Source organism: Motilibacter deserti (genome assembly GCF_011250635.1).
Taxonomy (GTDB): Bacteria; Actinomycetota; Actinomycetes; order Motilibacterales; family Motilibacteraceae; genus Motilibacter_A; species Motilibacter_A deserti.
Map to the genome: position 1 here is coordinate 304,045 of NZ_JAANNP010000002.1, position 57,671 is coordinate 361,715.

Annotated in this window: 42 protein-coding genes (2 of these 42 only partly in view); 25 read left to right on the forward strand and 17 right to left on the reverse strand. The window is 71.9% G+C overall.

The window, feature by feature from the left end; all coding sequences use genetic code 11:
* On the forward strand, positions 1–1,014 hold the 3' portion of the coding sequence (locus G9H71_RS06455) for a glycosyltransferase family 4 protein (protein WP_166279793.1). It extends 51 nt beyond the left edge of the window; the window shows 1,014 of its 1,065 coding nt (coding positions 52–1,065); the start codon falls outside the window, past its left edge; its stop codon occupies positions 1,012–1,014.
* Positions 1,011–1,682: a glycosyltransferase gene (locus tag G9H71_RS06460; protein ID WP_166279796.1), complete on the forward strand. Its 672-nt coding sequence runs from the start codon at positions 1,011–1,013 to the stop codon at positions 1,680–1,682. Before G9H71_RS06455 ends, G9H71_RS06460 begins: the two co-directional genes overlap by 4 nt.
* Positions 1,683–1,687: 5 nt before the next feature.
* On the opposite strand, the gene G9H71_RS06465 is transcribed toward G9H71_RS06460, so the two are convergent.
* Both G9H71_RS06465 and G9H71_RS06470 read right to left on the reverse strand, forming a co-directional pair.
* Entirely contained in the window at positions 1,688–2,779 is a 1,092-nt protein-coding gene (locus G9H71_RS06465; protein WP_166279799.1) for a nucleotidyltransferase family protein, read from the reverse strand.
* Positions 2,780–3,056: 277 nt separating this feature from the next.
* Entirely contained in the window at positions 3,057–4,550 is a 1,494-nt protein-coding gene (locus tag G9H71_RS06470; RefSeq protein ID WP_166279802.1) for a glycosyl hydrolase family 28-related protein, read from the reverse strand.
* A 337-nt stretch (positions 4,551–4,887) separates the two neighbouring features.
* Here G9H71_RS06470 and G9H71_RS06475 point away from each other — a divergent pair, with 337 nt between their 5' ends.
* The 3 genes from G9H71_RS06475 (at position 4,888) to G9H71_RS06485 (ending at position 8,044) form a co-directional block, all read left to right on the forward strand.
* Positions 4,888–5,931 carry a hypothetical protein gene (locus G9H71_RS06475; RefSeq protein WP_166279805.1) on the forward strand — a complete coding sequence of 348 codons (1,044 nt, stop codon included), beginning with the start codon at positions 4,888–4,890 and terminating at the stop codon, positions 5,929–5,931.
* A gap of 58 nt (positions 5,932–5,989) precedes the next feature.
* On the forward strand, positions 5,990–7,198 hold the full coding sequence (locus tag G9H71_RS06480) for a glycosyltransferase family 4 protein (RefSeq protein WP_166279808.1): 1,209 nt from the start codon (positions 5,990–5,992) through the stop codon (positions 7,196–7,198).
* A gap of 120 nt (positions 7,199–7,318) precedes the next feature.
* Positions 7,319–8,044, forward strand: coding sequence for a glycosyltransferase (locus tag G9H71_RS06485; protein ID WP_166279811.1), 726 nt, complete (start codon positions 7,319–7,321; stop codon positions 8,042–8,044).
* Between the two features lie 16 nt (positions 8,045–8,060).
* Here G9H71_RS06485 and G9H71_RS06490 read toward each other — a convergent pair whose 3' ends face one another.
* Positions 8,061–9,674 (reverse strand): oligosaccharide flippase family protein, encoded by a 1,614-nt coding sequence (locus G9H71_RS06490; RefSeq protein WP_166279814.1) that lies wholly within the window; start codon positions 9,672–9,674, stop codon positions 8,061–8,063.
* Positions 9,675–9,828: 154 nt separating this feature from the next.
* Between G9H71_RS06490 and G9H71_RS06495 the strand changes: the two genes are divergently transcribed.
* The 5 genes from G9H71_RS06495 to G9H71_RS06515 all read left to right on the forward strand — a co-directional run bounded on the left by G9H71_RS06495 (position 9,829) and on the right by G9H71_RS06515 (position 18,197).
* Complete coding sequence (locus tag G9H71_RS06495; RefSeq protein WP_166279817.1) at positions 9,829–10,881, forward strand: glycosyltransferase family 4 protein; 1,053 nt, start codon at positions 9,829–9,831, stop codon at positions 10,879–10,881.
* Positions 10,882–11,104: 223 nt separating this feature from the next.
* Entirely contained in the window at positions 11,105–12,631 is a 1,527-nt protein-coding gene (locus G9H71_RS06500) for a sugar transferase (RefSeq protein ID WP_166279820.1), read from the forward strand.
* Positions 12,632–12,974: 343 nt separating this feature from the next.
* Entirely contained in the window at positions 12,975–14,951 is a 1,977-nt protein-coding gene (locus tag G9H71_RS06505) for a glycosyltransferase family 2 protein (RefSeq protein ID WP_166279823.1), read from the forward strand.
* Between the two features lie 2 nt (positions 14,952–14,953).
* On the forward strand, positions 14,954–16,462 hold the full coding sequence (locus G9H71_RS06510) for a glycosyltransferase family 2 protein (protein WP_231134365.1): 1,509 nt from the start codon (positions 14,954–14,956) through the stop codon (positions 16,460–16,462).
* Positions 16,455–18,197: a glycosyltransferase family 39 protein gene (locus G9H71_RS06515; RefSeq protein ID WP_166279826.1), complete on the forward strand. Its 1,743-nt coding sequence runs from the start codon at positions 16,455–16,457 to the stop codon at positions 18,195–18,197. Before G9H71_RS06510 ends, G9H71_RS06515 begins: the two co-directional genes overlap by 8 nt.
* A 9-nt stretch (positions 18,198–18,206) precedes the next feature.
* Here G9H71_RS06515 and G9H71_RS06520 read toward each other — a convergent pair whose 3' ends face one another.
* Entirely contained in the window at positions 18,207–19,544 is a 1,338-nt protein-coding gene (locus tag G9H71_RS06520; RefSeq protein WP_166279829.1) for a glycoside hydrolase 5 family protein, read from the reverse strand.
* 460 nt (positions 19,545–20,004) lie between these two features.
* Between G9H71_RS06520 and G9H71_RS06525 the strand changes: the two genes are divergently transcribed.
* Positions 20,005–20,568 (forward strand): serine acetyltransferase, encoded by a 564-nt coding sequence (locus tag G9H71_RS06525; protein WP_166279832.1) that lies wholly within the window; start codon positions 20,005–20,007, stop codon positions 20,566–20,568.
* A gap of 71 nt (positions 20,569–20,639) precedes the next feature.
* On the opposite strand, the gene G9H71_RS23495 is transcribed toward G9H71_RS06525, so the two are convergent.
* Positions 20,640–20,819 carry a DapH/DapD/GlmU-related protein gene (locus G9H71_RS23495; RefSeq protein ID WP_331272794.1) on the reverse strand — a complete coding sequence of 60 codons (180 nt, stop codon included), beginning with the start codon at positions 20,817–20,819 and terminating at the stop codon, positions 20,640–20,642.
* A gap of 444 nt (positions 20,820–21,263) precedes the next feature.
* A complete protein-coding gene (locus G9H71_RS06535) occupies positions 21,264–22,556 on the reverse strand; it encodes an SGNH/GDSL hydrolase family protein (RefSeq protein ID WP_166279840.1) in 1,293 nt (430 codons plus the stop codon).
* Between the two features lie 721 nt (positions 22,557–23,277).
* Here G9H71_RS06535 and G9H71_RS06540 point away from each other — a divergent pair.
* The 10 genes from G9H71_RS06540 to G9H71_RS06585 all read left to right on the forward strand — a co-directional run bounded on the left by G9H71_RS06540 (position 23,278) and on the right by G9H71_RS06585 (position 35,087).
* Positions 23,278–24,195, forward strand: a complete 918-nt coding sequence (locus G9H71_RS06540) for a WecB/TagA/CpsF family glycosyltransferase (protein WP_166279843.1) — start codon at positions 23,278–23,280, stop codon at positions 24,193–24,195.
* 38 nt (positions 24,196–24,233) lie between these two features.
* Positions 24,234–25,061: a glycosyltransferase family 2 protein gene (locus G9H71_RS06545; protein ID WP_196791742.1), complete on the forward strand. Its 828-nt coding sequence runs from the start codon at positions 24,234–24,236 to the stop codon at positions 25,059–25,061.
* A gap of 23 nt (positions 25,062–25,084) precedes the next feature.
* Positions 25,085–26,599: a lipopolysaccharide biosynthesis protein gene (locus G9H71_RS06550; RefSeq protein ID WP_166279846.1), complete on the forward strand. Its 1,515-nt coding sequence runs from the start codon at positions 25,085–25,087 to the stop codon at positions 26,597–26,599.
* Positions 26,600–26,625: 26 nt separating this feature from the next.
* Positions 26,626–27,273: an acyltransferase gene (locus tag G9H71_RS06555; protein WP_166279849.1), complete on the forward strand. Its 648-nt coding sequence runs from the start codon at positions 26,626–26,628 to the stop codon at positions 27,271–27,273.
* Complete coding sequence (locus G9H71_RS06560) at positions 27,270–28,184, forward strand: hypothetical protein (RefSeq protein WP_166279852.1); 915 nt, start codon at positions 27,270–27,272, stop codon at positions 28,182–28,184. Before G9H71_RS06555 ends, G9H71_RS06560 begins: the two co-directional genes overlap by 4 nt.
* Complete coding sequence (locus G9H71_RS06565; RefSeq protein WP_166279855.1) at positions 28,162–29,559, forward strand: O-antigen ligase family protein; 1,398 nt, start codon at positions 28,162–28,164, stop codon at positions 29,557–29,559. The genes G9H71_RS06560 and G9H71_RS06565 overlap by 23 nt, the downstream gene beginning before the upstream one ends.
* Positions 29,560–29,655: 96 nt before the next feature.
* Positions 29,656–30,612 (forward strand): glycosyltransferase family 2 protein, encoded by a 957-nt coding sequence (locus G9H71_RS06570; RefSeq protein WP_166279858.1) that lies wholly within the window; start codon positions 29,656–29,658, stop codon positions 30,610–30,612.
* A 1-nt stretch (position 30,613) separates the two neighbouring features.
* Positions 30,614–31,939 (forward strand): glycosyltransferase family 4 protein, encoded by a 1,326-nt coding sequence (locus G9H71_RS06575; protein ID WP_166279860.1) that lies wholly within the window; start codon positions 30,614–30,616, stop codon positions 31,937–31,939.
* Between the two features lie 536 nt (positions 31,940–32,475).
* Positions 32,476–33,165 (forward strand): heparin lyase I family protein, encoded by a 690-nt coding sequence (locus G9H71_RS24415; protein ID WP_166279863.1) that lies wholly within the window; start codon positions 32,476–32,478, stop codon positions 33,163–33,165.
* Between the two features lie 755 nt (positions 33,166–33,920).
* Positions 33,921–35,087: a heparin lyase I family protein gene (locus tag G9H71_RS06585; protein WP_166279866.1), complete on the forward strand. Its 1,167-nt coding sequence runs from the start codon at positions 33,921–33,923 to the stop codon at positions 35,085–35,087.
* A 13-nt stretch (positions 35,088–35,100) separates the two neighbouring features.
* Here the strand turns inward: G9H71_RS06585 and G9H71_RS06590 are convergent, their stop codons facing one another.
* Genes G9H71_RS06590 through G9H71_RS06605 form a run of 5 tightly spaced genes read right to left on the reverse strand, consistent with a single transcriptional unit; the run spans position 35,101 to position 43,005 of the window.
* The gene (locus G9H71_RS06590; protein ID WP_166279869.1) at positions 35,101–35,742 is read right to left on the reverse strand and encodes an NYN domain-containing protein; all 642 of its coding nucleotides are present in this window, start codon (positions 35,740–35,742) and stop codon (positions 35,101–35,103) included.
* Positions 35,739–37,928, reverse strand: coding sequence for a 1,4-alpha-glucan branching protein GlgB (gene glgB, locus G9H71_RS06595; protein WP_331272796.1), 2,190 nt, complete (start codon positions 37,926–37,928; stop codon positions 35,739–35,741). The genes G9H71_RS06590 and glgB overlap by 4 nt, the downstream gene beginning before the upstream one ends.
* On the reverse strand, positions 37,925–39,331 hold the full coding sequence (locus G9H71_RS23500; protein ID WP_231134279.1) for a maltokinase N-terminal cap-like domain-containing protein: 1,407 nt from the start codon (positions 39,329–39,331) through the stop codon (positions 37,925–37,927). Before G9H71_RS23500 ends, glgB begins: the two co-directional genes overlap by 4 nt.
* Positions 39,328–41,016 (reverse strand): maltose alpha-D-glucosyltransferase, encoded by a 1,689-nt coding sequence (gene treS, locus G9H71_RS06600; RefSeq protein WP_166279872.1) that lies wholly within the window; start codon positions 41,014–41,016, stop codon positions 39,328–39,330. The genes G9H71_RS23500 and treS overlap by 4 nt, the downstream gene beginning before the upstream one ends.
* 6 nt (positions 41,017–41,022) lie before the next feature.
* Entirely contained in the window at positions 41,023–43,005 is a 1,983-nt protein-coding gene (locus G9H71_RS06605) for an alpha-1,4-glucan--maltose-1-phosphate maltosyltransferase (RefSeq protein ID WP_166279875.1), read from the reverse strand.
* A gap of 277 nt (positions 43,006–43,282) precedes the next feature.
* Here G9H71_RS06605 and G9H71_RS24420 point away from each other — a divergent pair, with 277 nt between their 5' ends.
* A complete protein-coding gene (locus tag G9H71_RS24420) occupies positions 43,283–43,417 on the forward strand; it encodes a hypothetical protein (RefSeq protein WP_269204522.1) in 135 nt (44 codons plus the stop codon).
* 283 nt (positions 43,418–43,700) lie between these two features.
* Positions 43,701–46,298, forward strand: a complete 2,598-nt coding sequence (gene glgP / locus G9H71_RS06610) for an alpha-glucan family phosphorylase (protein WP_166279880.1) — start codon at positions 43,701–43,703, stop codon at positions 46,296–46,298.
* A 119-nt stretch (positions 46,299–46,417) separates the two neighbouring features.
* Here the strand turns inward: glgP and glgX are convergent, their stop codons facing one another.
* The 6 genes from glgX to G9H71_RS06640 all read right to left on the reverse strand — a co-directional run bounded on the left by glgX (position 46,418) and on the right by G9H71_RS06640 (position 55,868).
* Positions 46,418–48,526: a glycogen debranching protein GlgX gene (glgX, locus tag G9H71_RS06615; protein WP_166279886.1), complete on the reverse strand. Its 2,109-nt coding sequence runs from the start codon at positions 48,524–48,526 to the stop codon at positions 46,418–46,420.
* A 61-nt stretch (positions 48,527–48,587) separates the two neighbouring features.
* A complete protein-coding gene (locus G9H71_RS06620) occupies positions 48,588–49,253 on the reverse strand; it encodes a class F sortase (RefSeq protein ID WP_331272797.1) in 666 nt (221 codons plus the stop codon).
* Between the two features lie 107 nt (positions 49,254–49,360).
* A complete protein-coding gene (locus G9H71_RS06625) occupies positions 49,361–50,311 on the reverse strand; it encodes a DUF4397 domain-containing protein (RefSeq protein WP_166279890.1) in 951 nt (316 codons plus the stop codon).
* Positions 50,308–52,371, reverse strand: coding sequence for a thioesterase domain-containing protein (locus G9H71_RS06630; protein ID WP_166279892.1), 2,064 nt, complete (start codon positions 52,369–52,371; stop codon positions 50,308–50,310). Before G9H71_RS06630 ends, G9H71_RS06625 begins: the two co-directional genes overlap by 4 nt.
* Before the next feature lie 177 nt (positions 52,372–52,548).
* A complete protein-coding gene (locus tag G9H71_RS06635; protein ID WP_166279894.1) occupies positions 52,549–53,985 on the reverse strand; it encodes a lipopolysaccharide biosynthesis protein in 1,437 nt (478 codons plus the stop codon).
* 119 nt (positions 53,986–54,104) lie between these two features.
* Complete coding sequence (locus G9H71_RS06640) at positions 54,105–55,868, reverse strand: family 16 glycosylhydrolase (RefSeq protein WP_196791743.1); 1,764 nt, start codon at positions 55,866–55,868, stop codon at positions 54,105–54,107.
* Between the two features lie 201 nt (positions 55,869–56,069).
* Between G9H71_RS06640 and G9H71_RS06650 the strand changes: the two genes are divergently transcribed.
* Positions 56,070–57,050 (forward strand): glycosyltransferase family 2 protein, encoded by a 981-nt coding sequence (locus G9H71_RS06650; RefSeq protein ID WP_231134281.1) that lies wholly within the window; start codon positions 56,070–56,072, stop codon positions 57,048–57,050.
* Positions 57,047–57,671, forward strand: partial view of a family 16 glycosylhydrolase gene (locus G9H71_RS06655; protein ID WP_166279898.1) — the start only. It continues 776 nt past the right edge of the window; 625 of the gene's 1,401 nt are visible here — the first part of the coding sequence; it begins with the start codon at positions 57,047–57,049; its stop codon lies off the right edge, out of view. Before G9H71_RS06650 ends, G9H71_RS06655 begins: the two co-directional genes overlap by 4 nt.

Sequence of the window (57,671 nt, forward strand, 5' to 3'; positions counted from 1 at the left end):
TACGTGGTCGAGCTCGCCCGGGCGCTCGCCGAGCGCGACGACGTCGAGCTGCACGTCGTCTGCGCCAAGCCGTCCACGGGGTTTTTCGAGTCCTTCCTGGGCGCGGGGCGTGCCCACGCGCTCCCGGCGCTGCCCACGGTGGCGATGTCCGTGGTCGAGCGCGAGCTGCTCGACCGGCTCGTGCTGCAGGCGGGGTTCGACGTGGTGCACGGGACCAAGCACCTGCTGCCCCGGCGCTCGGCCGGCGCGCGGCGGCTGTTGACGGTCCACGACATGATGCCGATGGACCGGCCCGCCGACTTCCGGCGGGCGAAGCGCACGCTGATCCGCGGCCCGTACTTCGCTTCGATCCGCAGCTCCGACGTCCTCGTGTCGGTCTCGGCCGCCACCCGCGACCGGCTCTGCGCCTACCTGCCCGAGGTCGCAGACCGCGTCCGGGTCGTGCCGCTCGCGCCGTCGCAGGCCATGCTCCGGGCGGCGCCGACGCCGGTAGAGGGCCTGGTGCCCGGGCGGTTCGTCCTCGTCGTCGGCGACCCGTCGCCACGCAAGAACCTCGCGCTGCTGACCCAGGCCTGGGCCGGCGTCCGCCGCCGCCACCCCGACGCCGTGCTGGCGATCCTCGGCCCGTCCGGCTGGGGCACCTCCGGCTACGGCTCGCAGATGGCCGCGCTGCAGGAGGCCGGGGCCGTACGCCTGCTGGGGCACGTGGATGACGGTGCGCTGCGCTGGGCCTACGAGCACGCGGCCGTCGTCGCGCTGCCGAGCCTGCTCGAGGGGTTCGGGCTGCCTGCCACCGAGGCGGTCGCGTTGGGCACTCCGCTGCTCACGTCGGAGGACCCCGCGCTGTGCGAGGTGAGCGGTGCCGGGGGCACGCACCTCAGCAGCCTGGACGTCGAGGGATGGGAGCGCGCCCTGAACGACCACCTCACCGGAGGCGCCGCGCGACCCGCCCTGCCGCCGGCGCGGACGTGGGCCGAGGTGGCGGCCGAGACCGTGGCGGCGGTGCGCGCATGAGCCCCCACACGAGCCCCGGCACGAGCAACGGCATCGTCGGGGTGACCGGTTGCCCGCCGTACTCTGCCCGGCTGCGGGTGCTTCACGTGGTGGGCACGGCCGACCCCCAGCTGCGGGAGTTCGTCGACGCCGTCGCACGGCACCAGCAGGCGGGCGGCTGGGACGTCTCCGTCGCCTCGCCCACGCCCGCCGGGCCGGCGGACGGCTGGCACGAGTGGCCCGTCCTCGACACGCCGCGCGCGGTGCCCGCGGCTGTTGCGTCGCTGCGCCCGCTGCTGTCGGGCGTCGACCCCGAGGTCCTCGTCCTGCACGGCGCGGGGGCGGGGACCGCGGGAAGGCTGGCCGCCCGCGGTGACCGGCCCACGGTCTATGTGCCGCACCGGACCGGGTTCTTCGCCGGCGGCCGGCGGCTGCGGCCGGTCGACCGGCTGTGGGAGCGCAGGGCCTGCGGCTGGACGAGCGCGCTCGTCCTGCTGGACGCCGCACAGGCCATGGCCGCCACGGCAGCCGGGATGACAGCACCACAGTTCGTGCTTTCCGCTTCTGCCGAGACTGTCGACGGCAGCTACGCGGCGCTGGCGGCGATCGTCGCCCGCGCCCACGTCTTCGGCACGCCGGCGGTGACCTGGTCCCCGGAGGCGCGCGGCGGCACCGCGCCGCGCCCCTGAGGCCCTCAGCTGACCGAACGGGACTTCAGGTCTCGACGGACGCGGAAGGCGCGCCGGACCCACATCCGGGCGTACGACGCGTCCGTGTCGGAGGTCGCGGCGAGGAAGGGCCGGGACGGGACCGCCGCGCCGGCGAGGCACAGCGCCGCGGCCGGCAACGGCAGCCGCAGCACCTGGTACGCGCGGGCGCCCAGGCGCGACGGCACCGGCGAGAGCAGCGTCGCGAGCCGCGCCGCGTGCGGGATCTCCTGGGGCCGCGCGGACGACGACAGCGCGTCCAGCAGCGGGTGTGGCCGCACGGGCTCCGGCAGGGCGAGCAGGACGTTGCGCAGCCACCCGTCCAGCCGGGCCTCGCGAGCCCGGTCGACGACGGTCGCAGGGTCGGCGGCGCGGGCCAGCTGGGCGATGTCCCGCCAGATGAGCAGGTTCGCACCGGCGAGGTTGCGGTCACTGACGAGGTGCAGTGCCGCGACGAGCAGGTTGTCCTCGGCGCCGAGGGCCGGGAGCACCTCCCCGTGGGACTCCACGGACCGGCTGCGCGCCATCAGCTTGTCCGGGGCCAGCCCGTCGGACCAGATCCACGGCGGCACCCGGTGGTGCAGGTCGACGTGCGTCCCGCCTTGCTTGTGCAGGTTGACGCCTTCGCGGCACCTGCGGTCGAAGAAGGACCACGGCTGCTCGCTGTTGGCGGTGGGGACGAAGCCGGCGGCGTGCAGGTGCGTCAGCGCTCGCGTGTAGGCGTCCGCGGGTAGCAGCAGGTCGAGGTCGCTGTAGGGGCGCAGCTGCGGTGCCGGGTAGTGCGCGGCGATGCTCGGGCCCTTGGAGACGACGCAGTCGATGCCCACGCGCTGCAGCTCGCGGACGACGTGCGCCCCGTTGCGGCTCGCGAGGGTCGAGAAGGTCGACCACCCGAAGGCGCTCATCTCCAGCGCCTGGCGTACCTCAGGGGCGGTCGGGACACCGTGGGCGTCGAGGTAGCGCAGGAGCAGCGGGGACAGGCGTTGGGCGCCCAGCAACTCCGAGCGCGAGATCGGTGCAGCCGGCGGCGCGAGCTCGTGCAGCCCGTGCCAGAGCGCGGCTTCGGCCCAAGGGTCCATGGCAGGGAGCAACCCCCGGAGCCGTCGTCCGGCAGGGCCCTGCCACAGCCGGTTGAGCACAGCGAACTCCTCCCATCTGCCGGCCTCGCATCGCGGCCGCCAGACGGTCTTCACGATCGGTCTGGTGAGATCGGTCGGCATGACCGGCTGGCTCAGCCTAGGCCGAAGGGCACCCTTTCGCTCCCGAACGCCCCGCATGATCGTCCCACGACGCCGGACGGCCCGGCGGCCCGCGATGCGCGAGCCGCCGGGCCGTCCGCTTGTGCCGTGGTGTGCGTCACCAGGCCTGTCGGTGAGCGGCGAGGGAGGAGCCGTTCCACACGATGCCGTCCAGCGCGTAGTTGGCGCTCGGCAGGTTGACCCACACGGGCAGCCCGCCGCCGGTGATGGAGATGTTGCTGAAGCGCACCCGCCGCGGGGCGGGGTCGTAGTCCGAGTACGCGCCCACCTGGCGCGACGCGTCGGCGCGGGTGTCCTTGATCGCGATGTCGGAGATGGTGACGTCCTCGATCTGGTCCGGCTGGCCGGAGTGCACGAGGACCGCGCCCTGGTCGACCACGGGGTTGACGTTGGACTTGACGAGCGTGCCGCCGGTGAACGTCACGCGCTTCGGGGCGAAGGTGTTCCAGGAGGAGACGCCCTCGGCCGCCACATAGATCGCCGCCGCGTTGGAGCGCTCGGCGTAGACGTCGGTGTAGGTGATGTCCTCGCCGCCGACGACCGCGAACGCGCGGCCCCACGTGTTGCCGTAGAAGCGCGGGGAGACGACGGAGATGTTGCGGCAGGGCGCGCCGTCGTTGCGGTAGCTCACGACGGCCACACCGTCGTCGCCGGTGTTGCGCACGGTCGGCCGCACGACGGTGCCGTCACTGCTGGCCCCGGTCACGTGGATGCCGTCGGACAGCGTGTTCTGCACGACCGCGTCCTCGATGCGGAACTTCCGCGAGCCGACGACGTAGATGCCGGCGGACGCGGACCCGTTCACGGTCACCTTGCGCAGGACCGTGCCGGTGTTGCTCCAGACGGTGAGGCCCATCTGGTCGATCTCGGCCTTGCGCTCGCGGGCGTTCTTCGTGACGAAGCTCAGGCCTTCGACCGTGACGTTGTCCGCCTCGATCACGACGTCGGACTTCATCGGGTCGGGGGCGAGCAGCGTCGCCGAGCCGGACAGCGTCACGCCCGGCTTCAGGATCTTGATGATGTCGCGGTGGACGAACGTGCGCCCGGCCGGGAAGCGCAGGACGTCGCCGGGGGAGAGCGCGTCGAGCGCGCGCCGGATGGCGGAGGTGTCGTCCGTCACGCCGTCGCCCTTGGCGCCGTACGCCGTGACGTCCTTGACGTTGGTGGCGATGGCGGGGGCTGCTTCCGGCGCAATGGTCCCGGGGGTCACGGTGATGCCGAGCCGGTACGTGGCCGAGCAGCCGTCGCCGGTCACCTGCACCGGGAACGGGCTGGTCGCGGCGGCCCCCGAGATCTGGGCGCCATTGCCGCCGGTGACGGCGGCACCGGTGCCGATCTTCACCTTGACGGTGGGGCAGTTGCCACTGAGGAAGAGGCTGACGGCCACCTTGCCGGCCGGCAGGGCGACGCTGGAGGTGACGCTGGGGCTCGACGGCGACACTGCGCCGAAGGCCATGGTGCTCACGGACACCGCTGCCGTCCGGACTGACTTCTGCAGGGTGGCGGACGCGCGACGGTCGGCGGCGTCGGCGGGGGCGGCTGTCAGCACGAGGGCAGCCGCCGTCAGGGGGAGGACGGTACGGATGGACATGGCAATGTGTTCGTCTCGGCAGAATGCCAACTTTAGGGTTGGCGGCGGACATGGCAGGGCGCCGTCACTGCACTTCCCGCTGAATAGGCCAGAAGGGTGAACAGGCTTGCCCGAGCCTCCCCCGAGGCAACGCACGGCAGCATCGATGACGCGCCAGCCGGAACCGGGTCTGGTGCGCCCGATCGGGCGCGCAGGCAGTCTGCCACAGTGGTGATCGCGTTTCGGTGGTCTTCGGAAGATTCGCGTGGCCTATCGCGGCGGCGCGCGGACTGTTAACGCGAGATGACGTCCCGGCGGTGGCGTGACCGCGTCGGCCGGCATGGGCGAGGATGGCCGCGTGCGGATGCCGTCTCGTGGGGAGCCACTCGAAGGAAGCGTCGTCAGCCGGGTCTCCGGCGCGGTGGAGCACCGGGTGCTCCGGGCGCTGCCGCACGGCAGATCGGCTGCAGGGACGGGGCTTCCGTCGTCGCTCGGGGTGGTGCTCGTCGGGTGGGACGAGGAACGCACCGCGCGCTGCGTACGCATCCTGGACCGCTGGCTGGGCACCGCAGCCCGCGGCAGGCCGGTGGCGGCGGTGCTCGTGGACAACAGCGGTGCACTGTCGGAGCGGACGCGCGTCGCGTTCCCCGGGCCGTCGCTTCGGGGCAGCAACGACAACGGCGAGTTCTCCGGGTTCGACGAGGGAATTGCCTTTTTGCGGCAGTGCGGCAATGTCGCGGACGCGTGGCTGCTGCTCAATGACAGATTTGCCAGCTACGACGATTCCTACTTCCAACGTTTCGCCGCCGGGGCGGTCGACCTCGCCGTCCGGCATTCGTTGGCGGTCGGTCGGCTGGAGCCCTTCCCGCGCCCGGTGCGGCTCGCGGGCCAGCTGCGCGACTGGTACATCCGGACCACATTCGTGCTCCTTCCCGACGTCCTGCTGCAGGCCGTGGGCGGAAGCGTCAGCCTCGTCTCGGCCACCGAATGGGAAGGCATGGTCGGCTCGGCGCTGCCCGGCCCCGGGCAGCGCCCGCACATCACCGGCGTCGACCCCGAGTGGACCGCGCAGGTGTTCGACTACCTGACCGACCTCAGCACCGACCCGGCCCACCGCTGGTACCGCGCGGCTGCGCCGACCGCGGCCAACTGGCCGGAGCTGCGGGCCAAGATGCGCAGCATCTACCTCGAGCACCTGCTGTCCGCGCGGCTGTCCGCGGCCGGGGCGGACCTGACCGAGCTCCTGCTCGCCTCGTTCGCCGCGTCGGCCGGGCCGGGCCGGGTGCAGGACGAGATACTGGCGATGCGCTCGTCGGCGCCGTCGGCTGCCGCCGTTCGCCGGAGCGGGAGCGTCAGGTTGCGTACGCTCGCCCGAGTGCTCGGGGCCGGGCTGCGCCGCTGAGCCCGACGGCGCGCAACGACTGTCGGCGTCGGGATCCGGATGCGAGGAAAGAGGCTCAGTGCTGACAGGCAAGCCTGCGAGTGAGCGGCCGCTCCGCATCCTGGTGACGCTTCCCGACGTCGCCTGGCCGCTGGACGGCGGCAAGCGGCTGCGGTGCGCCGGCGTCCTGCGCGCCCTCTCGCGTCTAGGGGAGGTGGACGTCGCCCTGCTGTTCTCCAGCTCGTCGGCGCAGGCCCCGCCGGTCCCGCCCGACGTCGTCGTCCGCCGCTGGCTGCGGGCGAGCCCGCCCACGCTGCCGCGGCCGCGCGCGGTGCTGGCGTCCGTCTCCCGGCGGGTGCCGGTGCACGTGGGCGCACAGCGCTGGGACGTGGTCGGGCAGCAGCTCTCGCCGTGGCTGACCGAGGAGTACGACCTCGCGTGGTACGGCGGGCTCGACCACGCGTGGGCGCTCAAGGGGCACGTCCGCGCCCGTCGCCACGTCGTCGACTGCGACGACGTCGAGACCGAGAAGTGGAAGGCCTACCTCGCCGCCCGCGGCGGCAGCGGGTCGTCGATCGAGCGGTTGCAGCGGCGCATCGAGCTGCCGTGGTGGCAGCGGATCCAGGACGACGTGCTGCGGTGGTCGGACGCGGTCATCGTGTGCAGCTCGCTGGACCGGGCCCGGCTCGGGAACGACCGCAAGGTCCACGTCGTCCCCAACACCTACCCGCGGCCCACGGCCGTCCGCAGGGCGCCGTCCGGGCCGCCGCGAATGACGATGATCGCGAACTACCAGACCGACCAGAACGTCGACGCCGCCGAGTACGCCGTGCGTGAGGTGCTGCCGGAGCTGCGCCGGCGGATGCCGGACGCGCGGCTGCGGCTTGTCGGGCGGGACGCGCAGACCATCGAGCACCTGCGCGGTGCGCCGGGGCTCGACCTCGTCGGACCGGTCGACGACGTCGCCACCGAGCTCGCGCGGGCGACGGTGGCCGTGGTGCCGATGCGCTTCGGGGGAGGCACCCGGCTGAAGATCCTCGAGGCCTTCGCCCACCGCGTCCCCGTGGTGTCCACCAGCCTGGGCTGCGAGGGGCTCGGCGCGCGTGACGGTGAGCATCTGCTCATCCGCGACGACGCCGCCACGTTCGCAGTCGCCTGCCACGACCTCTGCACGGATGAGCAGCGGGCGGCCGGGCTGGTGGCCCGGGGCGAGCAGTTGTACGAAGCCGGCTTCACCCCCGACGCAGCCGTCGCGGCGGTGCGCGAAGCCGTGGCCCCGCTGCTGTGAGCGGGCGGAGCGGCTGCGGGCCCACCGGCGGGACCTGTGCCGTTAACGTTCGCTACATCCGGCGTCGGTAGCGTCCGCCCGGATGTGCCGCCCGACGCCGGCCGGATCAGGAGGAGATCGATGACGTTCGTCTACGGCGTCTGCGCCGGACCGAGCGACAAGTTGGAGCGGCTGGCCCTGCCGGGCATCCGGCGGGCCGCCCCCGACGGCGCCGTCCTCGTCCGTCGGGGACAGCGCTCGATCCACGTCGCCTACAACTCGATCCTGGACGAGGCCGCCCGCGTGCCCGGCCTGGAGGGGCTCGTCCTCCTGCACGACGACACGGTCATCGAGGACGAGGAGCTCGAGCGCAAGCTGCGCGCCGCCCTGTCCGTCCCCGGCGTGGCGGTGGTCGGGGTCATCGGCGGCCGGAACCACCCGGAGATGAACTGGTGGGAGGGGGAGCGGTTCGGCTACGTCCGTGACAACCAGCACGGCGTGCTCGACCACGGGCGCGGCCTGCACGACGTCGACACCGTTGACGGCCTGCTGCTCGTGCTGTCTGCCGAGGCGGTGCACTCGCTCCGGTTCGACGAGCAGCGCTACCTCGGCTTCCACGGCTACGACGCAGACATCTGCGCGCAGGCGCGCGCACGCGGCTGGCGGGTCGTCGTCACGGACCTCGACGTCTTCCACAGCAACAACGTCGCCTCGCCGTTCGGGGACGGGCTGAACCTGGAGATCAGCTCGATCACCTACCGGCTGAAGTGGCGCCGGCCGGGCGTGCTCCAGCAGCTACGCGCGCGGGCGTGGCGGCGGATGCTGCGCGCCCAGCGGTGGCGACGCGCCCGGGCCGCCTCGGTCTAGCGCCGCGGCTACGCGGCTACGCGGCCGCGCGCCCCCGGCTGCGCACCATCGCGAGCGCGGTCCGCGGGCCCACGGCGAGCAGGGCGTACACGACGAACGCCGGGGCGGCAGCGACCCCGCAGACGACCAGCCCGAGCGGCCCTGTCGGCGTCACCGGGCGGACTGCAAGCTCCAGGGCGAGGCCGGTGAGCGCGGCGGCGAGCGCGGGCAGGACCGGGATGTCGCGCAGGAAGCTGCGCACGGGGTGGTCGAGATTGCGGCGGACGATGCGCAACAGGTAGAGGCTGCTGAGGGCCTGTCCGACCGCGGTCGCCGTGACGACGCCGACGACACCGGCCGGCACGACCAGCGCGAGCGTCAGCAGGACGTTCAGCGTGACGGAGATGACCGCATAGCGCACCTCCAGCTCCGGCCGGCCGATGATGCCGAGCCACAGCGTGGTGACGCCGGTCCAGAGGTTCACCCCGTGCCCGGCGACGACGATCGTCGCGACGACGGCGGAGGTCTGGTAGCCCTCGCCGAGCCAGGCGCTGACGCCGAAGTAGACCGCGACCAGGGCGACGACGCTCCAGCCCGTGGAGCCGATGACCCACAGCCGCTGCAGCCGCCGGAAGTCCTCGTGCGACTCGACCTCGCCCTTCTCCCCGTACGCCTGGCCGAGCAGCGTCGCGATGGGCACCAGCGCGTTGACGGGCACGTAGCGCAGCTGGTTGCCGAAGTTCGCGCCGGCGCTGAGCAGGCCTACGTGCCGCACCGAGAGGAAGGCCGCGGTGATGAGCGCGTCGGCCTGGGTGTTGATGATGCCGATCAGGCCGACGACCTGGACACGTGAGGCGTACTTCAGGTAGTCCCAGAGCTCGGACCGGGGGAGCAGGGCGACGCCGCTGCGGCTGAGGCTGCGCATCGCGCCCGGGACGAGCAGCAGGGTGCTGAGCGCGTTCTGGGCGACCAGCCCGCAGACCAGGCCGCGCAGCCCGAAGCCGGCGGTGATGGTGACGACGGCTCCGCAGGCGTACGCGACGTACCCCGCGACGTTGGCGAGGCTCGGCGTCGCGAACCGGCCGTGGGAGGTGAGGACCGCCGAGAACAGCTGGCGCAGGAGGCCGAACACCACGACGAGCGACATCATCCGCGCGACGAACGCGCCCTCGTCGTGCAGCTCGGCGGGCACGTCGAGCAGCTCCAGGAGCTGCGGCCCGAGGAGCAGCAGCGCGAGGAAGAGGACGCTGCCGACGGACACGAGCAGCACGAACAGGCTCGTGAACAGCCGCGTCGTGGCGTCGCTGTCGTCACGGCCGGCGTAGATGGAGAAGTAGCGCTGCGCAGACGGCGCGATGCCGCCGTCGAAGGACGCGAGCAGCATCGTGACCGACAGCAGGAGCGCCCACAGCCCGAAGCGCTCGACGCCGAGGTCGTGGATGACGTACGGCGTGAGCACGATGTTGACCACGACGGGCAGCAGCTGCCCGAGCGCGTTCCACGACCCGCCTCGCGCGACGATGCCCAGCAGTGGTCGCCGCGGCGGCGCCAGCGCCGGCTCCACCGTCTCGGCGGCCGCGGTGTCCTCCGCTGTCGCCGTGCCGTCCCGCGTGGCCGGGTCGTCGGGGAGCGCGTTCCGGGAGGCCGACACGTTGCTCCTGATCTCGGATGGCGCTGGGCTGACGAGCCCAGCTTAGGTACGCCGCACACCGGCGGAGAACCGATCGTGATCTGCGTCATTGCCACCGGCGGCGAAGCGGTGGAAGATGCACCCGCCTCGACGGACGTCGGCAAGGAGGATCAGGGTGCGGCGGCTGTCGGTCCTCGAGCGCAACAACTGGGAGGAATGGCGCTCCAGGCACGCCACGGGCGACACGAACAGCTCGCTGCCCTACGGCATCGACGCGCTGTCCCACCAGGGCTGGGAGCTCCAGCATTCTCCGTGGAGCCACGGCCTGGTGGCGCGCGGACTACGGAAGGCCACTTCGTTGGCCGGTTCCCGCTCCAGCGTGCAGCTGCTGCACCCCGTGTCGACGGCGCTCGCCTACCGTGACGCGGACGCCGCGCTGGCGATCTTCGAGGACATGGCTTGGCCGTGGGCCTCTCCACTGGGCAGGCGGCTGCCGCCGCTGGTCGTCATGACGTGCTGGCTGGGCCAGCGCCTGCTGCTCGACGACCGGTCGGCGACGGAGCGCTGGCGGAGGCTGGCGGGCAACGCAGCCGGCCTCACGGTGTTCTCGGAGAACCAGGTGCCGTTGATCCGGCAGCGGCTCGGCCTGTCGACGTCGCGCATCGCCGTCCTGCGCTACGGCATCGACACGGACTTCTTCGTGCCGGCGAGCGCGCCCCGTCAGGACTACGTGGCCGCCGTCGGGGGCGACGTCGGCCGCGACTGGGAGACGTTCCTCACCGCGGCCGCGGACACACCGGAAGTGCGCTACCTGTTGCTCACCTGGCCCGACCGGCTCGGCAGCCTTCCGGTCCCGCCGAACGTCGAGGTCCGCACCGCGGTCGGCGCGGACTATCGGCGGGTCCTGCGCGAGGCCGCGCTGGTGGTGGTCCCGACGTACCCGTTGGCCTATCCCACCGGCCAGAGCGTGCTGCTCGAGGCGATGTCGTCGGGAGCCGCGGTCGTCGCGACGGACACGCCTGCGCTGCGCGGCTATCTCGACCCGGCGGCGGCCCTGCCGGTGCCGCCCGTCGACGCGGCTGAGCTGGCGGCGGCCGTGCGCGAGCTGCTGCACGACCCCGCCCGGCGGGAGGAGATGGGCGCGGCGGGCCGACGGCTGGCCGTCGAGCGCTACGGCACGGAGCAGATGTGGGCCGACGTGGCGGCCCATCTGCGCGCAGTGCTGTAGGCGTTGTCCGGCCACCGTTGTGACTAACCGTGCCCGGCCGGCTGCGTAAAGCAATTTCGAGACCGCGTTATTGTCGCTCCTGACGAGGATCGTGGTCCGTCGCCAGGTGTTCACCTTCGCGCCGTCTCAATTAACACGACTGGGCCCGAATCGACACACTCGGCTGCCTAGTGTTCGTGACGCTCCTCGCAAGACGCCAGTACGCCGGTCAGACAGGGGTTGCATGTCCATCAGCGAGGCACGGGAGAGCGCGTCGATCCCCAGGGCTCGGACGTTGCCACCGGCCCTGGGCGAGGCGCCGGACCAGCCGCCGAGCCTGTCCGGGGTCACGAGCCCGGGGGCGTGGCTCGGCCGCTACGGCCGCCGCCTGGTGCTCACGGACCTGGCCGTGGTCGTCCTGGCCGTGGCGTCCGCCCACGCCTACCGCTTCGGCCTCGACGACGGGCCGGTGACGGGCGGTTCCGCACTTGGCTATGTGGAGCTGTCGGTCCTGATCGGCGTCGCCTGGCTCGGGTCGCTGACCCTGCACGACACCCGCGACCTCAAGGTGGTCGGCACCGGGGCGGACGAGTACAAGCGCGTCCTCAACGCCTCCTGGCGGCTGTTCGGCCTCGTCGCGATCGGCGCGTTCCTCTTCCGGCTCGACATCGCGCGCACGTACGTCGCGGTGGCCTTCCCGATCGGGACGCTGCTGCTCCTGCTCTCCCGCTACGGCTGGCGGCACTGGCTCTACGCCCGCCGCCGCGCGGGTGGCTACACCTCGCGGGTGCTCGTGGTGGGCGGTGCTGGCACCTCCGCCGACCTCACCAGCGCGCTGGCCCGCCACCCGCTCGCCGGCTACCGCGTCGTCGGCGCCTGCGTGCCCGGGCTGGCGGCGGGGGAGCAGCTGCCCGGCACGGACGTGCCCGTCGTGGGGCCCCCGGAGCGGGCCGCTGCGCTCGCCGCGGCCGTACGCGCCGACGCCGTCGCGGTGACCACGTCGGAGGCCTTCGGTACGCAGGAGCTGCGCCGCTTGGCCTGGGCCCTGGAGGGGTCGGGCATCTCGCTCGCGGTCGCGCCAGGTCTGACGGACGTCGCCGGCCCTCGGGTGCACACCCGGCCGGTCGCCGGGCTGCCGCTGCTGCACGTGGAGGAGCCGCAGTACGAAGGCGCCGCGCGCGTCGGCAAGCGGGTGTTCGACATGGTCGTGGCGGCGGCGGCCCTGATCGTCCTCTCCCCGGTCATCGCGGTCATCGCCGTGCTCGTGCGCCTCACCTCGCCCGGCCCGGTGCTCTTCCGCCAGGAGCGGGTGGGCGTGCGCGGCGAGCCCTTCGTGATGCTGAAGTTCCGCTCCATGCACGTCGACGCGGAGCAGCGGCTGGACGCGCTGCTCGCCAAGAGCGACAGCAACAACGTGCTCTTCAAGCTCAAGAACGACCCGCGCGTCACCTCGGTCGGCAAGCACCTGCGCCGCTACTCCCTCGACGAGCTGCCGCAGCTGGTCAACGTGCTGTGCGGCGACATGAGCCTCGTCGGCCCTCGGCCGCCGATCCAGCGCGAGGTGGACCTCTACCACGACCACGTGCATCGCCGGCTGCTCGTCAAGCCCGGCATCACGGGACTGTGGCAGGTCAGCGGGCGCTCGGACCTGTCGTGGGAGGACGCGGTCCGGCTCGACCTCTACTACGTCGAGAACTGGTCGATGACGGCCGACCTGCAGATCCTGTGGCGCACGGTGCGGACCGTCCTCGGCGCCAAGGGCGCCTACTGACGCTGGCCGTCGGCCCACTGACTCCGTTGTGCTCCTTGGGGTGTACGTCGGTCTTCACCAGCAATGTCGGCCTCGGCCCGCACGTGGATGACCAGCGGGTCCCATGTTGGTCACGCAGCGTAGGTGGTCGGTGCGCTCGTTGGTACGTCTGCGTTACGTAATCGTTGATCCGCTAGTGGCTGCGGCCGCGATTGATTACGTTGGGCACACGCCCGCCGATGCGGAGCGTCTCGCCAGCAGCGTCGCAGGGGCGAGCAGCTGAGGCCGTTCCGGCCCGGCTCGACCCGAGATCCGACGTGGGCGGAGCGTGCCACGGCACGCCCGCCCGAGCAGGGGGTAGCACGTGACCGGCGCCGCGCTCGAGGGCTGCACCTGCGGCCGGGAGGCCGCCGAGCCCGGTGTGTCGCCGGCGGGGGACGGTGGCCGGGTCCTCGACCTGGCCGGCCTCGAGCGCTTGCGCGACTGCGGCCGTCACGACGGCGTGGCCTCGCTGGCCCCGGTGCCGCAGGTCTCCGTCGTGGTCCCGACGCGCAACGAGGGCGCCAACGTGGTGCCGCTGCTGGACCGACTGTCCGCGGTGCTGGCCGGGCTTGGCGTCGAGGTCGTCTTCGTCGACGACAGCGACGACGAGACGCCCGCTCGCATCCTGGAGCAGGGCCGACGGGACGACCTGGACGTGCGCCTGGTGCACCGTCCGGAGGGGGAGCGGCGCGGTGGGCTGAGCGGCGCCGTCGTCGCCGGCCTGCGTACGGCCCGGGCCGAGTGGGCGGTCGTGATGGACGGCGACCTGCAGCACCCGCCGGAGGTGCTTCCGCTGCTGCTGCAGGCGGCTGACGGCACCGACGTGGTCGTGGCGAGCCGCTACTCCGGCGACGGCAGCGCCGACGGGCTGGCGGGAGCGGGCCGCGCGCTGGTCTCGGGCATGTCGACGCGCGTCGCGTCGGGGATGTTCCCGCGACGCCTGCAGCCGGTGAGCGACCCGATGAGCGGCTTCTTCGCCGTCCGCCGCGCCGCCGTGGACCTGGACCGGTTGCGCCCGCGCGGCTACAAGATCCTGCTGGAGCTGGTACTCCGCACTCCTGGGCTGCGCATCAGCGAAGTCCCCTTCACCTTCGAGGCGCGGCAGGCGGGCGAGAGCAAGGCCTCGGTCCGCGAGGGGCTGCGCTTCCTGTGGCAGCTCGTGCTCCTGCGCCTCGCCGCCGTCACGGTGCTCGCGGGCGGCCTCAAGCAGGTGGGCGGCTTCCTGGCCGTCGGGCTCAGCGGGATCGTGGTCAACACGCTCGCGCTGACCGCGCTCACGGTGGCCGTGCCCGACCTGCGCTACCAGGTGGCGAGCGCGATCGCGACGCAGGTGGCGATCGTGTGGAACTTCGTGCTCGTCGACCGGTTCGTGTTCACCGGGTCCGAGCGCCGCTCCGCGCAGCGGTTCGGCCGCTTCTGGGCGCTCAACACCGTCCTGATCCCGCTCCAGGTGCTCGTCCTCACGCTGCTCGTCGACGGCGCGGGCCTGCACTACGGCCCGGCGAACGTGCTGATGCTCGGCATCGTCTTCGTGCTCCGCTACGTCGTGAGCGCGCGCTGGGTCTTCCCCGCCGCGACCGCCGCTCCGGGCCGCGCCCCGGCCCCCGCGCACCTGGCGCCGTCGCGGGCCGGGCAGCTCTGGGCGCGTCCGCTCGTCCGCGCGATGGTGCTCGTCGCCGCGACGGTGGGCGCCTTCGCCCAGGCCGCGCTGGCCCTGCCGTCGGGGTCGCTCGGCTGGGTCGTCGCGGCCGCTTGGGTGCCCCTCGCGGCGGTCCTCGTGTGCCACGGCGTGCGGCGGGCGGCGGAGATCGAGGACCTGCAGCTCGACCTCATCGTCACGGCCGTGTTCCTCGGGTCGGCGGTGCTCATGGGGTGGCACTGGGGGGCTGCGACCGCAGGCGCCGGCGCGCTCTGCGCGCTCCCGGTCTTCAGCGCGGGGATGGTCACGCTGCTCTTCGGCGTTCGGGCGCTGTGGCGCGCGTGGCTCCCGCTGCTCGTCGGTGGGCTCGTCGCCTCACCCCTCGGGCAGGCGGTCTGGGAGGCGGCCGGCCCGCGGCACACCCCGGCAGAGGTCGCGGTTGCCGCCCTGCTGGCCGGCGGGCTGTCGGCGCTGCCACTGCTCTCGGCGGCGGCCCGGTCGCATCGCGGCGGGCACCCGCTGACGGCTCTCGGCAAGGGCCGGCTCTGGCCTACGGTCGCGACGGCCGCTGCGTTCGGCATCGCCACTGCGACCGTCATCGCGGTCGCCCCGGACCAGCCCGCGGCGCCGGCCGCTGCGACGGTGGAGGTGCCCCGGTGAGCATGCTCCCGCCGTCCCGGCCTCCCGCCTCGTCGAAGGAGCCTGCGCTGAGCGTCTCGATCCCAGGCCAGCGCCGGGCCGGGCTGCCGTCCCCGGGCATCACCGCGTTCGGCCTCACGGAGGACGAGTCAGCGGTGCGGACGCTGTCGCGCGGCCAGCGGTGGGCGCTGGTCGGCCTCACGGTCGTTCTCGTCACCGCGCTCGCCCTGCGTCCGATGGGTGCAGCGCGCACGTTGGTCGCCGTTGCGACGCTGGCTTATCTTGCGGCCGTGGCCTACCGCCTGCTGTGCGTACGCCACGGGACGTCCTCCGCCGGTGCCGTCCAGGTCTCGGACGCGGAGGCGCTCGCCCTCGCCGACGACGAGCTCCCGGCCTACACGGTCCTGGTGCCGGCCTACCGCGAGCCGGAGGTCATCGGCCAGCTGGTGGGCAACCTCGGCCGCATCGACTACCCCGAGCACAAGCTCGAGGTCCTGCTCCTGCTCGAGGAGGACGACGACGTCACGCGCGCCGCAGTCGCCGAGGTCGCGCTTCCCGCGCAGGTACGCGTCCTCCTCGTGCCCGACGGCGGCGTACGCACGAAGCCGAATGCGTGCAACTGGGGTCTGCTGCAGGCCGGCGGCGAGCTGGTGACGATCTATGACGCCGAGGACCAGCCCGACCCGCTCCAGCTGCGGCGCGCGGCGGTCGCCTTCAGGCGGCTGCCGGCCGACGTGGTCTGCGTGCAGGCCCGGCTGAGCTACTTCAACAGCGGGCAGAACCTCATCACCCGCTGGTTCGCGCTCGAGTACGTCACGTGGTTCGAGCACCTGCTGCCCGGGCTCGTCGCGCTGAAGGCGCCGATCCCGCTGGGCGGCACCTCCAACCACCTGCGGGCCGCGGCGCTCAAGGGGCTCGGCGGGTGGGACCCGTACAACGTCACCGAGGATGCCGACCTCGGGCTCCGCATCGCGCGGGCCGGGCTGAAGACAGAGGTCCTGGCGTCGGTGACGCTGGAGGAGGCCAACTCCGACTTCGTCAACTGGGTCAAGCAGCGCAGCCGTTGGTACAAGGGCTATCTGCAGACCTGGATCGTGCACAACCGGCACCCGCTGCGGTTGATCCGCACGGTCGGCCTGAAGGGCTACCTCGGGTTCACCCTTTTCGTTGCCGGAACTCCTCTTCTGGCGGCGCTCAACCCGGTGTTCTGGTACCTCGCGATCGTCTGGTTCGTCGCGGAGCCGGCCGCGGTGGGCGCGCTCTTCCCGGGCTTCGTCTACTACCCGGCGATGGTGTGCTTCGTCGCAGGCAACTTCGCGATGATCTACGCCGGGCTCGTGTCCGCCCGGGCGGCCAAGCGGCACGACCTGCTGCTCGCCGCGCTGACCTTCCCGGCGTACTGGGTGATGATGTCGCTCGCCGCGGTCAAGGCCGTGGTCCAGCTGGTGCTGCAGCCGTCCTACTGGGAGAAGACCACGCACGGGCTCAGCGGCGTGGAGGCCGCGTCGACCGGAAAGGCCGCGCATGTCTGAGACGCTGACCCGCTCCGCCGAGGACGGGCCTGCCGTCCTGCGGCGCGACACCCTCGAGGTCCGGCGCTCTCCTGCTCCGGGCGCCGAGCCCTCCCCGTCTGCCGAGCCGCGCTCGGGCCGCCCGTCCCGCCGCGAGCCGCTGGCGCTCTGGACGGCCTTCTTCGCCGCCTACGCCGGGCTCGGCGCCGTGCTGGTGCTGCACTTCGACAGCATCGTGCTCGACGCGATGAGCCGCGTCGCCAACGGCAGCCTCGTGGTGTCCAGCGCGGACCCGCACCTTGCGGCGGTGGGCTTCGTGTGGAACCCCCTGCCGTCGCTGGCGGCGATCCCGCTGCTGCTCTGCAAGGGGGTCTTCCCCGAGCTCGCGACCAAGGCCTTCGCCGGCAACCTGCTGTCCGCCGCGTGCATGGCGGCGTGCGTGGCCGTGCTCGCCGGACTGCTGCGCGACGCGGGCCTGCGGCGCGGCTCTCGGCTGGCGCTGGCCGTCGCGTTCGGCCTCACGCCGATGATCGCCTACTACGGCGCCAACGGCATGAGCGAGGCCTACCTCCTGCTCGCGCAGCTCGTGGCCCTGCGAGCGTTGCTCCGTTGGTCGCGGACGCGGCACTGGCCGGCGCTGGTCACGGTCGGCTTCGCGCTCGGGGTCGGCTACCTCGCCCGCTACGAGGCGGCGGTCTCGGCCGCCGCAGCATCCGCTCTCGTGGCGGTGACCGTGTTCCTGACCGCTGAGGGCAGTGCGTCGGCGCGCCGCCGGGCCGCGCTGACGGACACGCTGCTCGTCGCGGCGCCCGTCGGCTTCGTGGTGGCCCTCTGGGCCGGGCTGAGCTGGCTGATCGTGGGGGAGCCGTTCGCCCAGTTCAGCTCCGCGTACGGCAACTCCAGCCAGGTGGCCCAGCAGGGCGCGGACGCCGAGGCGGCGTTCTCGCTCGACCGGGTCGCGACGAGCACGGTCCAGCTGCTCGCGCTCCAGCCGCTGCTCGCGCTCCTGGTCGTGGTCTCGCTGGTCATCGGCGTACGCCGCCGGCAGCTGGCGCTGCTCGCCCCATCGGTGCTGCTCGTGCCGGTGCTCGGCTTCGAGCTACTCGCCTACCTGACGGCGACGACCTTCGGCTGGCTGCGCTTCTACATCGCGACGATCCCGCTCGCGTTCGTGCTGGCCGGCCTGCTGCTCGCCCAGGTGCGCCGACAGCCGCGCTCGGCAGAGCACAGGCAGGGGTACGCGCGCCCGGCCCGCCTCGCGGTCGCGGGCCTCGTCGTGGCGGCGGTGGTGGCGCCGTTCGGCACACAGGCCATGGCGGTTGAGAGCGATGAGGTCGCGGCCGAGGAGGCTCCGCAGTTCGACCTGGTGTTCCACCCGGAGACGGCGGCGGCGGAGCGGATGGAGCGGCGCTTCGAGAACGAGCGGGAGATCGCCGCGTACCTGGACGCCCAGCAGCTGCCGGACCAGTCGGTCCTCGTCGATAACGCCACCGGCTACGCCATCGTGCTCGCGTCGAAGCGGCCGCACCAGTTCATGGTGACCACGGACCGGCAGTTCCCGGAGGCGCTGCGGACGCTCGGCGCGAACGACGTGCAGTTCGTCCTGGCCGTGCCGAACGAGCAGCTGGGTCGGTCCAACGCGGTCAACGTGGCGTATCCCTCGTTCTTCGCGGACGGCGCGGGCATCGGGACGCTCGCGCGGGAGTGGGCGGCCAACAGCGACCAGCCGGCGTGGCGGTTGTACGCGGTGAAGTAGCCGGCGTGGTCAGACGACCGCGTCGCGCACCGCCGCGAACGTCAGCGGGGTCGACGGGTTGACGTCGAAGGTGCGCCCGCTGCCGGTGCCGAGGTTCCAGATGCCGAAGCCGGCCGCCTGCTGAGCGTGGAAGGCCGACAGCAGCTTCTGGAAGTACGCTGCGCGTGTCGCGTCGGCGGCCGAGTTGTCCTGGCCGAACTCCTCTGCGAGCCAGGGCTTGCCGAGCGAGCGGCAGTAGTTCGCGACCGCGGGAACGGTCTTCTCCAGGTCGTTGGCGGAGTAGACGTGCAGCGAGCAGGCGGCGTTGTGCGGAAGGGCCATGATCGTCCGCCAGTCGATGCCCGAGTCCCAGTCGAGCTGAAGGAAGCCGCCGGTGCTGGCGAGCGTGGCCGGCGCCGCGTCGTGCCACTGGGCCAGGCTGCGCGCGAAGAACCCGGTGAGCTGGGCCGTTGTCGGCACGGTCGGGGCCGGGGAGCCCTTCGGCGGCTCGGCCTCGCCGGCGAGGGCGAGCATCGCGATGGTCGGGTCGTCGGCGTACTTGACCTTGGTGACCGTGTTGACGCGCGTGGCGACCTTGGCCAGCAGCGGTCCCCAGTCCTTGGTGTAGGGGTTGATGCCCTGCTTCGCGAGCAGGTTGCGGTAGGTCGACAGGTCCAGCAGCACACGCAGGCTCGCCTGCTGCGCGGCAGCGACGATCTTGTCGACGCGCATCCACCAGCGCTCGTCGGCCACCGCGGCGTCGGCCGACGTGCCCTCGAGGAAGTCGGTGACGCGAATCGTGTTGAGTCCGGCGGCGACGGCGAGGCTCGTGGCCTCGGACGGGCGGTCGAGCATCCCGTAGATCGAGCCCGCGCGCATGCCCCAGCGCTTGCCGTCGACGCAGAAGCCGGTGGCGCAGGTGGTGATGCGCCCCGGGGCGGGGGTGGGCGCCGGCGTGCCGGTCGGCGGGGGAGCGGGCGTCGTGGTGTGCGACCGCACGCTGAACGTCGTGCTGACGTCCTCGCGGACCTTGCCGTTGCGGGAGAGCTTCGCCTGCAGGGTCACGGTGGTCCCGGCGTACGCGGTGAGGTCCACGACGGCGGAGCCGGTGGACCCGCCGTCGCTGCCCGTCGCAGGCGCGGAGGCCACGACCCGACCGGACACCAGGTAGGACAGCTGCTCGACGTTGCGGTCGGCCACGACGTCGACCCGGACCGCGGCGGCCGGCTGGACGGAGCCATGCAGGTCACGACCGCCGACCGTGACGTCGACGTCCGCGGCAGCCGCCGGGGAGGCGGTCAACGCCGTCGCGAGCAGGCCCGCCGCAGTGAACGAGGCGGCGAGAAGGCTGGTGCGGTACCTCTGCATGCCGAGACTCCTGTCGTCGCGATCCGGCCCCCCGTGGGTGTCGGCGCGTTGACGGTGCGCCTTGAGGCTGCCGGACACTCAGCAGGCTCAGCGGCTCAAGATGGCATACGAGACTTGCAGACGAGGCCAACTCGACCAATAGACGTGGGACCGGGCGACTGCTTCGACATCGGGGCGAGTCGAGGTCGGGGCTTCGGGCTGCAGCCGAAGACAGGATGGGGCTCGCGCGAGGCTCGGCCAGGTGAACGACGGCATTGGCGGTCGGATACGGACCTTCGCGTCTTAGACTCTTCGTCGGTCAACTCGCCGTACGGCTCGCACGGCGCGGCCGATGACCAGCGCCTCATGGCCGGCCCCGGGCGATTCCAGCGCGCGGGGATCGCGCTCTGCGGCCGAAGAACCGCCACCGCGCTGCAGGCGTCAGGCGGGGTTCATCCGAGGAACTCTGAGAGGGAGCCGTATGGCCAGGCCCGGGGACGGATCGGTCGACACGGAGGCGGGGAACCCCCAGCTTCGCGACGCCCGCTACTGCTGGCAGAAGGACCGAGAGCGGTACGGCGCGAAGCCATTCTTCCGAGAGCAGTCCATCTGGGCGGTCGCTGTGTTCCGCTGGGGGCAGTGGGGCGATCAACATCCTCGCAAGCTCGTGCGCCTCACCTGTGATCGCGTCTACTGGCCCGTGTATCGCCTGGTGGAAACGCTGACTGGTATCACCCTGGACAAGACCACGGAGGTCGGTGCCGGCCTGCGGATCTACCACTTCGGGGGGATTGTCGTCCACCCCAAGGCGCGGCTGGGTCAACACGTGACCTTGCGACAGGGAACGACGATCGGGGAGCGAAAGACTGGGGCCGGAGCTCCCCGCATCGGCGACTCGGTGGAGATTGGGGCACACGCTCTGGTACTGGGAGACATCTCCGTAGGCGATGGAGCGCGGGTGGGCGCCGGGGCGCTAGTCATTCGCGACGTTGCGCCGGGAGGGGTCGCGCTCGGCATCGAGAGCCGCATCCTGCCGGGCTCGTGAAGTGAGTTCTGCGGCGCCGGCCGGGCAAGTGGCATCCGCGTTGTCCCGACCGGCGACTCGTCAGCGGTGCCTCAGCGGTTCTTGACGACGACCGCCGGGTTTCCAGCGACCACGGTCCGGGGCGGTACGTCCTTCGTGACGACTGATCCCGCGCCCACGATGCTTCCAGTGGAGATCGTGCGCCCAGGCAGGATGACGACGTTGGCGCCGATCCAGACGTCGTCCTCGATGACGACGGGTCGATCGTCCACGAACCCCTGCTGATTCATGGGAACGCCGGCATCGGACGTGGCGTGATTTGACGCCAGGATGACGCAGCGCGGGCCCATCATCACGTCCGCCCCGATCCGCACCGGACCGATCACGAGCGCATCCAACCCGATCGCCGACCTGTCCCCGAGTGACACACCGCGGCCCGAGCCGAACCAGGCCCCGTGCTCGACGTTGACGTCGGAGCCGCACGAGTCGAGCATTCGGACCGAAGCCCAAGCCCTGATCCGCTTTGCGAGTTGCCCGCCTGGCCGCGGAGACCAGGGGAGATGGCGACCAAAGCCGTAGAACACGGCGTAGCCGACTACTCGACGTAGAGATGGCACGTGTGCAGACCTTCCGAGACTTACTTGCGCGAGGCAGACCTGGACCCGAAGCCACCCTGTTGAGTCTGAGCTCAGGTCGAGACGGGCAAGTGCGCAGGGCTAGCTGCTGGGCAACGTCATGCGAAGCTCACCTCTACCAAGACGCAGAGTACCTTGGCCGCGGAACTCGACCCCGAAGACCAGCGCCGTCGTGCCTTCGGGAACGACCAACGGCGGAGTGGCGAGGACGCCGGACGACGGGACGCTCGCAGCCGAGGGAGCCTCTGGGCCGACATGGTTCAGCCCGTAGACGGCTCGATCCACCCCCAGGCAGTACACCCGGAGTCGGAACTGGTTGGCGCCACTTGCTGGCAACGCCGCCCAGTCGTTGTCCCGCTCGAACTCCCAGCGCGCGTAGAGCGAGTCCCCTGCCGAGAAGCCGGAGGTGATGACGCGGTAGAGGCTGATTCCGCTCGTGTCTCCGGCAGCGACCTTGATCTGCTGCCATTCGCCGGGTAGGTCGTCCTGCCTCGCGACCTTCGAGGCCGCGGCGGCGGTGACTCCGTTTGACGCGTTCTTCAGCGTCCACCCGGTAGCCAGGCCACTGCGGTTGCCCGTCATGGCGCTGTTGGGCAGCAGGTTCGTCGCGTCACCGCCGGTGCCCAAGATGTCGCCCGGGGGGATGACGCCCTCGAGCAGAGTTGCGAGGCGCCTGCCCATCGCTGCCGCGCCGGTCGCGGTCGGATGAAGGCCGTCGGCCCGGATCGATCCGGAGAGAGCGTCCCCAGTGCCGGGATCCGTGATCGGGACGTCCCAAGAACATGGGAGTACCCCGAGCTCGTGAGCCTGGCTACGGATCCACTCGTTGACCCGCTGTGCTTGCATGCGCTGGCTCGGTGACCAGCTCGACTGCGGGATGATGGTGGTCGCGACGACACGAGCACCGGCCTCCTGGGCCTGTGTCCAGATGGCGATCTTGTTGGCGATGATGTCCTCGGCGCTCACTCCGCCCGTGAGGTCGTTCGTGCCACCTTCTTCTACGAGCCAGCCGGCTCCGGTGGCCAGGGCCTCTGCCGCCTTCGAGGCGATGTAGTCGGTGCGCTGGCCGGAGTAGCCGAAGACACCGACGAGGCGTGCTCGCTGACGCAAGCGGATCGCGGCCCAGGTCCAGAAGCCCTCGTCCTGATAGGCCGTGAAAACGTTGGGATGAATGTACAGATTCTTGTCGGTGATCGAGTCGCCGAGTAGCACGACGCTGGTCGGGTAACGGCTGATGGAGCTAGCGCCGACGGCCGCGGAGGAGAAGCCGGCGCTCGGTTCCGCAGAAGCGGGAGTGGCGGAAAGCGGCCAGCTGCCTCCCATGCCCGTGGCTGCCAGACCGAGAACGCGCCGTCTGGTGAGGATGGTTTCCATCAAGTTCCCCCTAGGTGCGCTGGCCGGCCCGGAGTCGCCGCCTCGTCGAAGTCAATGCTGTAACTCGATCGGGAACCGTAACAGCAAGAGTGTTGGCCGTGGGGCGTTCTACTGATCGGGGGGCCACGAGTGTGGGTGATCCGCGTCCAGGTGTGACGTCGCGACGATTGCTGGTGATGGAAAGTACGGGAAGATCGGCTGTGTGTGGCTCGTCTACTGCCTGCGCATCCACCCCTCTTGAGGTCAGTGCCGTCGTTCGCGGCACATGAGTGGAAGCGTCCCCGGTAGCACTGATGTGCACCTGGATTCGAACATCGACCTGACATGACCAGACGGCCAGCCCGGTACGAGGATTACCAAACCGCAACTTGTGGGGCTTGTTCGTCTCCTGCCCGGCCACCCCGCGGGCGAGCTCGGGTCCGGGTGCGCCTGTGAAAGGTATGATCGTGAGGCCAAGTGGACGGTGTCTACTGGCCCGGTGTGCATGGGGGTGTAGCTAGAAGTGACTAGGCCATCCCCCTCGCGGGTACTTCCTGCGTAAACTTTTGACGGGACGAGCGATCCACGGGGGGTGCTCGGCTTAGACTGTTGCCAGACGAACCAGAGCAAGAAACACGTGGTGCTATCGGTTGCAACGGAGCGACTGTGTGCATGTCGCTCTTGGACCGATAGCGGGGGAGTACGTCTCATGACGCGGGTGCCAGTTCGGACGCTCTTTGGTGTGCGACTGCACGATCTGGATCTCGCGACGGCGCTGATTGCCATCGAGCGCCTCGTCAGTTCCGGTCGTGGCGGGAACGTGTTCACGTGCAATGTCGATCACATGATGATGCTGCGTGAAGACGCGGCGTTCCGGTACGCATATGAGCGGGCGGCCCTGGTGACCGCCGACGGCGCGCCGATCGTGGCTCTGGGGCGACTGACCAAGCAGCCCTTGCGCGAGCGGGTCACGGGCGCCGACCTCGTCCCGCTGCTTCCGGCCGTCGCTGAAAAGCGCGGACTGTTGATCGCTCTCGTCGGCGGTGCGGAAGGTGTCGCGGACGAGGCTGCCGAGGTGTTCCTGGCCAAGCACCCGCGGCTGCTACCTCCGGTCTGTATCTCGCCGGCCATGGGCTTCGAGATCGGCGGGCCAGAAGACGCAGCCGTCGTGCGCACACTTCAGGAGCACAAGCCGGACATCATCGTCGTATGCTTCGGCGCCCCGAAGCAGGAGCTGTGGATGGATCGCCACGCGGAGGCGCTTCGCCCGGCTGTCCTCCTCGGAGCTGGGGCCTCGCTCGACTTCATCGTGAGCCGGCAACGCCGTGCACCCCGCCTGCTGCAGAGGCTGGGCCTTGAGTGGGTATGGCGCCTCAGCACGGACTTTCCCCGCCTATGGCGGCGCTACCTCGTGCGTGACGCCCGTTTCCTACCCCTGGCGGTCAAGGAAGTGGTGCACGTCGCGTTCTCGAGGTCTCGTGCCTCCGACTCGGGCTCGCTGGACCTTGACCTGCGAGAGACCGGCGACGTGGATCACGTCATCGACCTTGACGCCCGAGTCGACTCGCGGCTTCCCCGACCGCGACTCCGGAACCAGTCGGTAGCGGCCCCACTAGCGACATCGGGCCGTGCCGATCGAGAGCGGGCATCGGCGCAGTGACCTCCCAGACTCGCCCTGTCGCAGGCGACGTCACCGTAGTGATCGCGCTGTACAACCGACGGAGTACGGTGGAGCGGGCGATCGTCAGCGCTCGCAGTCAAACAGTCGCGCCGGCGCGGATCATTGTCGTCGACGACGGCTCGACCGACGGATCGGCCGAGCTTGCCGAAGAGCTCGGGGTGGTCGTAGTCCGGCAACAGAATGCGGGCCCGGGTGCAGCGCGCAACAGGGCGCTGCAGGACGTCCGCACCGGCTGGACCGCGTTTCTCGACAGCGACGACATCTGGCTGCCCGACCACTTGGCCACACTGCTGGCCGGTGCCGGGGAGTCCGACCTCGTCGGGAGCAACGCTCGAGGCGTGCCCACCGGACGGCTCGTCGGGCATCCGCACCGAGGCCCGAAGCAGTTGACGTCTGCCGACATGCTCTTTCCGGAGAGCCCGCTGTGCACCAGTGCGATCATGGTACGAACCGAGCTGGCGCGGAAGGTGGGCGGGTTCGGGCTCATGCGTCTGGGGGAAGACCGAGACTTCTGGTGCCGCCTGTTGCAGCACGGTACAGGCGTCGCGCTTCCGGAGATCACGATCCTCTACGCGGAGCACTCGGCGCAGGTCAGCAGCGATGCGGAGGAGATGCGGTACGCGCGCCGGCAGTTGATCGCGTCCTGGGCGACTCAGCCGTGGATGACGCCTGACTTGGCTGCACGCATCGATGCGGTCACGAGCTGGGACGAGACGAGGAGCGCGCTGCGGTCGCGGAAGTGGCGGTCGGCTGCTATCTCGGGGCGTGCGGTGCTGTCCAAGCGGGGCGGGATCCCCGCCGTCGTCACGGCCGTGCGGTACCGGGCTGCGCTTAGGGATCTCTGATGTCGCACTATTCTGCCCGCGAGATGCCGGGCGTCTCGGCCGCAGCTGTCGCCGTGGACAATGCGGGAGCCGACCCGGGCTCGCTGTCGGACAAGGTCGGACGTGGAATCGCCTGGAGCGGGACGGGCACGCTCCTTGTCCGGCTGCTGCGCTTCGCGCTCTTCATCGTCCTCGCGCGGCTGATCGCGCCGGAGCACTTCGGCGTCGTGGCTTTGGCGACCGTGTTCATCGCGCTGCTGTCGGTCGTCGCGACCTCCGGCCTCGGGCCGTCGATCATCCAGCGTGCTCAGCTGGAGAGGTCGTACCTCGACAGCGCCTTCGGCTTCACCGTCGCGCTCGGCGCCCTGATGTGCCTCGCGATGCTCGCGGCCGCGCCCCTCCTGGGACGGGCCTTTGGCGAGCCTGAGCTGACCCCGGTCCTGCGTGTTCTGTCTCTGAGCTTCCTGCTGACCGGGCTGGCAAGTGTTCCGCAGGCTCTCATGGTCCGCGCCCTCGCGATGAAGGCGTTGATGGTGCGATCGGTCGTCGCCGCACTGATCAGCTCGGTGGTCGCCCTCGTGCTCGCTCTGCTCGGCGCCGGCGTGTGGGCCCTCGTCGTCCAGACGCTGCTCGAGGCGCTGGTCAGCTGCGTGGGGGTCTGGCTACAGGCGGGGTATCGGCCCGGGCTCTCGTTCTCGGTTGGTGCGTTGCGAGACCTGCTTTCCTGGGGCTACAAGACCTCGGGCATGGACCTGTTGAACGCTCTGACGCAACGCCTCGACGATCTGCTGATCGGAGCGGTGCTCGGCACTGAGGCGCTGGGCATCTACAGCGTCGCGTACCGATTGCTCACCCAGATCAACGAGGCAGTGTCGGGCACCTCTCGCAACGTCGCCTTCTCCGCCTTCTCCCGCATGCAGAACGAGCCAGGACGGCTGGCCGCCGCTCTCGTGCGGGTCCTTCGGATGATGTACGTCGTCCTCCTCCCGGTCTACGTGTTCCTCGCCGTGCTTGCCGGGCCAGTCGTCGTGCTGCTTTTCGGCGCCGAGTGGTCCGCTGCCGCGGACGTCCTGCCGCTACTGTGCGCTCTCGGAGCCCTGCTGCCCTGCATCGACATGGGCAACGCGGTGCTGCAGGCCAACGGTCGCCCAGGACGCGCCCTTCAACTGACGCTCCTGCGGGCGGCGGTGGCAGGAGCTGGGTTCGCCGTCACCGTGCAGTTCGGGCTGGTCGCAGTCGCAGCGAGTGCTGCGGGCGCCGCGCTCCTGCTCGTGGTCCCGACCCTTCGAGCGGTCGGCTCCCTTCTGCCGTTCCACTTACGGGACTTCGTCACGGTGCTCGTCCGTCCGGTGGTGTGCGTGGCTGTCGCGGGCGGACTCCTGGTGCTGGTCGAGGCATCTGTCGGCACGGCGGCTCTGATCGTCGCATCGGCAGTCCCCGCTGGCCTGCTCTACCTGACGACCGTCGTTGCCGCAGACCGCGCGACACGCACCGAGCTGTCGGCCGTGCTCCGGCGGGTCGCGCCATCGCGCGTACATCGACTGGTGAGTGCCACGTGAAAGAGCTTCAGAGACAGGGAGAGCAAATGCGCCGCCGGATCATGGCCATTGCCGTGCGCGGACGGCAGTTGCTGACGCACTGGTCCGTGCTGCGGCTTCGCATAACGACGCGTGCGCGCGGATGCAAGCTGCACGTCAATGTGCACCCTACTGCCGTCATCGGAACCGGCGTGCACCTGTTCGCGCGAGGCCCGAAGGCCGTGACCCTCTTGGTCGGCGCCGGGTCCGTGCTCGAGAGCGGTGTGATCGTGCGGCTCATCGATGGAGCCAGCATCCGGCTGGGAGACGACGTGACCGTGCGGCGCGGGAGCGTGCTCAATGTCGCGGGTGAGCTCGAGCTGGAGGGACGGAACCTCATTTCCTGGCACTCGGTGGTGCATTGCGCCGAGCGCGTCGTCTTCGCGGAGATGGCCGGCACGGGGGAGGGTGTCTCCGTGGTCGACTCCGACCACTATCGCGAGGGCCCGGACGACCACTGGTACCACCGGGCCCGTACCGCACCGGTGAGCATCGGCAGGAACTCGTGGCTTGCGGCGAAATCTACCGTGACACGAGGCGTACGGATAGGAGCGAACGTAACGGTGGCCGCGCACAGCGTCGTACGTGAAGACGTCCCTGACAGCGCGGTCGTCGCGGGAGTGCCGGCCCGGATTGTGGGGAGGGCGACCGCATGACCGCCGGCTTCAGGCACGACGAGCTGCGGTCCCTGACCGACCACCACGTACCGGTGAGTCAGGCCACTCCCTCCGGAGCCATGACAGACACCCTGCTGCCAGCCCCCGCATCTCCTCGACGGTCGACCCGCACCTCTGCAGCGCTGCTGTTGGCGTGTCTGCTTGCCGGGCTGACCGCTGGAGTTGGTGCGGCGATGACGAGGCCCGTCTCCTACACCGCAGAGGCCAGGCTCGTCGTCGGGGACCAGTCCCTGTCCGCGCAGGCCGTGCCGGGCTACGCCAATGCGATCGAGCTGCTCGCCGCATCGTACGCTCGGCTTGTAGGCGGGGACGCAGTGCAGCGATCGGTGCGGGAGGCGGTGCCCGGTGCCGCGGTGACCGGGTCGCCAGTCCCGGGTGCTCCCGTCATCCGCATCGAGGCCGTGGCCGACAACCAGGGCGACGCGGTCCGGGCCGCCGACGACGCCGTGACGGCCCTGCGCGGGGCTGTGGCCGATCCTGAGCAGAGAAGCGGGCAACTCGACGCGCTCGCCAAGACGTACGAGACCGCCAAGGCGGAGGAAGCGGAGGCCGCCGAACGCGTTCGCCGGCTTCGAGAGGCTTCCGCTGCGGACGACGGTGAGGTGGCCGCCGGGGACCGAGCAGCGCGGGAGCAGGAGTTGGCGGTGGCGGTTCGCGCCCGGGAGATCGCCCAGCTGCGTGTCGCTGCCCTGGCCTCGGCGTACGGCGAGCAGGTCCAGCGCGATGCGACCAACGTGGTTCAGACCGAGACTCTTCTATCCGGGCACGTGGTGGGGAACGACCGCCGAGCTACGGTGCAGCTGGGCGGCTTTGTCGGGTTGTGCGCTGGTGGTGCCCTCGCGTTCGCGCTGTGGCGTCGGCCGCTCGGTGCTGCTCGGCACGGTCGCTAGACAGATGCTGCAAGCTCCCGCCGCCGCGCGTCCGGCCCACACGGTGCTGAACGAGCAGATTCGGCGTCGGTTCGATTCGGCCGATGCCGTCTTCCTCCTGATCGTGCTCGCGCTCTTTGGCATGTGCCTGGGGGGCAACGCCTCCAAGCTCGGGTTGCCGATCTCGCCCGACCGAGTGTTCCTCGCGCTGGCAATCGGGGTGGCGGCGTCCGACCGAACACTGCGGAGCAGCCTCGCGTCGGCCCTGCAGCGCTGGCATGTCGTGTTCCTGGTGCCGATCGCGATCGCTATCGGGTCGGCACTGCACGTCGGGACACTCACCACCACGGCCGGCCTGTTTGCCATCCTGGACTCGCTCGGCGTCGTGCCTTTCCTGCTGTTCATCTTCGTACCCGTGCTGGTGGACTCGCCGGCCAGGCTCCGGGTGCTCCTCACGGCGCTCATAGGCATGGGCGCTTATCTCGGCGCGACGGCCTTCTTCGAGGTCCTCGGCCCGCACAGCTTCGTGTGGCCGGGCTACATCGTCGATCCGGGCGCGGGAATTCTCTTCGGCCGCGCTCGGGGTCCCTTCCTGCAGCCCGCCGCCAACGGCATGGTGATGCTGACGAGCGCGGTCGCGTGCGTCATCGCGCTGCGCACCTGGCGACGCCGGGCGGTCAAGGTCGGGGCTGTGCTGTCATTGGTTCTCTGTCTGGTTGGTGCTGCCCTGACGCTCACCCGGTCGGTGTGGATCGCCGAGACACTCACCGTCTTCGTCCTCGCGCTGACCAGTGGCGCTGCCCGGAAGCTGGTGCTTCCAGGCATTGCAGCCCTGGCGCTGGGCGTCTTCGCCCTCGTCACGCTGGTGCCCCCCGTGCAGACCGCCGTGGACTCGCGGCTCTCGGACACACGCTCGGGCTATGACCGTCTGATCGCGAACGACGCCGCAATGAGAGTGCTGGAGCAGAATCCGCTCACCGGGGTCGGCTGGCAGCGGTTCAGCCAGGTCGAAGGCGACTGGGTGCGCCAGGACCCCGACTACTCCATCACCAACGTCGGAATCTCCGTCCACAACGTCCTGCTCGGATATGCGGCCGAGATCGGACTACCTGGCGCGGCGAGCTGGCTAGTGTGCTTCGTGGCTGCGACCGCCATCGCCGTCCGTGCTCGACCCGGTTCCGCGGTCTCGAAGGCGTGGCAGCACGGGCTTTTCGCCGTGGTGATCGGTTGGGTGGTGGTCGCGATGCTCGCGCCCGTCAACTATTCGCTCCCGAACGCGCTCCTGTGGTTGTGGCTGGGCCTCGTTCCGCACCTTTGCCACGCTGGGTCGGGGCCGGCCGGCAGAGGACGGTCGGAGTCGCGCCCGTCCGGGCCCTTGCCGGTCTCGACGCGTTGAGTCTTCGCGTCTCCGCCGAGGAGTACCTCGGATGCCGCAACCAGACGTCCAGCCGGCCCCCGTCAAGTCGACTTCGATAAGCACAAGGAGGACGTCGTGGCTTCTGGCCGGCGTTACTGCCTGATCAGCCCCTGTCGTGATGAGGCCCAGCTGCTGATGCGGACCGCCGAGTCGGTGCTCGGACAGTCCGAGCTGCCGGCTCGCTGGGTCATCGTCGACGACGGCTCCCAGGACGAGACGCCTCAACTGCTCTCGGCGCTGGCTGCTGAGCGGCCGTTCATCGAGATCGTGACACGACAGGACCGTGGCGAGCGCAAGCTCGGGTCAGGCGTCGTGCACGCCTTCAACGCCGGCCTGGAGACCGTGAGCCTCGATGACTACGACTACGTGTGCAAGCTCGACCTCGACCTCGTCCTGCCCGCGGACTACTTCGCCACGATGATGGACCTCTGTGAGGAGGATCCGCGGCTGGCGTCTGTGAGCGGCAAGCCGTACTACCACGGGGCCGAAGGCCAGCGCGTCTGGGAACCGTGCGGCGACGAGAACTGTGTCGGGATGGCGAAGTTCTACCGCGTGCTTGCGTTCCAGCAGGTCGGTGGCTTTGTGCCGGAGCTCATGTGGGACGGCATCGACTGCCACACCTCGCGCATGCTGGGGTGGCGCTCCCGGGCGGTCGGGACCGAGGCTGTCGCGTTCGAGCACCTGCGGGCCATGGGGTCCAGCGACCGCAGCATCCTCAGAGGACGTCGCCGACACGGTAGGGGTCAGTGGTTCATGGGCTCATCGCTGCCGTACGTGTTGGCCAGCGCGGTCCTGCGGCTGCGCGTCCAGCCCTACGTCTCGGGGTCGCTGCACATGATGGCGGGCTATGCAGCGGCGGCCGCGTCGCGCATGCCTCGCCACGACGACGTGCAGTTCCGTCGGCAGGTACGCCGCTTCCAGCGGGAGTCCCTGCTCCTGGGCAAGGGCCGCGCCATCGCGCGGTGGGAGAGCAGGACTGCGGAGGAATGGCGGCGGAGGAACCCGTCCGAGGCGGCCGGGATGGGTTCCTGAGATGAGGTCCGAGCCGTTCGCCGAGACCGAGGCGCCCGCTTTTCGCGTGGGGTACCTCGTCTCGCAGTACCCGGCCCTGTCTCACGCGTTCATCGAGCGTGAGATCCGCTCCCTGCGCGCGCTGGGCACGGCCGTCGAGACGTTCAGCGTCCGGCCGGCCCTAGAGCACCAGCTGCTCACCGCGACAGACCGTGAGGAGGCGGCCCGCACGACCGTGCTGCTCCGGGTCCCGCGCCTGGCTCGTGGAGCCCTTTCCGTCCTGGCGCGGAGCCCGCGGGCCGCGGCCGTCGGGCTCATCGCTGCCCTGCGGCTTCCGGGAGGTACCTCGCCGCGGGCCCTCCTGCTGCGAGTCGCGTACTTCGCCGAGGCGTGTGCTCTTCTGGGTGAGCTGCAGTCCAGGTCGATCACCCACGTGCACGTGCACTTCGCCAACAACGCCGCGTCGGTGGCTCACCTCGCGGTGCGCATGGGCAACTGCGCAGGAGGGCTCTACTCGTGGAGTCTCACCATCCACCGCCCCGAGGCGCACGGGCTGGGGCTGGAGGACGACGAGGCACGGACCGCTGCCGCTCTTCTCCGACGCCAGCTCACGAACGTCAGCCGCGTGGTGTGTATCAGCGAGGGCTGTCGGGATCAGGTGGTCGCGGGGGTGGGGCCGGACATCGCCGGGCGGGCGAGCGTTGTCCACATGGGCATCGACACGGGTGCCTACACTCCTGCCCAGAGCTGCCCTGAGTCCGGCACTGACGGCACGACGCGCGTGCTCTTCGTCGGCAGGCTCGTGCCGGCCAAGGCGCCGCACGACCTGTTGACCGCCTTCGCAGCGGCCCGCGACAGGCTGCCGATGCGTCTCGTCCTCGTCGGGGAGGGGCAGCTGCTGGAGTCCCTGCAGCGGCAGGCCGAGCAGCTGGGCCTTGCCGACGCGGTGCAGTTCGCCGGGCCGGTCGGGCAAGACGAGCTTCCCGGTCACTACCGTCGGGCGGACGTATTCTGCCTGCCCAGCTACACCGAGGGCGTGCCCGTAGTCCTCATGGAGGCCATGGCGAGCGGCGTGCCGGTGCTGACGACGACGGCCGGAGCCATCACCGAGCTCGTGAGGGCCGAGCACAACGGCTTGGTCGTCGAGCCCGGCGACGTCGACGGGATCGCCAACGGCCTGCGTCGCCTCGCGTTGGACCGGGAGCTGAGGGATCGCCTCGGGCAGGCCGGGCGCGCCACGGTCGTCGCCGAGTTCGAGTCCCGGGTGGTCGCGAGCCAGCTGTCCGAGGTGTTCGCCGCTGCAGTCGTGCCGCAGGCCAAGGCGCAGGCAGGCCGAGCGAGGCGGTGACCCTCCGCCCGGCCGGACCTGAGGGTTCGTCAGGTAGCGCGTCCGCCATTCATCGGGAGGGGCACGCGTTCGAGCGTCGCCCGCACGGGGGCCAATCACGCCTGCTCCGCGCCGCGAGCGCTCCTGGGGCGAGGAGGAAGCTGGAGCCGGATCTCGTTACCGGGCCTGCCTCCGGCGGAACACATACGGGTGAGGCGATCACCCGTTCGGCTTCTTTCGGGGCATCCGAACCACGTCGAAGTCCAACTCAGCAAGATCCGCTGCGTTGGACGACATGGTTCTCGGGAGTGAGAGTGCGTCTTCTTCGGCCGAAGTCTCTCGTCGGGGTCGGCGCTGCCGCGCTCTTCGCGGTGACCTCAGCTCAAGCCACCGGCGGCCCCGTCGCCCCCCCGCCTGAGCCCTGCGCCGCGACTAAATCGGCGCTCTTCACGGCGGATTACGACCGCGTACGATCGACGACGGACGGCATCTGGGCCGCGGAGCAGGAGCCGAGCCGAGGCGCCGCAGGGCCGGTCCAGTCCGATCGGATCACCGTCGTGTCCGGCTGCGACGTCCCGGGAGCCGGCGCGTACAAGCCCAGCGGGAGCGCGCTCCGGGTCGAGCTGCGGCCGTTCGAGAGCGCTCCCGGCAAGGTCGACGGTGACGTCACGAACACCGGTGGGCACATCGCCAATCGGTCCGAAGTGTTCGGGCGCGTTCCCACCGGTTCGCTGGGTGGCACGCCGGCGTCCGAATGGCCCGACCCGGTGGGCGCTGAGCGCTGGTACGCCTTCAACCTCTTCGTGCCGAGCGACTTCCAGACCGCGACCGACACCACCTGGCTCACGCTGATGCAGTGGAAGGGGCTCTACGGCGGCTCTCCGCCGGTGGCCCTGGAGGTCAAGCGTGGGAATCTACGGCTGGGCGGCGCCAGGACCAATCAGGGGCTCGTCCCGAACGACGGCAACCTCGGCCCGCTGGCCAAGGGAACCTGGACGCGCCTGGTGGTGGGTATGCGGCTGTCGTCCGACGCCAAGCGCGGCTGGGTCCAGGTCTATCGCGACGGTAAGCAGGCCCTTCCCCGGGTGGCGCTCGCCACCATGGACAACTACAAGGGCGTCGGCGACGGGGCGGTCGACCCCATCTACGTCAAACAGGGCATCTACCGCGATTTGAAGTGGAACACAACGCACGTCCTGTACTTCGGCCCGCTCGCCGTCGGCCAACGGTACGAGGACGTGGCGTAGCAACTGCTCGGCGATCACGAGCCCGGACACGACTTCTGGTCGAGGTGGCGCACGGCTGCCATAAGGGCTGTGAGGTAGTCGGCGTGCAGTCGGCCCGGGTCCTCGTCTACGAGCGCCGGAACACCGGCCGGTGGCACCGTAGCCGTCAGCAGCAGGCCGCTGATCACGTGGTGCATCGTCCCGTTTGGTGTGCTGGCAGGGGAACGACGGGCGTCAGTGGTGCCGGCGCCGCTTCGTCGGCGACTCCGGTAGGACCTCGACGTCGCCAGCGCCCGGCAATCACTGCCCACGTCGGCGCCTGTGCGGGCCGTGTCGGTCTGGCGTGCTGCTGGAACGAGTGAAGACACGAGGAGAACCTGCACCGGCCGCCGGGAATGTCTGCTGGTGCGGCGTTGCTCCGGTTACATCCCCCTGATGGATCTGCCGCGTTCTTGGCTCGGTGCGAGCTCGACAGCGCCATGATCGGCACCTAGTCAGCACGGGGGCCTCATCCAGAAACTCAGCCGCACCTTCTAGTGCCGCGAGCCGGCCGGAAAGTAGGTTCTGTGGTTCCCTTCCCGGAGAGCAACGAGACCCACACCGACGGCGACGGCTCGCGCCTCGCTGGTGGTCTGCATCTCGGAGCCAAACGGGCTGTGGCTCTCACTGGCGGCCTGGCGACGCTCATGCTGGTCGCGTCAGCGGGAACCGGAGTACGGGCGGCAGCGTGTACGCCGACCCTGAGCTCCACGGCAGTGGTCACTGGGGGGACGTGGGTGGCCGAGCAGGAGCCACGACTCGGGCTGACCGGCCCGTTGCAAACAGATCGCGTTCGTCTGGTCGGCAGCTGCGCGGTGCCCGGCAGCGGCACGTACAAGCCGACCGGGCCTGTCATGAGGGTGGAGCTTCGACCGTACGAATCAACGGCCGGGCGGCAAGACGGCGACGTCACCGACACAGGCGGGTACCTGGCGAACAGGGCGGAGGTCTACGGCCGCACGCCGCTGACGCCGATGAGTACGACCCCCGCTGAGCAGTGGCCCGATCCCGTAGGGGCCGAGCGCTGGTACACCTTCAGCCTCTACGTGCCGGCGGACTTCCAGGCGGCTACGGACGCCACGTGGCTGACTCTGACGCAGTGGAAGGGGTTCCGCGGCAGTTCCCCGCCGCTGGCTTTGGAGATCAAGCGCAACAACCTTCGGCTGGGAGGTGCGCGCACCAACAGCCTCAAGATCCCCAACGACGGCAACTTGGGCGCCATCGCGCGCGGTTCCTGGACCGAGTTGACCGTTGGAATGAGGCTGTCGACGGACCCCATGGTGGGCTGGGTCGAGGTACGCCGTGACGGAAAGCCAGCCCTTGCCCGTACCAACGTGGCGACCATGGACACGTACACCGCCGCCGACGGCAGCGTTCGACCGGATCCGCTGTACCTGAAGCAGGGGATCTACCGCGCTAACACCTGGCCGGTCACGCACGTTCTGTACTTCGGTCCGGTTGTCGTGGCCGATCGCGCCCCGGCCACCACCCCGTCGAGTACGCCGACACCCCCCAGCGGCACCGGCGCGACTCCGACGCCGGTGACCCCGACGCCGAGTCCTCTGCCGACGAGCCCCATCACAACCCCAACGGCCACATGGCAATCAGTCAACGGGGCGTCGCGCTCCGCCCTGCTGGCAGCCGGAGGCAGTGTTGGTTTCAGTCTGTTCGGTAGAGATGGGCTGCCGAGCAACGGCGTTCGCAGCGTAAGGATCGAGGTCACGACAAGTGGCATGGGGGGTCCCGTGGCCGTGCAGGTCAAGGGTTCCGAATCCGCCCAGCCCTTGTCGGCCGGCACGCAGGTTCTCGAGGTGCCCGTGGCGGTCGACGGGACCGTGACTTTGTCCAATCTGCTGCCCACGGTGGCTCTCGTGTCGGTGCGCACTGTCGCGTACGCCCGCTGAGCAACGACCGCGCCTACAGGTCCCGCAAGCTCCCCGTCGGCGCCAGCCACGCCCCCTGTGGCGGCAGCGCGTCCAGGCGCGTGCGCGGCAGCGGCACCGTGAAGACCCCGGGCACGTCCTCGAGGTCCACGAACTGCAGCAGGTCCGACTCCTGCGCGTAGCCGGCGATCTCGGCGAACGACAGCACGACGACCTCGACGCCGTCGCGCGCGAGGTCCTCGAGCGGCTCACGGAAGTTGCGGCCGTCGCCGGAGGCAACGACGAGCCGGGTGAGCCGGCGCTCGTTCGCCCGCAGCGCGATGTGGTCGAGCATCGACTCGTCGACGTCGTCGGACGGCGCGAGCTTGGGCCGGGCGAAGACCGCGAAGCCGAAGGCCCGCAGGGTCTCCACCCACCCCCGCATGTTCACCGCGTTCTGCGGCGGCACGTTGGCGAAGACTGTCGCCTCGACGTCGCGGTCCTCAGCGGCGCGGACGAGCCAGCGCCCGACCGCGTCGAAGCGGGGGCGCGACTCGGGCCCTGGCCGGGTCCCGGTGACCTGGGCCAGGGTCATGTCGATGTTCGGCGCGTCCCACACGAGCAGGTCGAGCGGGAGGCGGCTGCTCGAGCCGACCGCCCGCCCGTTGCTCGTGTCGGACGCGTCTGCAGGGCTCATGGGAGCCGCAACCATACCGTCCCGAGCGGCGGCACCCGCAGCTGCGCGGACGCGGGCAGCCCGTGCCACGGCTCCTCGACCGCCTCGACGGCCCCGGCGTTCCCGACCCCACTACCCGCGTAGACGTCGGCGTCGGTGTTGAGGACCTCTTCCCACCGCCCAGCCTGCGGCAGCCCGATGCGGAAGAACTCGTGCGGCACGGGGGAGAAGTTGCACACGACCGCGACCGGCCGCCCCTGCGAGTCGTAGCGCAGGAACGAGAACGTGTTGCCTGCGGCGTCGTTGGCGTCGATCCAGCGGAAGCCCTTGGGGTCGTTGTCCAGCTCGTGCAGCGCCGGCGTCTCCTGGTAGACGCGGTTGAGGTCGCGTACCAGCTTCTGGACGCCCTGGTGGTCGGGGTTGTCCGTCAGCCACCAGTCGAGGCTGCGCGCCTCGGACCATTCGGACTCCTGCGCGAACTCCTGGCCCATGAAGAGCAGCTGCTTGCCCGGGTGAGCCCACATGAAGGCGAGGTAGGCCCGGACGTTCGCCAGCTGCTGCCACCGGTCACCCGGCATCTTGCGCAGTAGGGAGCCCTTGCCGTAGACGACCTCGTCGTGGCTGATGGGCAGCACGAAGGACTCGGAGTAGGCGTACACCATCGAGAACGTCATCTCGTTGTGGTGGTACTGCCGGTAGATCGGCTCCTGGTGCATGTACGACAGCGAGTCGTGCATCCAGCCCATGTTCCACTTAAAGCCGAAGCCGAGGCCGCCCGCGTAGGTCGGCTGCGTGACGCCCGGCCACGCCGTCGACTCCTCGGCGATGACGACGGTGCCCGGGTTCCTCCGGTACGCCGTGGCGGTGGTCTCCTGCAGGAACGCCACCGCTTCGAGGTTCTCGCGGCCGCCGTACTGGTTCGGCAGCCACTCGCCCTCCTTGCGCGAGTAGTCCAGGTAGAGCATCGAAGCGACGGCGTCGACCCGCAGGCCGTCGATGTGCATCTCCTCGAGCCAGTAGAGCGCATTGGCGACGAGGAAGTTGCGAACCTCACTTCGCCCGAAGTTGAAGATGTAGGTGCCCCAGTCCATCTGCTCGCCGCGGCGCGGGTCCGGGTGCTCGTAGAGCGGGGTGCCGTCGAACCGGCCCAGCGCCCAGTCGTCCTTGGGGAAGTGCCCGGGCACCCAGTCGACGATGACGCCGATGCCGGCCTGGTGCAGCTTGTCGACGAGGTAGCGGAAGTCGTCGGGGTTGCCGAAGCGCGACGTGGGGGCGAAGTAGGAGGAGACCTGGTAGCCCCACGACCCGCCGAAGGGGTGCTCGGCGACCGGCATGAACTCCACGTGGGTGAAGCCCATGTCCTTGACGTAGCCGACGAGCTCCTCGGCCAGCTCGCGGTAGGACAGCCCCTGCCGCCACGAGCCCAGGTGAACCTCGTAGGTGCTCATCGGAGCCGTGTGCACGGACGTCTGGGCACGCTTGGCGAGCCAGTCGGCGTCCTGCCACTCGTAGTCGCCGGTCCAGACGACCGACGCGGTCGCCGGCGGCACCTCGGTGTGGAACGCCATCGGGTCGGCCTTCTGCCGCCACACGCCGTCCCGGCCGAGGATCTCATACTTGTAGCGGGCGCCGTTCCAGATGCCGGGGAGGAAGACCTCCCACACGCCGGACGAGCCGAGCGAGCGCATGGGGGAGGCCGTGCCGTCCCAGCCGTTGAAGTCGCCCACGACCCGCACGCCCTGCGCGTTCGGCGCCCACACCGCGAACGACACGCCCTGCGTCTGGCCCATGGGGGAGTCGTAGGTGCGGCAGTGCGAGCCCAGGACGGTCCAGAGCTGCTCGTGCCGGCCCTCGCCGACCAGGTGCAGGTCGACCTGGCCGAGCGTCGGCCAGAAGCGGTAGCCGTCGTCGACGCGCTGCGGCCCGCCCTCGTCGTACGTCACGTCGAGCCGGTAGTCCGGCACGTCGCTCCCGGGCAGGACGACGGTCCAGACCCCACGGTGCTCGTGCTGCATCTCGTGCGAGCCGTCCGCCGTCACCACGGCGATGCTGCGCGCCCAGGGCCGCAGCACCCGGACGGTGACGCCGCCCTTGCCGGGGTGCGCGCCGAGGATGCTGTGCGGGTCGTGGTGGGCGCCTCCGACGAGCCGGTCCAGCTCCTCGCGGCTCACCGGGGTGGGGGTCGGGGTCGCGCTCACGTCGGTCACGGTGCTCCTCCAGCGTCCGCGGCAGCGGCCGCGGACAGACGCTCGATTGCAGACAACGGGATCCGTACCCACGACGGGCGGTTCCGCGCCTCGTAGAGCAGTTCGTAGACGGCCTTGTCGGTCTCGTACGCCAGCAGCAGCCCGGCGTCCGCGCGCGGGTCCGCGCCGGCGACGGAGGCGTACCCGTCGCAGAACGCCGAGCGGTTGCGCTGCGCCCACTCCTCGGCGCGGTACTCCAGCTGCGGGTCCCGGGGGCGGTCGATCAGCTGGTGCCGTGCGGCGTAGTCGAACGAGCGCAGCATCCCGGCCACGTCACGGACGGGGGAGTCCGTCGCGCGCCGCTCGGCCAGGCTCTTGGCCGGCTCGCCCTCGAAGTCGAGCAGCCGCCAGCTCGTGGGCGTCCGCATGACCTGGCCGAGGTGGTAGTCGCCGTGGATCCGCTGCACCGGCACCGGCTCCGTCCGCGCCGCCAGCGCCTCGTACGCGGCGGTCAGCGCCGGCGCGTACTGCGCGGCCTCCGGCACCTCGCGCACGGCGAGCTCGAGACGCGCGTTCATCGCCGACGCGAGCGGTCCCAGCCGGTCCGGCCCGAACGTGCCGGTCGGCAGCGCCCGGGCCAGGTCCGCGTGCACCTGCGCGGTCGCGGCGCCGAGCCGGAACGACTCGCCGGCGAAGTCGCCGCCGACCTCGTCCGCGTGCAGGTCCCCCTCGGCGAACAGGTCGCGCACGCTGGCCTGGGCCAGGCCCCAGCCGTCGTTCGCGTTGGCCAGGAACGCCTGCAGCATCGCCAGGCTGCCGTCGACGACCTCGCCCGGGATGTGCTCCCAGCGCCCGGAGATGTGCCCGAGCGGCGGAGCGATGTATTCGCAGCCGACCGAGAGCAGCGCTTCGTGGATCTCGATGTCGGGGTTCAGCCCGGGCGCGAGCTTGCGGAAGACCTTCAGGATCGCCGAGTCGTCGTAGACCAGCGAGGTGTTCGACTGCTCCCCGGTCAGCACCCGCGAGCTGACGTCGGCCGGGATGTCCTCAACGCCCTTGAGCGGGGTGAAGGAGACGTCGCCGACCGTGGCCCCGTCACGCAGGCTCTGCAGCAGGAGCGCCGTGGCCGTGCGGTCGTGCAGCGCGTCGTAGGCATACCAGGTCGTGCCGTCCTCCACGACCTCGCCGACGAACGCGCGGTCGAGGTTGTCCACGCGGTGCTCGTGCAGCGCCAGCGGCACCTGGTACGACTCCACCTCGCCCCCGGCGTACTCGACGCGGGCGACGAGCAGGCGGATCGGCCCACTGCGGGCGGGAAGCTCGCCGAGCGAGCTGACCGCGGTGACGCGCCAGTCGCGGCCCTTGCCGCCGAACCAGCGGGCTGCCCCCATCCATTCCTGCAGCAGCTCCGGAGTCACGCTCATACGTTCTCCTCGGGCTTGGCCAACCGGAACCAGAAGAAGCCGTGTCCGGGCATCGTCAGGAAGTACGGCAGGTCGCCGATCGGCGGGAAGGCGACGCCGCCGAGCAGCTCGATCGGCCGCCACCCGTCCCACTTGCGCAGGTCGAGCTCGACCGGCTGCGGGAAGCGCGAGAGGTTGTTGACGCAGAGGACCACGTCGTCGCCGAACTCGCGCATGAACGAGAGCACCGAGCCGTTCGTGCCGCCCAGGTCGGTGAACGTCCCCAGGCCGAACGCGGGGTTCTGCTTGCGCACGGCGATCATCCGCCGCGTCCAGTGCAGCAGCGAGGTCGAGGCGCTCATCTGCGCCTCGACGTTGGTCACCTGGTAGCCGTAGACCGGGTCCATGATGATCGGCAGGTAGAGCTGGCCCGGGTTGGCCTTGGAGAAGCCGGCGTTCCGGTCCGGCGTCCACTGCATCGGCGTGCGGACCCCGTCGCGGTCACCGAGCCAGATGTTGTCGCCCATGCCGATCTCGTCCCCGTAGTAGAGGACGGGGGAGCCCGGCAGGGCCAGCAGCAGCGCCGTGAACAGCTCGAGCTGGTTGCGGTCGTTGTCGAGCAGTGGCGCGAGCCGGCGCCGGATGCCGATGTTGGCCTTCATACGGGGGTCCTTGGCGTACTCGCCCCACATGTAGTCGCGCTCTTCGTCGGTCACCATCTCGAGGGTCAGCTCGTCGTGGTTGCGCAGGAAGATGCCCCACTGGCAGTGCTCGGGGATCGACGGCGTCTGGGCCATGATCTCGGAGATGGGGTAGCGCGACTCCCGGCGCACGCCCATGAACAGGCGCGGCATGACCGGGAAGTGGAACGCCATGTGGCACTCGTCGTCGTCGCCGAAGTACTCGACGACGTCCGCCGGCCATTGGTTCGCCTCGCACAGCAGCACGCGGTCCGGGTAGAGCCGGTCGACCTCGGCCCGCACCTGCTTGAGGAACTCGTGCGTCTCGGGGAGGTTCTCGCCGTTGGTGCCCTCGCGCTCGTAGAGGTAGGGCACCGCGTCGAGGCGGAAGCCGTCGACTCCGAGGTCGAGCCAGAAGCGCAGCGCCTCGATGACGGCTTCCTTGACCCGCGGGTTGTCGAAGTTGAGGTCCGGCTGGTGGGAGAAGAACCGGTGCCAGAAGTACTGCTTGCGCACCGGGTCGAACGTCCAGTTCGACGTCTCGGTGTCGACGAAGATGATGCGGGCGTCCTGGTAGAGCTGGTCGGTGTCCGACCACACGTAGAAGTCGCCGTACGGCCCGTCGGGGTCGGTGCGGGAGGCCTGGAACCAGGGGTGCTGGTCCGACGTGTGGTTCATGACGAAGTCGATGATCACCCGCATGCCGCGGGCGTGCGCCGCGTCGACGAAGCCCACGAAGTCGCCGATGGTGCCGAAGTCGGGGTGGACGTCGGTGTAGTCGGAGACGTCGTACCCGCCGTCGCGCAACGGCGACTGGAAGAACGGCGGCAGCCAGAGGCAGTCGACGCCGAGCCACTGCAGGTAGTCCAGCTTCTCCGTAAGCCCGGCGAGGTCCCCACTGCCGTCGCCGTTGCCGTCGTTGAACGCGCGGACCAGGACCTCGTAGAAGACGGCGCGCTTGTACCAGTAGGGGTCGCGCTGGCTCTCGGGCTTGTCGCTGTATTGCTCGATGGCGATGTCGGTCACCCGGGGTCAGACCTTCCGCACGGTCAGGATGTGGGCCGGCTCGGTGTAGGGGTCGAGCCGGACGTAGTTGTGCTGGCCCCACCAGAACGTCTCGCCCGTGATCTCGTCACGCACGGCGAAGTGGTCGTCCCAGCCGAAGCCGAGTTCGGGCATGTTCAGGTGGACGGTGTCCTCCCGGACCGAATGCGGGTCGAGGTTGACCACCACGAGGACCGTGTCGTCCGAGCCGTCGGCGCGCACCACCCGCTTGCTGTAGGCGAGGATGTGCTCGGAGTCGGTCTCGTGGAAACGCAGGCCGCGCAGGCGTTGCAGGGCCAGGTGATCGCGGCGCAGCCGGTTGAGCAGCGTGAGGTACGGCGAGAGGGTGCGCCCCTCCCGCTCGGCCGCCTCCCAGTCGCGCGGGCGGTACTGGTACTTCTCCGAGTCGAGGTACTCCTCGCTGCCCGGCCGCACCGCGACGTGCTCGTAGAGCTCGTAGCCGGAGTAGATCCCGTACGACGGCGTGAGCGTCGCCGCGAGGGTCGCGCGGATCTTGAACGCCGCCGGCCCGCCGTACTGCAGGTAGGCGTGCAGGATGTCCGGCGTGTTCGGCCAGAAGTTCGGCCGGTAGAAGTGCGCCGTCTCCGTCGACAGCTCGGTGAGGTAGTCGACGAGCTCCTGCTTCGAGGTGCGCCAGGTGAAGTAGGTGTAGCTCTGGTGGTAGCCGACCTTGGCCAGCTCGTGCATCATCGCCGGCCGGGTGAAAGCCTCGGCGAGGAAGAGCACGTCGGGGTCGGTCTTGCGGACCTCTCCCAGCAGCCATTCCCAGAAGTTGACCGGCTTGGTGTGCGGGTTGTCGACGCGGAAGATCCGCACGCCGTGGCTGATCCAGTGCCGGACGATCCGCAGGACCTCGTTGTAGATCCCCTGCGGGTCGTTGTCGAAGTTGATCGGGTAGATGTCCTGGTACTTCTTCGGCGGGTTCTCGGCGTACGCGATCGTGCCGTCCGCGCGCGTCGTGAACCACTCCGGGTGCTCCTTGACCCACGGGTGGTCCGGCGAGGCCTGCAGCGCGAGGTCGAGCGCGACCTCCATGCCGAGCTCGCGCGTCCGGGCGACGAAGGAGTCGAAGTCCTCGATCGTGCCGAGGTCGGGGTGGACGGCGTCGTGCCCGCCCGCGGGGCTGCCGATCGCCCACGGCACGCCGGGGTCGTCCGGCGCGGGGTCGAGGGTGTTGTTGCGCCCCTTGCGCGCGGTGAAGCCGATGGGGTGGATGGGCGGAAGGTAGACGACGTCGAAGCCCATCGCCGCGATCGCGGGGAGGCGCTCGGCCGCCTGCCGGAAGGTGCCCGAGCGCGCCGGCTCGCCGTCGCCGCCCAGGCTCGAGCCCTCCGAGCGCGGGAACAGCTCGTACCAGCTGCTGAAGAGCGCCCGCTCCCGGTCGACCTGCAGCGGGAACCGCTCGGTCGAGGTGACGAGGTCGCGCAGCGGCAGCTCGGCCAGCGTCGCCGTCACCTCCGGCGCGGTGGCCGCGGCGTAGCGCGCCTCAACGGGCCGGTCGGCGTCGCGCAGCGCCGCGACCGCGTCGGTCAGCGCGCGCTTGCCCGTGGCCGAGCGCCCAGCGACCTTCGCGGCCCGCTCCAGCAGGCGCGCGCCCTCCTCGAGCATCAGCTCCACGTCGAGGCCCGCGGGGACCTTGATCCCCGCGTCGTGGTGCCACGTCTCGTAGGGATCGCTCCACGCCTCTATGGCGAAGCTCCAGCGCCCTTCGCTGGTCGGCTCTACCTCGGCCTCCCAGACGTCGATGCCCGGGCCGAGCTTGCGCATCGGTGTCCATGGGCCCTTCCGACCATCGGGGTCCCGCAGGACCACGTTGGCTGCTACGGCGTCGTGCCCCTCGCGAAACACCGTCGCCGACACGGTGAAACGCTCGCCCACTACCGCCTTGGCCGGGTATCTGCCACATGCCACGACGGGCTGGACGTTGCTGATGGGGATGCGTCCGGTCATCGAGGGCGAACCTACCCAGGTGCAGCCGGAGATCACCTATCCGGTGCCCCCTCCGCGTCCCGGCGTCGCTGCCCTCTCGCTGACGCTCCGCGTGGTGACCCGTGCCGCGCGTGGTCGGGCGGATCAACTCGCGTCATCGCTCCGACACGTGGGCGACGGCGTCGTTAAGACGCCGTGAGCAGTTGTCGAACGCGGTTTGCCGTCGTGGCGGGGGCGGAAGCGGGCGCGTACGGCGTTGGCCGCCGCCACCGCCGCCACCCGCAGTGGAGGGAGAGCAATGAACGACTACACCCCGCCGCAGATCACGGTCATGGGGACGCTCGAGCAGCTGACCGCGGCGTCCGTGTCCGGCAGCCGAACCGACGTGCCGCTGGGCACCCCGATCGGCCCGTCGCCGATCATCTTCTCCTAGCCGCCGGACCCGTCCCGCCGCCTCGGCACGTCGCCGGACGGCGGGGCGGGCCGGGGCGGGCGCAGCGGCACACTCGCCTGCGGGACCATGTCTGTGATCAGCATTGAACTGTCCGTGATCGTCGAACGACGCCTCCTCCGCGTGCGGCTGGCAGCCGGACGGATGCGGAGCGGGTTTGCTCGGCGACCGAGAGGTGGGAAGGATGAGCGGACGGGTCGTCCGATGCAGTGCAGACGCAGAGATGCTGAACAGGCCAGTAGCCGCTGACGAGTGAGGGATCAACGTGAGAGCCATCCGCCGCTTCACCGTGCGCACCGTTCTTCCGGAGGCGCTGGCGCCTCTCGGTGAGCTGTCGATGAACCTGCGCTGGTCCTGGCACCCCGAGACGCAGGACCTCTTCCGCGACGCAGACCCGGCGACCTGGGAGGCCGTCGGCCACGACCCGGTCGCGCTGCTCGGCGCGCTCGCGCCGGAGCGGCTCGCCGAGCTGGCGGGCGATGAGGGCTTCGTCCGTCGCGTGCACGAGGCCGCTGCGGACCTGCGCGAGTACCTCACCGGCTCGCGGTGGTACCAGTCGCTCGGCGGCGACGGCCAGGGCTCGGTCCCCGCGGCGATCGCCTACTTCTCCCCGGAGTACGGCATCACGAGCGTGCTCCCGCAGTACTCCGGCGGCCTCGGCATCCTCGCCGGCGACCACCTCAAGTCCGCCTCCGACCTCGGCGTGCCGATCGTCGGCGTGGGCCTGCTCTACCGGTCCGGCTACTTCCGCCAGTCGCTCTCCGGCGACGGCTGGCAGCAGGAGCACTACCCCGTGCTCGACCCCGACGGCATGCCGATCTCGGTGCTGCGCGAGCCTGACGGCTCGCCGCTCGTCGTCACTCTTGACCTGCCGGGCGGACGCGCGCTGCACGCCCGCGTCTGGGTGGCCCAGGTCGGCCGCGTCCCGCTGCTGCTGCTCGACTCCGACATCGAGACCAACGAGCCCGCCGAGCGCCAGGTCACCGAGCGCCTCTACGGCGGCGGCAACGAGACCCGCCTGCTGCAGGAGCTGCTGCTCGGCATGGGCGGGGTGCGCGCGCTCCGGGCGTACAGCCGCATCACCGGCGCCCCGGCTCCCGACGTCTTCCACACCAACGAGGGGCACGCCGGCTTCCTCGGCATCGAGCGCATCCGCGAGCTCGTCGCCGACGCAGGGCTCAGCTTCGACGAGGCGCTCGAGGCGGTCCGCGCCGGGACGGTCTTCACGACGCACACCCCGGTGCCGGCCGGCATCGACCGCTTCCCGCGCGACCTCGTCGCCCAGCACTTCTCCGGGCCGCTCGCCCCGCCCGAGGCGCTGGACCGGATCCTCGCGCTCGGCGCCGAGACCTACGAGGGCGGCGACCCCGGCGTGTTCAACATGGCCGTCATGGGCCTGCGCCTCGGCCAGCGGGCCAACGGCGTGAGCCTGCTGCACGGCGAGGTCAGCCGCGGGATGTTCTCGGGGCTCTGGCCGGGCTTCGACCCCTCCGAGGTGCCGATCACCTCGGTCACGAACGGCGTGCACGCGCCGACGTGGGTCGCCCGCGAGGCGCTCGACGCGGCCGAGCAGGCCGGCGGCGCCCGCGACTGGGAGGGGCTGTCCCGCCTCTCGGACTCGGACCTGTGGGGCGTCCGCCGGACCCTGCGCGAGAAGCTCGTCACCGACGCCCGTCGCCGGCTGCGCGCCTCGTGGCTGGAGCGCGGCGCGAGCGAGCCCGAGCTCGGCTGGATCGACTCCGCGCTGGACCCCGACGTGCTGACGATCGGCTTCGCGCGGCGCGTGCCGTCGTACAAGCGCCTGACGCTCATGCTGCGCGACCCCGCGCGCCTGAAGTCGCTGCTGCTGCACCCCGAGCGGCCGATCCAGATCATCGTCGCGGGCAAGGCGCACCCGGCCGACGAGGGCGGCAAGCGGCTCATCCAGGAGCTCGTCCGGTTCACCGACGACCCCGAGGTGCGCCACCGCATCGTCTTCCTGCCGAACTACGACATCGCCATGGCGCAGACGCTGCTCCCCGGCACCGACGTGTGGCTCAACAACCCGCTCCGCCCGCTCGAGGCGTCCGGCACGTCGGGCATGAAGGCCGCCCTCAACGGCGGGCTCAACCTCTCGATCCTCGACGGCTGGTGGGACGAGTGGTTCGACGGCGAGAACGGCTGGGCGATCCCGACGGCCGACGGCGTCAACGACCCGAACCGCCGTGACGACCTCGAGGCCGCTGGCCTCTACGACCTCATCGAGACCCAGGTCGCGTCGCGGTTCTACGACCGCGGCCACGACGGCGTCCCGCAGCGCTGGATCCAGATGGTGCGCCACACCCTGCAGTCGCTCGGCCCGAAGGTGCTCGCCAGCCGACAGGTCCAGGACTACGTCAACCAGCTCTACCTGCCCGCCGCCACCTCCGTCCACGGCCTCGGCGAGGACCTCAAGGGCGCGAAGGTGCTGGCCGAGTGGAAGCGCAGCGTGCGCGGCTCGTGGGACGGCGTGCGCGTCGACCACGTCGAGTCCGAGGGCGTCGGCGACGCGCCGGAGGTCGGGGCCGTGCTGCACATCCGCGCGTTCGTCTCCATCGGCGCGCTGCAGCCCGGCGACGTGGAGGTGCAGCTCGTGCACGGCCGCGTCGACGAGGGCGACGAGCTGACCGACACCGCCACGCTGACCCTGGACCACGCCGAGGCGTACGAAGGCGGGCGCCACCGCTACGACGGCGAGCTGACGCTGGAGCGGACCGGCGCGTTCGGCTACACCGTGCGGGTGCTGCCGTCGACGAAGCTGGCCGCCGCTCCGGCCGAGCTCGGCCTCGTCGCCAACGCGGTCGTCTCCGAGGGCCTGGCGAAGGGCGCTCCGCCGCTGCGCTGACCCCGCCCTCGCCGATCGTGCACACGTGGCGAGTTGTCCCGGGCCGCGGCCTGTGGACAACTCGCCACATGTGCTTGATCAGCGGGAGGGCTGGGGGGTGGTGGGGGTGGGGCGGGGGATCAGGAGGCGGACGGCGGCGGGTCGGCGCAGAGCACGACGACGCTGTGGCCCTGCAGGACGAGCGACGTCCCGACCTCGTGCTCGTCGCCGTGCGCGGCGTCGTCGGCCGTGTCGAGCACCAGCGTCCACGTCGTCGACGCGCTGCCGGTCTGCGGCAGCTGCACGCGGCGCGGCTCGTCGCCGGCGTGCAGCAGCAGGAGGTACGTCGCGTCCTGCAGCCGCTCGCCGCGCGGCCCGCGCCGGCGTACGGTGCGGCCCGACAGCCGCATGCCGAGCGTGCGCGCGTGCGGGTCGAACCACTCGGCCTCGTGCATCTCGCTGCCGCCGGGTGCGAACCACGCGACGTCCTTCGGCCCGCCGGGCTCGGCCGGGCGCCCCTCGAAGAAGTGCTCCTGGCGCAATGCCACGTGGTCGCGCCGCAGCTTCAGCAGGCGCTTTGTGAAGCCCAGCAGCGCGGCCTGGTCGTCGTCGAGCGCCCAGTCCACCCAGGACACCGGGTTGTCCTGGCAGTAGGCGTTGTTGTTGCCGCCCTGCGTGCGGCCCATCTCGTCGCCGGCGGTCATCATCGGCACGCCGGCCGAGAGCAGCAGCGTCGCGAGCAGGTTGCGCTGCTGGCGCCCGCGCAGCGCGCGCACCTGCGGGTCGTCGGTCTCGCCCTCGACGCCGCAGTTCCAGGAGCGGTTGTCGTCGGTCCCGTCGCGGCCGTTCTCGCCGTTGGCGTCGTTGTGCTTGCCGTTGTAGGAGACCAGGTCCCGCAGGGTGAAGCCGTCGTGCGCCGTCACGAAGTTGATCGACGCCAGCGGTCGGCGGGTGCCGTAGACGTCACTGGAACCAGAAAGCCTGTATGCGAGTTCGCGTACGCCCCAGGACCGCTGCGTCCAGAAGTCGCGGACGCCATTGCGGAAGCGGTCGTTCCACTCCGCCCACGGCGGGGGGTACTCACCGACGCGGTAGCCGCCCCAGCCGACGTCCCACGGCTCGGCGACGAGCTTCACGTCGCGCAGCACCGGGTCCTGGCGCACCGCGGTGAGGAACGCGCCCTCCAGGTCGACGTCCCCGCCGCGCCGCCGGCTGAGCGTCGGGGCGAGGTCGAAGCGGAACCCGTCGACGTGCATCTCCTCGACCCAGTAGCGCAGCGAGTCCAGGATCAGCTGCAGCACCTGCGGGTGGGAGGCGTCGACGGAGTTGCCGCAGCCGGTGTAGTCGGCGTAGGCCGCGCCGTGCCGGTGGTAGTAGGCGGCGTTGTCCAGGCCGCGGAACGACAGCGTCGGCCCGTCGCCACCGGCCTCGGCGGTGTGGTTGTAGACGACGTCCAGCACGACCTCGAGCCCGGCGGCGTGCAGCGCCCGCACCATGTCCTTGAACTCGCGGACCTGCTGCCCCTGGGTGCCGGAGCTCGAGTAGGCGCCGTGCGGGGCGAAGAAGCCGATCGAGTTGTAGCCCCAGTAGTTCACGAGGCCGCGCTCGCGCAGGAAGGGCTCGCTGACGAAGTGGTGCACCGGCAGCAGCTCGACCGTGGTGACGCCGAGTCCGACGAGGTGCTCGACGACCGCGGGGTGGGCCAGCCCGGCGTACGTCCCGCGCAGCTCGGCGGGCACGTCCGGGTGCAGCCGGGTGAAGCCGCGGGTGTGCAGCTCGTAGACGACGGTGTCCGACCACGGCACCCGCGGCGAGGTGTCGCCCTGCCAGTCGTACGCCGTGTCGGCCACCACGGACACGGGGGCGTCGGGGGGGCCGTCGAGCGCCCGGGCGTACGGGTCCAGCAGCAGCGTGCCCCGGTCGAACCGGTGCCCGGCCTCGGGCGCGTGCGGCCCCGAGGCCCGGAAGCCGTAGCGGGTGCCGGGGGAGAGGGCCAGGACGTCCTTCGGCAGGTAGCCGTGCCACACGCCGTAGACCTGCTCCCGAAGCCGGAAGGCGCGCTCGATCCCGTCCTCCGCGAGCACGCACAGCTCGAGCGTGTCGGCGTGCTCGGACCAGACGGCGACGTTCGCGCCCTCGCCGTCCCACGTGACGCCGAGCGGCGACGGGGAGCCCGGCCACAGTGCCGGCTCGTCCCGGCTCCGCCCGGGGGCGGTCGGACGGGGGCCGGAGCGGGCGGAGGCGGTCACCGCCCGATCATGCCCGAGCGCGCTGCGGTGCAGTCGCAGCGGTGCCACGTGGCGGACGCGGTCACGCCCCACCGAAGGCGCTGGCGTCGGCGGAGGCGAACACGACCCGGTTGTCGCGATAGCGGCCGGCGGCGTGGTCGTACGTGCCTGCGCAGGTGATCAACCGCAGCTCGTGGCCGGGCGTGGGCCCGTAGACCGCGGCCGTCGGGAACCGGTCCTGCGGGTACTGCGTCGTCTTCGTCACCCGGAAGGTGACCGTCGAACGGTCCGACCGCGTCACGGTCACCCGGTCACCGGCACGCAGATCCGCGAGCCGCCAGAAGACCGCCGGGCCGGAGGGCGAGTCGACGTGCCCGGCGATGACCGCGGGGCCCTGCTCACCGGGGACCGCGCCGTCCGCGTACCAGCCGGGGCGCTGCCAGTGCGGCGGTCTGGCGAGCTCGCCCCGCTCGTCGACGCCCAACCGGTCGAGCGCGACGTCGATGCCGAGCCGGGGCACGCGCAGCCGCGTGGGCCGCAGCGTCGGCGTCGGCAGCGCCGCCGGGCCCGTCGGATCGAGCGCCGGGCCGCTGCCGAGCCCCGGGCCGCTGTCGGGCGCCGGCGTGGGGGCGGCGGTCGGGGCGGTCATCGTCGGGCTCGACGCCGCCCCGCCCGCGGACGGCTGCGCCGCGCCGCCGTCCGTGCCGCAGCCGGCCGCGACCAGGGCGAGCCCGACGACCGTGGACACCCCGGCCGCGCCGCACGCGCCGGCTCGGCCCCTGCGGGCACGGGCACGGGTGCCGCCGGGACCCGAGACGGCGGTCCCGCCGCGAGCCGACGCCCGGTGGCGGCCCGTCACGACCGCCGCAGGCCGGTGGCCGGACGGCGCCGGCGCGTCAGCACGAGGGCGCCGCCGAGTGCCACGGCACCGGCGAGCGTGGCGATGCCGGCCGGAGTGGCGGGCCCGCCGCCGGCTCCGGCAGCGGGCTCGGAGCCGGGGGCGGGCAGCGCCGCGCCCGTCAGGCTGGGGCCGTAGCCGGTGTTCACCCCGCCCTTGGGCATCGCCGCCGAGCCCTCGCTGTCCACGACGGCCGCGACCCGCAGCGTGCCCGCGCCCTTGCCGTCGAGCACGAGCACCGAGCTCACCCGCCCGGCCGGGACGTCGACCGTTGTGGTGAGCGGCTTGGCGCTCCCGCCGCTGGGGGTGACGCGGAGCGTCCAGCGGCCGGCGGGGACCGTCGCGTACCCGGTGGAGGTCCCGAAGGCCGTGTCCTGGGCGAGCAGCGGGCCGCCCTGGGCCCGGACGTCGACGCTGTCCGCCCGGGTGGAGGCCTGGATGAGGCGGACGCGCCCCTTGCCCGCCGCCGGCGCGATCAGGTCGTCGCTCAGCACCTTGGTCGTGAGGTCGGCCTTCAGCCCGACGGCCGCGACCGTGTAAGCCTTGTCCGCCCCGACCTTCGCGGTCGCGGACAGCACCGGTGTGCTGTCGCCCGCCGCCCCGGCCCAGCGCATCGTCGCGGTGTACGTCCCCGCCGGCACCGCCTGGTACTTGCTGACGTCGCCGTACCCGACGCTGCGCAGCACCACCGGCCTGGCGCTCCCGTTGAACGGCGCCAGGTAGACGTCCACCTCGGGGGTGTCGGGCGACAGGTGGGCGAGCCGCAGCCACGCCGTCCCTGCCGCCGGTGCGGCCGAGGCCGGCGCGAGAACGGCCAGCGGGGCGACGCCGAGGCCTCCGGCGAGCAGGAGCGTGGCGACGCGGGGGACGCGGCGGCGCACGGTCGGGGGGAGCGGGTGCGTGGTCACGAGTCCTCCGTGGGGGTCGCTGGCGAAAAGCCGAAGTCGGGTTCGTCCGTGGGGTCGTCGGGGGGCGGCAGCAGCCCGAGCGGGCTCGGTGCGGCGAAGGTCACGACCAAGCGGCCGGCGGCGAGGTCGAGCCGGGGGGAGTACGGCGCCGGCTGAGCGCGCAGCACGTCGAGCAGGCGACGCGTGGCGGGGGTCTGCCCCGCGACCTGCCGGCCGTCGACCGCGGTCACGGTCATGGAGCGGGCCGGTGCCGTCGCGGGCTCGCCGGGGGCGGAGGGGAACCCGGCCAGCCGTAGTCGCTGCTCGCCGAGGGCGAGAGCGAGCACGGTGAGCACCCGGCTGTCGACGCGGCCGGCGGCCAGGGCCCGCAGTGCGGCGGGCGGTGCGTCCAGCCGCGGGTTCTGCGCGAGCGCCGAGCCGGCCTGCACCCGGGCTGCGGTGTCCGCGCGCTGGGCGTCGGTCGCCGCGGTGCTGCCGGACGCCTCGATACGGCGGATCTCTACCGGGCCGTCCGAGCTGTCGAAGACGGCCAGCAGGCTCGAGTTGCGGACCGCGGCGAGGACGCCGATGTCGGCCGCGGCGTTCTCGGCGCTCACCGGTGTCCCGACGGTGCCGGTGGCGCCCGCCGGGCCGGCTGACGCGAGCCTGGCCCGCAGCGCGGGCGTCACCACGACGGCGTCGAAGCCGCGCCAGCTGCGCGCATCCCGGTCGCTCCCGTCCACGTCGGCGTAGCCCGCCACTGCCCCGGGCCGGTCGGCCGCGACGAGCTCGGGCAGCAGCGCCTCGTCCGTGACGACGCGGGCGTCGGGGGGAAGGTCGGACAGGACCCAGGCCGCGGCCGAGCGGTACGCCGCGTCGGCGTCGCCGTCCAGCAGCGTCCGCAGGGCCGGGGCCCAGCTGACCGCGGCGGCGAGCACCGCCAGGCAGGCGGCGAAGCCGACGCAGAGCGCTGGCAGCCAGCGGCCCGCCGCGTGGTCCGGGCGCTGCCGGGCCCGGCGCGCCTCGGCGACGACCACGCCGGTCACCAGGACGGCCGCGACGGGCAGGGCCGGCACGACGTGCGCCGGCGGCGCGCCCGTCGTGAAGGGCACGAGCAGCAGCACGGAAAGGAGCACGGCCAGCGGGCGCAGGTCACGTGCGCGCAACGCCAGCAGCGCTGCCACTGCCGTCGCGACGGCGAGGACGGGGTCTGCTGCGGCCCACTCGCGTACGCCGTCGAGGGCCCGGCCGGCGCCGAGCCCCTCGGCGCCCGGTGCGGGCCAGGGCCAGCCCTGCCGGCCCCGAGGCCACAGGGAGTAGGCGCGGGCGGCAGCCGCGTAGCCGCCGCCGGCGGCGAGCAGGACGGCGGTGGGAACGAGCAGGACGTGGCGGCGGCCGGGGCCAGCGGCGCGCCAGGCGAGCCAGCCGGCCACGGGGACGGCGAGCACCGTGACCGGGGCGGTGAGCACGGCGACCGCCAGCGCGGCGGCCGACGCGGCGAGCCGGAGCGGGAGGCGCGTCTGCCCGGCCGCGAGGACGAGCGCCACGAGCATCCACGGCGTCGCCGCCCCGGCAGCCGTGACCCGCCGCGACTCCTCGACCGCGAGCGGGGAGAGGGCGAGCACGAGGCCGGCGCCGAGTGCCGCGACGCGGGGCAGCCCGACCCGGCGGGCGAGCAGGACGGTGAGCGCGACGGCCGCCACGTGGAGCACGAGCAGCGCCTCGCGGCCTGCGCCGAGCGCTCCGTCCCAGCCGGGCAGGGCCGAGGCGATCGCTTCCCACCCACCTACCTGCAGCGCCGCCAGCGGCGGGGCGTCGAGCCGGCCAGGGCCGAGCCCGTCCCCCTGGGCGACCGCGTACGCGGAGGCGGCGAGCGCTCCCTCGGCGGACGTGCGTGCGGGAGCCCTGGCCAGCCCGATCGCCGACACGACGCCGGCGGCCGCGCTCACCGCGAGGACGAGGAAGAGGTCCCGTCGCGCGGTCCCACGCGGCGAGCCGCCGGGCGCCGGGCCCGCCGGTGCAGGGCCGGAGGGGGCCCGCCCCGGGCGCATGTGCGCGGGGCTGGGCGCGAGGGCCGTCACCGGTGGCGTCCCCGGGCCTCGGAATGGGGCACGGAACGGGGCGCGGAACGAGGCGCGGCCGCGGCCGGGCAGGCCGGAAGGAGGGCGTTCTGCACACCTCCGGTTCGGCACGGCACGGCTCGCGGATGCCCCGGCGCGGCATCCGGCACACAACGTTGACGTTGCGTGCCGCAGTCGTTACCGCCCGTCGGGATGCTGCCGGTGCAGCGGCTCGGCGAGCCCCGCCAGCAACGCGCTGTCGTCGTCCACCAGCCCGCCGGCCGGCGTCTCGACCGGTAGCCCGACGACCCCGCGGGCCCGCATGTGCTGGGGAGGGCGGCGTACCCGTCCGGGCTGCCCGGCACGGGCCAGCGGGACGGCGAGGACCACGGCCTCGGCGGCCAGCACGAGGACCCAGGCGACGACGAGGCCGAGCGTCCCGGAGTGCAGGGCGCCGAGGGTCGCGCCGGCCACCTCGACGACCGCCCCGAGCAGTACGACGCCGGCTGCCTCGGTCGTCCGGCCCTGCACCCGACGCAGCGCCACGTAGTGGTCCTTGACGATGAGCGGGATGCCGGCCAGCACGATGACGCGCAGCTCGGTGAGCCCCTCGGCCGCGTACGCGTCCCCGAACGTCGCGAGGATGGGGCGGGCGATGGGGTAGAGCACGACGCAGGCCGCGAGGCTGGCCGCCACGCCGAGCGGCAGGGTCAGCCGCATGCGCTTGACCAGCTCGCGCTCGTCCGCGTCGGCCGCCGCGAACAGGCCGATCGCCATCGCGTACGGCAGGACGAACACGAAGCCGGCGACGAGCCGGACCGTCGAGAAGTAGCCGTTGTCCGTGGTCGAGAGCACCAGCGTGACGACGAGGGAGAGCAGCAGCGGCGGGGCCTGCAGCGCGAGGTTGAGCGCGTGGTGGCTCGCCGCGGCCCGCTGCAGCCCGCGCAGCGTCCTCAGGTCGACCAGCCGCCTGGTCTCCTGGTGCTGCAGGCCGCCCCGGGTGCGCCACATGACGATCGGCAGCGAGACCAGGGTCCCCAGCGTCCACGACAGGTAGATCGCCATGCCGCCCTCGGCGCCGCCGAGGGAGAGCAGCAGCAGGAAGCCGATCTTCGTGACGCTGGCGATGACGTTGCGCTCGAGCTGGATGAGCCCGCTGCCGAGCGCGAGGACCGCTTGGTCGAGGACCAGCGTCATCCCGGTGAGGGCTACGCCCACCGCGAAGAGCAGCGCGACCTGCGGGCTCGATCCCACCGCCGCGAGCTCGTCGGCGCCGACGAGCTGCGCGCCCACGGCGAGCGCGAGCCCGAGGACGAAGCTCACCGCCGTCGACAGGGCGAGCGCAGTGCGGACGAGGAGCCGGCGCCGCGAGAGCGCGACCCGGGTCATCTCGCGGATGAGCAGGGTGCCGAGGCCGAGCATGCCCACCGAGCCCAGCAGCTGCATCGCCGACGTCGCGGCGCTCGCGAGGCCGACCGACTCCACGGAGAAGCGGCGGGCTGCCACGGTCCAGTAGACGAAGCCGAGCACGCTGGTGATCGCCTGCGTCCCTACCAAGGTGGCGGTGACCGCGGCGACCCGCTCGAAGCCCTTCAGACGGTGGAGTTGGGCGACGGCCCTTGCACTAATCGGCATTCCTGCTTCCTGGTTCTGCCACCGCGATCGGGGTCACGGTCAGGCACGGGGCATGCCCCGGGAAGCCGCGCCGGAGGCGGCCGGTGCACATGCTAGGCGCACCGGCCATCCCCGGCCCGTCAACCGCTGATGCTGACGCGGTCCACCACGAGCGAGGCGGGAAAGGCCGTCGACGCGTCGGGCGCGCCGCCCCAGTCCCCGCCGACCGCGAGGTTGAGGATGAGGTAGTACGGCTTCCCGACCGGCCATTGCTGGCCGGAGCGCATGTCGGCCCGGGTCGCCGTGAAGTATTCGCGGCCGTCGACGCTGAAGGTGACGTAGTTGGGTGTGACGTCCATCGCGTAGGTGTGCATCCCCTCGGCGAGCCGGGCGCCGGTGTCGTGGCCGAGCCCGACGTCGGAGACGCGCTGGTCGCGCCAGCCCAGCTTGTCCGCCGCGTCGCCGAGCCCGTGCAGGTGCCCGTAGACCGTGGTGGGCTGGCCGCCGAGGTACTCCATGACGTCGAGCTCCCCGCACCGCGGCCAGTCGACGGCGTCGATGTCCGAGCCCAGCGCCCAGAACGCCGGCCACAGCCCCTGCCCGGCGGGCACCTGCATGCGCGCCTCGACCCGCCCGTAGGTGAAGGTGAGCCGGCCCTTGGTCTCCAGGCGTGCCGAGGTGTAGCCCTGCGCGCCCCACTGGTCGGCCCAGCGCTCCTTGCGTGCGGTGAGGACGAGGCGGCCGTTCCCGTCGAGCGCGCTGTTGGTCCGCGAGTCGGTGTAGGCCTGCAGCTCCCCACCGCCCCAGGGGCCGCTGCCCACGCGCCGGCCCCAGACGGCGGCGGGCGCCGACCCGGCCGCTCCCTCGAACTCGTCCGTGAAGGCCGTCCCGCCACCGGACAGCGGCCCGGCGGTGGTGACCTGCAGCGCGTTCACCAGGGTCTGGCCCCGGCGGGCGACGAAGCGCAGCGTCAGCTTCCCGCTCGTCACGGGCACCACACCGGTCACGTGGTAGGCCCACCAGCCGCGCGCCGTGGCCACGATGTCGACCCCGGTGGCGATCGCCACCGGGGCCCCGTTGCCGTCGGCGGCGGTCACGTCGAAGACGCGGTCGCCCGGCTTCGCGCCGGTCGCGTCGGAGAGCAGGAGGTCGACGGCGTAGCGGGCAGCGGCGGGCACGGTGACGGTCCACGACGTCGCGCCCTGACGTGCGGACTTGTAGAGCGCCTCGCTCGCCGAGCCGGCGATGCCGCCCCAGACCGGGACCTGGCCGCCGCCGGAGAGCCCGGTCGCGGGTGACCACACCGCGCCGGTGACGTCGGTGACGGGGCTGGTGCCCGTGGTCTGGCGGGTCGTCCAGCTGCCCGGCGCGACGGCCGTCGGGGCGGCCGGCGCGGGAGCGGCGACCGGCGTGGCTCCCGGGGCCGCCTCGAAGGAGAGCGCGTCCAGGTGCAGATTGCGGTCGCAGCTCGCCCCGCGCACGTCGTTGACGTAGCGGACGGCGACCGAGTGGCTGCCGGCGGCCCAGCTGCCCGTGACGCGGTACGTCGCCCAGCTGCCGGCCGCGCTGACGGTGAGGGTGCCGACGACCCGCCCGTCCACCGTGACCTCCGCCTGCGGGGCGCCCAGGCACTGGTCGCCACGAGCCGTGACGAGCAGTGCGGCAGCCTGCACGGAGGTCGTGACGGTGCCCCTGGCACTGTCGGGTGACCAGAGGAAGAGCTCACGTCCGCCGGACGCGGTGGGGTCGGCGTACGTCGTGCCGCTCGCCGCGGGCAGGGCGAGCGCCTCGGCTTCGACGGCACCCGCCGTCGGAGCCGCGACAGCGGACGCGGCGGGCAGCAGGGCCGCGAGGACGGGCAGGGTCGCGAGCGCGGTCACGCGACGGGCGAAGGCGGGGTACACGGCCGGAATAGTCGGGCTGCTGGCTGTCCGGCTTGAGCCGATGTCCGATCTTGATACGCAGAGTTTGCCGAGCGCTGGGCCACTCGGTCCATGCGCGCGAGCCGCGCCCATCCGCCGGGCGCCCTGCTCCGAACTCCATGTGGAGGGGCGCAACGTCGCGCGCCGTCACGCCGACCCACCCACCCCGACCCAGGAGGCTGCATGCCCCCGAGCCCGGCCGCCCCGGGAATGGAGCCGCAGGCCGTGGCCCTTCCCGAGCTCGACGCCCCGGTGCGCCCACGCGACCTCGGCGTCGTGGTCTGCGCGTACACGCTGGACCGCTGGGACGACCTGGTCGCCGCCGTCGAGAGCCTGCTCACCCAGGTGGAGCCGGTGGGCGAGGTCGTCGTGGTCGTCGACCACAACGAAGCACTGCTCGAGCGGGCTCGCGCGCGCTGGCCGGAGCTCGCGGTGGTCCCGAACGCGGGTCAGCAGGGGCTGTCCGGCGCGCGCGACACGGGCGTCGCGGCCACCAGCTCCCCGGTCGTCGCGTTCCTCGACGACGACGCCGCCGCGGCCGCGGACTGGTCCGGACGGCTCGCCGACGCGTACTCCGGCGGGCCCGTCCTGGGGGTCGGCGGGCACATCGAGCCGGCTTGGCCGGCCGGGCCGGTCGGGCGGCCGAGCTGGTGGCCGCCGGAGTTCGACTGGGTGGTCGGCTGCTCCTACCGTGGCCTGCCAACCCGCCGGTCGCCCGTCCGCAACAGCATCGGCGCCAACATGAGCTTCCGGCGCAGCGTCCTGGACGCCGTCGGCGGCTTCGCCGGGTCGATCGGACGCGTGGGCACGCGTCCCACCGGCGGCGAGGAGACCGAGCTCTGCATCCGCGCCCGCAGCCGCTTCCCGGGGGCCGAGGTCGTGCACGAGCCGGCCGCCGTCGTCCGGCACCGGGTCACGCCCGAGCGGGCGACGGTCGGCTACTTCCGGCGCCGCTGCCTGGGCGAGGGGCTGACCAAGGTGCAGGTCGGCCGGCTCGCCACGCACGACGAGGCTCTGGCGAGCGAGCGGGCCTACGTCGTCCGGACCCTGCCGGCCGGCTTCCTGCGCGGGCTCGCCTCCGGGGACCCACGGCGGGGCCTGATGGTGGTGCTCGGGCTGGCCTGGACGGGCTGGGGCTACCTGGTCGCACGGGCGCGCGCGTGAGGGCGGCCGACGCCTCCGCCCCCGCCTCCGCCGAGGCCGTCGCCGGCCCGGCGCCGGACGCGGCCGGCGGGGCGGCGCACTGGGCGCCGGCCCGGCGCCGGCGTGGCCTGCTCGCCGCGCTGCTCGTCGTCGCGCTGGTGGCGGCCGGCCTGGCCTGGTGGGGCAGCAGCCGCCCGGCGCCCGCCGACCCGACGGGCTTCGTCAGCCGCTCCACCGCCGCCAGCACCGTGCTGACGGACGCCGCGGGCGGGCGCTGGCTGCCCTCGCCCGGCCTGGTCGGCGGCGTCGAGAAGCAGGTGGCGTCGAGCGTGCAGGGGACGGCCAACCCCGCGCTCTACCAGCACTACCGGGAGGGCGTCGCCGAGTGGTCCGTGCCGGTCCCCGGCCCCGGCCGCTACGCGGTCGACGTCCTGGTGGCCGACTTCGAGCCGGCGCGGACGGGCGCACGGGTGTTCGACGTGCGAGTCGGCGACCGCGTGCTCGCGGAAGGGTTCGACCCGGCGGCGCTGTCCCCGGACGGCACCCGGGCGCTGCACGTGACGGGCATGGTCGACGTCGAGGGGGACAAGCTGCAGGTGTCGTTCGACGCCCTCGCCGGGAAGCCGATCGCGAGCGCGCTCT

Bases quoted from the DNA above. Each gene is read 5' to 3' on its own strand.
- G9H71_RS06460 (WP_166279796.1), top strand. From the start codon at position 1,011: ATGAGCCCCCACACGAGCCCCGGCACGAGCAACGGCATCGTCGGGGTG.
- G9H71_RS06465 (WP_166279799.1), bottom strand. From the start codon at position 2,779: ATGGACCCTTGGGCCGAAGCCGCGCTCTGGCACGGGCTGCACGAGCTC.
- G9H71_RS06470 (WP_166279802.1), bottom strand. From the start codon at position 4,550: ATGTCCATCCGTACCGTCCTCCCCCTGACGGCGGCTGCCCTCGTGCTG.
- G9H71_RS06485 (WP_166279811.1), top strand. From the start codon at position 7,319: ATGACGTTCGTCTACGGCGTCTGCGCCGGACCGAGCGACAAGTTGGAG.
- G9H71_RS06500 (WP_166279820.1), top strand. From the start codon at position 11,105: ATGTCCATCAGCGAGGCACGGGAGAGCGCGTCGATCCCCAGGGCTCGG.
- G9H71_RS06510 (WP_231134365.1), top strand. From the start codon at position 14,954: ATGCTCCCGCCGTCCCGGCCTCCCGCCTCGTCGAAGGAGCCTGCGCTG.
- G9H71_RS06515 (WP_166279826.1), top strand. From the start codon at position 16,455: ATGTCTGAGACGCTGACCCGCTCCGCCGAGGACGGGCCTGCCGTCCTG.
- G9H71_RS06520 (WP_166279829.1), bottom strand. From the start codon at position 19,544: ATGCAGAGGTACCGCACCAGCCTTCTCGCCGCCTCGTTCACTGCGGCG.
- G9H71_RS06525 (WP_166279832.1), top strand. From the start codon at position 20,005: ATGGCCAGGCCCGGGGACGGATCGGTCGACACGGAGGCGGGGAACCCC.
- G9H71_RS06535 (WP_166279840.1), bottom strand. From the start codon at position 22,556: ATGGAAACCATCCTCACCAGACGGCGCGTTCTCGGTCTGGCAGCCACG.
- G9H71_RS06550 (WP_166279846.1), top strand. From the start codon at position 25,085: ATGCCGGGCGTCTCGGCCGCAGCTGTCGCCGTGGACAATGCGGGAGCC.
- G9H71_RS06555 (WP_166279849.1), top strand. From the start codon at position 26,626: ATGCGCCGCCGGATCATGGCCATTGCCGTGCGCGGACGGCAGTTGCTG.
- G9H71_RS06560 (WP_166279852.1), top strand. From the start codon at position 27,270: ATGACCGCCGGCTTCAGGCACGACGAGCTGCGGTCCCTGACCGACCAC.
- G9H71_RS06575 (WP_166279860.1), top strand. From the start codon at position 30,614: ATGAGGTCCGAGCCGTTCGCCGAGACCGAGGCGCCCGCTTTTCGCGTG.
- G9H71_RS06590 (WP_166279869.1), bottom strand. From the start codon at position 35,742: ATGAGCCCTGCAGACGCGTCCGACACGAGCAACGGGCGGGCGGTCGGC.
- G9H71_RS23500 (WP_231134279.1), bottom strand. From the start codon at position 39,331: ATGAGCGTGACTCCGGAGCTGCTGCAGGAATGGATGGGGGCAGCCCGC.
- G9H71_RS06605 (WP_166279875.1), bottom strand. From the start codon at position 43,005: ATGACCGGACGCATCCCCATCAGCAACGTCCAGCCCGTCGTGGCATGT.
- G9H71_RS24420 (WP_269204522.1), top strand. From the start codon at position 43,283: ATGAACGACTACACCCCGCCGCAGATCACGGTCATGGGGACGCTCGAG.
- G9H71_RS06635 (WP_166279894.1), bottom strand. From the start codon at position 53,985: ATGCCGATTAGTGCAAGGGCCGTCGCCCAACTCCACCGTCTGAAGGGC.
- G9H71_RS06650 (WP_231134281.1), top strand. From the start codon at position 56,070: ATGCCCCCGAGCCCGGCCGCCCCGGGAATGGAGCCGCAGGCCGTGGCC.